Below are 55,130 nucleotides of genomic sequence, written 5' to 3'. Positions count from 1 at the left end.
ACCGCCACCCGCTACCAGGTCTCCGGCGCCAAGGTGTTCAACGGCGGCGAGGGCTGCCACTACGCCAACGACACCGTCTGGTTCACCACCAAGGGCGACGGCCGGGTCTGGCAGCTCAACCTCGCCACGAGCACGTACGAACTGGCCTACGACGACTCGCTGGTGAGCGGTGGCGCGCCGCTCACCGGCGTCGACAACATCACCGGCTCCTCCTCCGGCGACCTCTTCATCGCGGAGGACGGCGGCAACATGGAGATCTGCCTGATCACCCCCGACGACGTCGTGGCCCCGTTCCTGCGCATCAACGGCCAGTCCTCGTCCGAGATCTGCGGCCCGGCCTTCTCCCCGGACGGCAAGCGGCTGTACTTCTCCAGCCAGCGCGGCACCAGCGGCAGCTCCTCCGGCGGCATCACCTACGAGGTGACCGGCCCGTTCCGCGCGTAGCTCTTCGCGTAGCACCCGGCCGAACCGGTGCCGAGCACCGGGTCGTGGGCGCCGCCCAGCAGGGCGGCGCCCAACGGCGTCAGGGTGTGCAGGACCGCGTTGCCGTGCCGCAGCGTGGCGACCAGGCCGGCCTCGCGCAGCACGCCGGCGTGCTGGCTCGCGGAGGCGACCGACACCCCGGCCCTGCGGGCCAGTTCGCTCGTGGTGCCGCCGTCGCCGATGGCGCTGAGGACCGCGGAGCGGGTGTGCCCGACGAGCTTGGCCAGCGAGGGCAGGCCCGGCGCGCGCACGGTCGGCGGCTCGCAGTGGGTGATCGGGTAGACCAGCACCGGCGTGAGGCCGGGATCGCGCAGCACGACCGGGGTGCCGCGGCAGAAGTACGAGGGCTGGAGCAGCAGCCCGCGCCCGTCGAGGTGGAGCTCCCGGTCGACCGGATAGTCGGCCTCCAGGACGGGGCTGCGCCAGCGGAGCATCGGCGGCAGGGACGCCAGGAGTTCGTCCGCTCCCCCGTCCAGCAGGGCCCGGCCGCGTTTGGCCCGGTCGGCCTCGACCCGGGCCTGGATGCCGGTCCAGTACGGCTCCACGGCGGCCCGGTGGTAGCTGCGCAGAGCGGCGAGGAGCCGTCCGAGGGGTTCGCTGGCGCCGTCGGCCAGGGACCGCAGCGCGGCCGGGACGGCGGGGCGGCCGGAACGGCCGGAACGGCCGGCGCCGACCAGGGCCAGCTCGGTGTGGAGCCGGCCGGGCGGGGTGGCCCGGATCGCGTCCAGGCCCTCGTCGAGCCCGAGGATGCCCTGGGGCGGCGTCAGGAAGTCGGGGAAATAGCCGCGGCTCGGCACGAGCGCGGCGAGCAGCCGGGTCTCAGAGCCCAGTCGTATACGCGCCTCGGACCGCCATTCCCCATACACCATCGAGCCGCGCCGGTCTCTTAAACGGTGAAAACTGAGAATCGTTTCCCATAGAACATCCGGCCGGGCGGCCATCCGGACCCCGGCCAAGTCGTTTCCGGTGAAATGAATCCGCAGCATGGAACCCCCACCTGTGCACTCGCAACCACCCCCGACGACGAGTATGCACAGCATCACTGCACGTTACCAGGGTGTTTCAGCCACACTTGAAAGGCATCGCGGCGAACGCCGAGAACCGAAAAGCTGTGCGGTGTCGGACGGGAAACCTTCAGGACCGAGGTGACGCGGCGAAGACCGTGGGGGGCTTTGTCGCGTCCGGCGGCGGTCGGCGAGGTTGCGGCTCACCCGCCCGACGAGGGTAATGGGCGCGGCCTCCGGGTGGGGATCCGGGGGTCGCGCCCGCCTCATTCTTTGCGAAAGTTCAACACCGAATAATTCAATGCGCCATGGCCATGGAGTTGAACAGGAACACACATTTCCCCAACGATCATGCAACGACCGCACGGGGACGAAACACGACGGGGCGGACACCTCCGCACAAGGTGTCCGCCCCGTCTCTCATGGAGACCGGAGCCGCCGCCCATCGGTTTGAGGGTCGGGGACGAACGGCGGCTCCGGGGTCTTTGCTACTGAACCTGGGTTCAGCGGCTGTCGCTGCCCTTCGACTCGGCCGCCGCGCGGCCGGCCTCCAGACGCGCCACCGGGATCCGGAACGGCGAGCAGGAGACGTAGTCGAGGCCCACCTCGTGGAAGAAGTGCACCGACTCCGGGTCACCGCCGTGCTCGCCGCAGACACCGAGCTTGATGTCCGGGCGGGTGGCGCGGCCGGCCTCGACGGCGCTGCGGACCAGAGCGCCCACACCGTCCTTGTCGATGGTCTCGAAGGGGCTGACGCCGAAGATGCCCTTCTCCAGGTACGCGGTGAAGAAGCTGGCCTCCACGTCGTCGCGGGAGAAGCCCCAGACGGTCTGGGTGAGGTCGTTGGTGCCGAAGGAGAAGAACTCGGCGGCCTCGGCGATCTGACCGGCCGTCACGGCGGCGCGCGGCAGCTCGATCATGGTGCCGAGCGCGAGCTTCAGCTCGACGCCGGTCTGCGCCTGGACCTCGGCGATGACCTGCTCGGCCTCCTCGCGGACCAGCTCCAGCTCCTGGACGGTGCCGACGAGCGGGATCATGATCTCGGCGCGCGGGTCGCCCTTGGCGTCGATCCGCTGGGCGGCGGCCTCGGCGATGGCGCGGACCTGCATGGTGAACAGGCCGGGGATGACCAGGCCGAGGCGGACGCCGCGCAGACCCAGCATCGGGTTCTGCTCGTGCAGCCGGTGCACGGCCTGGAGCAGGCGCAGGTCGTTCTCGTGCGGCTCCTTGCGGGCCTCGGCGAGGGCGACGCGCACCGACAGCTCGGTGATGTCGGGCAGGAACTCGTGCAGCGGCGGGTCGAGCAGGCGGACGGTGACGGGCAGGCCGTCCATCGCCTCGAAGAGCTCGACGAAGTCCTGCTTCTGCAGCGGCAGAAGGGCCTTCAGCGACGCCTCGCGCTCCTCGTCGGTGTCGGCGAGGATCAGGCGCTCGACGTACTGGCGGCGCTCACCGAGGAACATGTGCTCGGTGCGGCACAGGCCGATGCCCTGGGCGCCGAAGCGGCGGGCGCGCGAGGCGTCCTCGGCGTTGTCGGCGTTGGCGCGGACGCGCAGGCGGCGGACGCGGTCGGCGTAGGCCATGATCCGGTGGACGGCCTGGACCAGCTCGTCGGCGTCGTCGGCGCCGGCGTGCATGCGGCCCTCGAAGTACTCGACGACCGGGGACGGTACGACGGGTACCTCACCGAGGTAGACCTTGCCGGTGGAGCCGTCGATGGAGACGACGTCGCCCTCCTCGACGACCACGCCGGAGGCGGTGGTCATCCGGCGGCGCTTGGTGTCGACCTCGAGCTCCTCGGCGCCGCAGACACAGGTCTTGCCCATGCCGCGGGCGACGACGGCGGCGTGCGAGGTCTTGCCGCCGCGGGAGGTGAGGATGCCCTCGGCGGCGATCATGCCGTCCAGGTCGTCCGGGTTGGTCTCGCGGCGGATGAGGATGACCTTCTCGCCGGAGCGGGACCACTTGACGGCCGTGTACGAGTCGAAGACGGCCTTGCCGACGGCGGCGCCCGGGGAGGCGGCGATGCCGCGGCCGATCTGCTCCACGGCGGCGTTCTCGTCGAACTTGGGGAACATGAGCTGGGCGAGCTGGGCGCCGTTGACGCGCTGGAGCGCCTCGGCCTCGTCGATCAGGCCCTGGTCCACGAGCTGGGTGGCGATGCGGAAGGCGGCACCGGCGGTGCGCTTTCCGACGCGGGTCTGGAGCATCCAGAGCTGGCCGCGCTCGATGGTGAACTCGATGTCGCAGAGATCCTTGTAGTGGGTCTCCAGCGTCTCCATGATCTGCATGAGCTGGTCGTACGACTTCTTGTCGATCGACTCGAGCTCGGCGAGCGGCACGGTGTTGCGGATGCCGGCGACGACGTCCTCGCCCTGCGCGTTCTGCAGGTAGTCGCCGTAGACGCCCTGGTGGCCGGAGGCGGGGTCGCGGGTGAAGGCGACGCCGGTGCCGGAGTCCGGGCCGAGGTTGCCGAAGACCATGGAGCAGACGTTGACGGCGGTGCCGAGGTCGTGCGGGATGCGCTCCTGGCGGCGGTACAGCTTGGCGCGGTCGCCGTTCCAGGAGTCGAAGACGGCCTTGATGGCCAGGTCCATCTGCTCGCGCGGGTCCTGCGGGAAGTCGCGGCCCGTCGCGTCCTTGACGATCGTCTTGAACTTCTCGACGAGCTTCTTCAGGTCGGCGGCGTCGAGGTCGGTGTCGCTGGCGACCTTCTTGGCGGCCTTGGCCTCGTCGAGGGCGTCCTCGAAGAGCTCGCCGTCGACGCCGAGGACGGTCTTGCCGAACATCTGGATGAGGCGGCGGTACGAGTCCCAGGCGAAGCGCTCGTTGTCGGCCTGGGCGGCGAGGCCCTCGACGGAGACGTCGGAGAGACCGATGTTGAGGACGGTGTCCATCATGCCCGGCATCGAGAACTTGGCGCCGGAGCGGACGGAGACGAGCAGCGGGTTGTCGGCCTGGCCGAGCTTCTTGCCCATCTTCCGCTCCAGGGCGTCGAGGTGCGCGCTGACCTCGTCGCGGAGCTCGGCCGGCTCGGAGCCGCTGTCGAGGTAGGTCTTGCACGCCTCGGTCGTGATCGTGAAGCCGGGAGGAACCGGGAGACCGAGGTTGGTCATCTCGGCCAGGTTCGCGCCCTTGCCACCGAGGAGGTCCTTGAGGTCCTTGTTCCCCTCGGTGAAGTCGTACACGAACTTCTGATCATTGTTTTCCGACACGGGTCTCGACTCCTCGACGACTCGGTTGGCTGCCCTGACGGCGAGGAACATACCCAGATCGAAGGCGTCTGGGGAGGTACGCCTACCGGTCACTTGGTCTTAACCACCCGTCCGCCAGCACATCGAAAGTAACTGAGCGGTAGCTTCCGCTTTCAGGCCCCGAAGCTCCTTTGACTCAAAGCTGGGCTATCGCGCTCACATGAGCGCGTAAACCAGCATCTGCGTTCAAGTCTTGAACGCAAAAAGGGTGGCACCCAGTGCCACCCTTCAAGCGGGAGACGGGCCCGTAACCTGCTCATCTGAGCACACCCCCTATCAGGGGTGGCGAGAATCACTCGCCGGGAAGGGCCCGGATCTCACCCGCCGGACGTGTCCAGCTCCGCGTCCTCGCTGACTCCGGCGCAGTCGTAGGGGTCCTTCAACCAGCCGTCCGGCAGGACGACTCGGTTGTTTCCGGACGTACGGCCCCGAGGGCCGTCCGCCCCCGCCGGCCAGGGCTGGTCCAGATCGAGCTCGCTCAACTGAGCGCGCAGTTCGTCCAGGGACGAGGTGATCGCCAGCTTCTTGCGCATCTCGGAACCGACCGCGAAGCCCTTCAGGTACCAGGCCACGTGCTTGCGGAAGTCGATGACACCCCGCGACTCGTCGCCCAGCCACTCGCCGAGCAGCCGCGCGTGCCGCACCATCGTGTCCGCGACCGTCCGCAGCTCGGGCCGCGCGTAGTCGTCGGTGCCCTCGAAGGCGGCCACCAGGTCGCCGAAGAGCCACGGCCGGCCGAGGCAGCCACGGCCCACGACCACGCCGTCGCAGCCGGTCTCGCGCATCATCCGCAGCGCGTCGTCCGCCGACCAGATGTCGCCGTTGCCGAGCACCGGGATCTCGGGCACGTGTTCCTTCAGACGGGCGATGGCGTCCCAGTCGGCCGTGCCGCCGTAGTGCTGGGCGGCCGTGCGGCCGTGCAGGGCGATGGCAGTGACGCCCTCCTCCACGGCGATCCGGCCGGCGTCCAGATACGTGATGTGGTCGTCGTCGATGCCCTTGCGCATCTTCATCGTCACCGGCAGCGCGCCGGCGTTCGACACGGCCTCGTGCAGGATCGCCCGCAGCAGCGGCCGCTTGTACGGGAGCGCCGAGCCGCCGCCCTTGCGGGTGACCTTGGGGACCGGGCAGCCGAAGTTCAGGTCGATGTGGTCGGCCAGGTCCTCGTCCACGATCATCCGCACGGCCTTGCCGACGGTCACCGGGTCCACGCCGTAGAGCTGGATGGAACGCGGCTTCTCGGTGTCGTCGAAGCGGATGAGCTGCATCGTCTTCTCGTTGCGCTCGACCAGCGCCCGTGTCGTGATCATCTCGCTCACGAACAGTCCCTTGCCGCCGGAGAACTCGCGGCAGAGGGTGCGGAACGGGGCGTTGGTGATGCCGGCCATCGGCGCGAGCACCACCGGCGGCTGCACGGTGTGCGGCCCGATGGCGAGGGGGGAGAACGCGGTCATTGGCCCATTGTCCCGCACTGCGCGACTCTTTAGACAGCCGTACGATCCGCACATGTCCGAGCCCCTGCAGCCCGGCCCCCCGAAGGCGGGTCTCTCGCGCGGCCGCCAGCGGATCGTCCTGGCGATCTGCTGCATGAGCCTGCTGATCGTCAGCCTGGACAACACCGCGCTCAACGTCGCCCTGCCCTCCCTCCAGCGGGAGCTGCACGCCTCCGTGTCCGGCCTCCAGTGGACCATCGACGCCTACACCCTGGTGCTGGCCTCGCTGCTCATGCTCTCCGGCTCCACCGCCGACCGGATCGGCCGCCGCAAGGTCTTCCTCACCGGCCTCGTGCTCTTCGTGCTCGGCTCCCTGCTGTGCTCGCTCGCGCCCAGCCTGGAGGCGCTGATCGCGTTCCGGATGGTGCAGGCGGTCGGCGGCTCCATGCTGAACCCGGTCGCCATGTCGATCATCATCAACACCTTCACGGAACCGGCGGCACGCGCGCGTGCCATCGGCGCCTGGGGCGCGGTCGTCGGCGTCTCGATGGCGACCGGTCCGCTGGTGGGCGGACTGCTCGTCCAGTCGGTCGGCTGGCGGGCGATCTTCTGGGTGAATCTGCCGATCGGTCTCGCCGCCCTGCTGCTGACCCTCCGCTATGTCCCCGAGTCCCGCGCGCCCCGGCCCCGCCGCCCCGACCCGGTGGGCCAGATCCTGGTGACGCTGCTGCTCGGCTCCCTCACGTACGCGATCATCGAGACCAGCGTGCTGTTCGCCGGGATCGCCGGCCTCGCCCTGGTCGGCGTCCTGCTCTACGAGCCGAGGCGCCGCGAGCCCCTGATCGACCTGCGGTTCTTCCGCAGCGCGCCGTTCAGCGGGGCGACGGTGATCGCGGTGTGCGCCTTCTCCGCGCTCGGGGCCTTCCTCTTCCTCAACACCCTCTACCTCCAGGACGTCCGCGGGCTGTCCGCCCTGCACGCGGGGCTCTTCATGCTGCCGATGGCGGCGATGACCTTCGTCTTCGCGCCGCTGTCCGGCCGGCTGGTGGGGGCGCGCGGCCCGCGGCCCTCGCTGGTGCTCGCGGGCACGGCGATGGCGGCCGGCGCGCTGCTGTTCGCCGCCTTCCACGCGGAGACCAGCACGCCGATGCTCTTCACCGGCTACGTGGTGTTCGGCATCGGCTTCGGACTGGTGAACGCGCCGATCACCAACACGGCGGTGTCGGGGATGCCCCGCGCGCAGGCCGGGGTGGCGGCGGCGGTGGCCTCGACGAGCCGGCAGATCGGCCAGACGCTGGGCGTCGCGGTGGCGGGCGCGGTCCTGACGACGGGCCTCGCCTCCGCCGCCACGTACACGACCGAGGGCTTCGTGGAGGCGAGCAAACCGGTCTATTGGATCGTGACGGGCTGCGGCCTGGCCGTGCTGCTCGCCGGCGCGCTGACCAGCGGGTCCTGGGCGCGGGGGACGGCCGAGCGGACAGCGAGGCGCCTCGAGGCGGAGGGCGGTCTTCAGACGACAACCAAGGCGTCCACCTCCCGACACGAATGACAGATATTGAAATCTGTCATCGCTCATGCCATGCTTGTCGGCATGACGACGACTTCCCTTCCCCGCTCCCTCCCCACCCGCCCCCTCGGCGCCACCGGCCCCCACGTCTCCGCGCTCGGCCTCGGCTGCATGGGCATGTCCGCGCTGTACGGCGAGGCCGACCGGGCCGAGTCGATCGCAACGATCCACGCCGCCCTGGACGCCGGGGTCACCCTGCTCGACACCGGCGACTTCTACGGGATGGGGCACAACGAGCTGCTGATCGGCGAGGCCCTGCGCACCGCCCCCGCCGCCGCCCGCGAGCAGGCCCTGACCAGCGTCAAGTTCGGCGCCCTGCGCACCGCCGAAGGCGGCTGGTCGGGGTACGACGGCCGGCCGGCCGCGGTGAAGAACTTCGCGGCCTATTCGCTGCAGCGCCTGGGCACCGACCACATCGACATCTACCGGATCGCCCGCGTCGACCCCGACGTGCCGATCGAGGAGACCGTCGGCGCCATCGCCGAGCTGGTGGAGGCCGGGCACGTCCGGCACATCGGCCTCTCCGAGGTCGGCGCCGGCACCCTGCGCCGGGCCGCCGCCGTCGCCCCGATCGCCGACCTCCAGATCGAGTACTCGCTGATATCCCGTGACATCGAGCGGGACATCCTGCCCACCGCCCGCGAGCTCGGCATCGGCATCACGGCGTACGGGGTCCTCTCCCGCGGCCTCATCAGCGGCCATGTCACCCGGGAGCAGACCTTCGCCCCCGGCGACTTCCGCGGGATGTCCCCGCGCTTCCAGGGCGACAACCTGGCGCGGAACCTGGACCTGGTGGACCGGCTGCGCGCGGTCGCCGAGGCCAAGGGCGTGACGGTCGCCCAGACCGCGATCGCCTGGGTCCTGGCGCAGGGGCCCCGGCTCGGCGCCGACATCGTGCCGCTGATCGGCGCCCGCCGCCGGGACCGTCTCGCGGAGGCGCTCGGCGCCCTGGACGTCACGCTGGACACGGCCGACCTGGCGGCGATCGAGGAGGCGGTCCCGGCCGGCGCGGCCACCGGCGCGCGCTACCCGGAGTCGCAGATGGCCGACCTGGACAGCGAGCGCTGAACGGCTCCGCACGGGCAGGTGGTGTCACCGATCCGGCGCTTGCTGACAGATCCGCGCTGACAGGTACTGTCGTTCCATGGCTGCCACCGAGACCCTGACCGCGGACCGCATCCTCGAAGCCACCGAGGAGGTGCTGCGCCGCTACGGCCCGGCGAAGGCGACCGTCGTGGACGTGGCCCGGGTGCTGGGCGTGAGTCACGGCAGCGTCTACCGCCACTTCCGCACGAAGGCGGCGCTGCGCGAGGCGGTCACCGAGCGGTGGCTGAGCCGCTCCGAGGTCGCTCTCGCCGAGCTGATCGCGCGCTCCGGGCAGCCGGCCGGGGAGAAGCTCCGCTCCTGGTTCACGAGCCTCTTCGAGGCCAAGCGGCACAAGGCGGGCGACGACCCCGAGCTGTTCGCCACGTACGGGGTGCTGATCGACGAGGCCAGCGGTGTCGTCGAGGAGCACATCGAGGCGCTGATCGGCCAGATCCGGGAGATCGTCGAAGCGGGCGTACGGAGCGGGGAGTTCACCGCTCCCGACCCGGCGGCCACGGCCCGCGCACTGTTCGACGCGACCGGCCGCTTCCACGACCCGATGTACGCCGCCGAGTGGCGGCGCCCCACGATCGAGGCGGAGTTCGACGCCGTGGTGGACCTGTTGCTGCGCGGCCTGCGCGCCTGACGCCACGGCCCCACCTCCACGTACAGCCCGCGCAGGGAAAAGCCCCCGGTTCCGAAACGGAACCGGGGGCTTCGCCGTACGACCGGAGTCAGCAGCCCAGCAGGCGGCTGGCCAGGTAGCCCTGGATCTGGTCGAGGGAGACGCGCTCCTGCTTCATGGTGTCGCGCTCGCGCACGGTCACCGCGTTGTCCTCGAGGGTGTCGAAGTCGACGGTGACGCAGAACGGGGTGCCGATCTCGTCCTGGCGGCGGTAGCGGCGGCCGATGGCGCCGGCGTCGTCGAACTCGATGTTCCAGTTCTGCCGCAGGTCGGCCGCGAGGCCCTTGGCCTTCGGCGAGAGCTGCGCGTTGCGGGACAGCGGCAGGACGGCGACCTTGACCGGGGCCAGGCGGTGGTCCAGGCGCAGCACCGTGCGCTTCTCCATGACGCCCTTGGCGTTCGGGGCCTCGTCCTCGGTGTACGCGTCGAGCATGAAGGCGAGCATCGTGCGGCCGACACCGGCCGCGGGCTCGATGACGTACGGCGTGTAGCGCTCGCCGCTCTCCTGCTCGTGGAACATCAGGTTGGCGCCGGATGCCTTGGCGTGGGCGCTCAGGTCGTAGTCGGTGCGGTTGGCGACGCCCTCGAGCTCGCCCCACTCGCTGCCGCCGAACTGGAAGCGGTACTCGATGTCGGCGGTGCGCTTGGAGTAGTGGGAGAGCTTCTCCTGCGGGTGCTCGAACCAGCGCATGTTCTCCTCACGGAGACCCAGGCCGGTGTACCAGTTCCAGCGCTGCTCCATCCAGTATTCCTGCCACTGCTCGTCCTCGCCCGGCTTGACGAAGAACTCCATCTCCATCTGCTCGAACTCGCGGGTGCGGAAGATGAAGTTGCCCGGAGTGATCTCGTTCCGGAAGGACTTGCCCATCTGCGCGATGCCGAACGGCGGCTTCTTGCGCGCGGTGGTCTGCACCTGGGCGAAGTTGGTGAAGATGCCCTGCGCGGTCTCGGGACGCAGGTACGCGACGGAGCCGGTGTCCTGGGTCGGGCCGAGGTGCGTGGAGAGCAGGCCGGAGAACTGCTTGGGCTCGGTGAAGGTGCCCTTGTTACCGCAGTTGGGGCAGTTGAGGTCGGTGAGGCCGTTCTCGGGGAGGCGGCCGTGCTTCTCCTCGTACGCCTCCTCCAGGTGGTCGGCGCGGTAACGCTTGTGACAGGAGGTGCACTCGGTCAGCGGGTCGGTGAAGGTGGCGACGTGACCGGATGCCTCCCAGACCTCGGTGGCCAGGATCACCGACGAGTCGATGCCGACGACGTCCTCGCGCGAGGTGACCATGTAGCGCCACCACTGACGCTTGATGTTCTCCTTGAGTTCGACACCCAGCGGCCCGTAGTCCCAGGCGGCACGCTGTCCGCCGTAGATCTCGCTGCACGGGTAGACGAAGCCACGGCGCTTGCTCAGGCTGACGATGGTGTCGATCTTGTCGGCGGCCACGGTGCTCTCTTCATTACGACGACGAAGTGCGAATGCCTCAGGTTACCGGCGCCCGCACCCCCCGTATCAAATCGGTTCCCCCTCGCCGATGGGGAAGCGGAGGGAGGCGGGGGCGCGGGCGTCGACCGCCGCGATCAGATCGCCTCCGGACTTGTACCAGTCTGCGGCTATATCGATGACCGCGCCCTGCTCGCCGAACACCACCCGCCGGCCCTCGGCCACCCCGACCCCGGCGACCTGGTGCCAGCGCACGACGTGGTGACATCTGCCCGTCCAGTGGGCGATCCCCTCGTCGCCCAGATACATCCGCGCGTGTCGCCCGGCCGGACCGAAGAGCTTCGGCCGGTACACGTACGCCTCGTGCAGGTCCTTCCCGTCCTGGTCCGGCTCCGGGACGAAGGGACTGCCCTCGCTCGGCTCGCAGTGCGCGGGCAGGACGAGCAGCGCGGTCGAGGGGTACGCGGCGAGGGCGGCGCGGACGTCCTCGGGACCGTACGCGGCGAGCCGGGCCCGCAGGATCGGGGTGTCGAGGAACTCCAGACCCGACAGGTGGTCGAGGCCCGCCACGAAGAGCTGCGTCCGCCGCTGCTCCTCGCCGTCGAGCCGGTCCGACCAGATCCGCTCGACGCGCCGCACCTCCTCCTCGGCGGGGCCTTCGGCCGCCAGCTCCCGGAGGAGGCCGTCGAGCCCGTCGGCGACGGCCCGGACGCCCGGCTCGTCGGTCTCGGCGACCAGGTGGAAGAGCATGCGGCCGCCGCCCACGTAGGAGGAGTGGATCTCGACGTCCCCGGTCAGGTTCGGTGCCACCCGCGGCTCCCGCAGGGCCCGTTCCCGGGCGAGCTCGACCGCGATGTGCCCGGCCGGCGAGGCGGGCGCCTCGAACGAGACCGCGACCCGCTCGCCCCACGCGTGTGGCGCCTCCACCCAGCAGCCGGAGGTCCCCGGCAGCGGCGCGACGACAGGCCGCTCGACGCGCGGCCCCTCCGGCAGCCGTGGATCCAGGGCCTTGGGCGGCGGCCCGGTCAGCACCAGGACCGCATTGCCCCGCGTGAAGCGCTCCGCGGCCCAGGCCCGCACGGCCTCGCCGCCGATGTGCTCGACGGCCGGCGCCTCCCATCCGTTCCTGCCGGGCCCCCGCAGCCCGTAACGGAACCTCAGCTCCCGCTCCTGAAACCCCTCCCAGCGCTCTTCCCGCTCCTGCCGCGCCCGGACCCGCCGGGACGCGCCGGCAAGCCCGTCGACCGGAGGGCCGGCGAGCGCCCGGCACAGGCGGTTCACGGCTTCGGCGGCCCGCTCGGGCTCGCCGACGATCCGGAAGCGGGTGTGGTCGCCCGCCACAGCGGAGTCGAGCTCGTCGACGTCACGCCCGGGGCCGGCGACGGCGACGGCGGCCACGGCGAGCTGCTCGACGAGCTCCGTGACACCGGCCCGGGGGAACGGCTCGTCCTCCAGGCCCGTACCGACCAGAAGCCAGGCTGTGAAGGGCCCGGGAATGTCGTCCCAGTAGAGGGGGATGCCGTTGATCTCCGTGCGCCGCATGAACGGGCACAGTAGTGGGCGGGAACACAGATGCGGCAATTGACAACCGTTTCCAGTTTTGTTGAAAATGAGTGTCATGAACGTACGTCGCCTGATACCCACCACCGCCGTCGCCGGAGCCGTCGCCCTCGGGCTCGTCACCCTCTCCGCCTGCTCCGGGACCTCCGACGCGGCGGACAAGAAGAGCGACGGCAAGCTGGACGTCGTGGCGTCGTTCTATCCGATGCAGTACCTGGCCGAGCAGATAGGCGGCGACCGCGTCTCCGTCACCACGCTCACCAAGCCGGGCGTCGAGCCGCACGACCTGGAGCTCAAGCCGAAGCAGATCGGCGAGCTCGGCGAGGCCGACGTCATCCTCTACCTCAAGGGCATCCAGCCCGCTGTCGACGAGGCCGTCCAGCAGGCGGGCGTGAAGAACACCGTCGACGCCGCCGGCCTCACCACGCTCGAGGAGCACGGCACCGAGGTCGGCCACGAGCACGGCCACGAGGGCGAGACCGCCGAGGAGCACGCCGCGCACGCCGGCGAGGAGGGCCACGGGACCCACGAGGGCCACGACCACGGCTCCGAGGCCGGCGCCGACCCGCACATCTGGCTCGACCCCGTGAAGTACGCCGAGGTCGCCAAGGGATTCGGCAGCGCCCTGGAGAAGGCCGACCCGGCCCACGCCGCCGACTACAAGAAGAACACCGACGCCCTGGTGAAGAAGCTCGGCGACCTGGACACCGCCTTCCGCGACGGCCTGAAGAACACCACCACCAAGACCTTCATCACCACCCACTCCGCCTTCGGCTACCTCGCCGAGCGCTACGGCCTGGAGCAGGAGGGCATCTCCGGCATCGACCCCGAGTCCGAGCCGAGCCCCGCCCGCATGAAGGAGCTCCAGGAGATCGCGAAGAAGGACAAGGTCTCCACCGTCTTCTTCGAGACCCTGGCGAGCGACAAGACCGCCAAGACCCTCGCGAACGACACCGGCCTCAAGACCGACGTGCTCGACCCGCTGGAGGGAATCACGAAGCAGTCCAAGGGCGATGACTACATCGAGGTCATGCAGTCCAACCTCGCCGCGCTGAAGAAGGCCCTCGGCGCGAAGTGAAGCGAGCACAGCAGGAGGCAACCGTGAGCGCGCCCGTCATCTCCGTACGCGGGGCCACCGCCGCCCTCGGCGCACGGCCCGTCCTCCGGGGCGTCGACCTCACCGTGAACCACGGTGAGGTCGTCGCCCTGCTCGGCGCCAACGGCTCCGGCAAGTCCACCGCCGTCCGCTCCGTCATCGGCCAGGTCCCGCTGACCGGCGGCACCATCGAGCTCTTCGGCACCGAGCAGAAGCGATTCCGCGACTGGGCCCGCATCGGCTACGTGCCGCAGCGCACCACCGCCGCCAGCGGCGTCCCCGCCACCATCCGCGAGGTCGTCACCTCCGGCCGGCTCTCGCGCCGCCGCTTCGGCTGGCCGACCAGGGCCGACCGCGCCGCCGTCGACCGGGCCATCGAGCTCGTCGGCCTCACCGACCGCGCCAAGGACTCCGTCTCCGCGCTCTCCGGCGGCCAGCACCAGCGCGTGCTCATCGCCCGCGCGCTCGCCTCCGAACCCGAGCTGCTGATCATGGACGAGCCGATGGCCGGCGTCGACCTGGCCAGCCAGGAGATCCTCGCCGCCACCCTGCGCGAGCAGGTCGCCGGCGGTACGAGCGTCCTGCTCGTCCTGCACGAGCTCGGCCCGCTGGAGCCGCTGATCGACCGCGCCGTCGTGCTGCGCGACGGCTGCGTCGTCCACGACGGCCCGCCCCCGAAGGCCGTGGGCCAGCACGCGCTGCCCGGCCACGACCACGTCCACCCCCACGCGGCCGACGAGCCGATCCGTACCGGATTGCTGACCTGATCATGGACATCCTCCAGCTCGCCTTCATGCAGCGGTCCCTGCTGGCCGCCGTGCTCGTCGGCATCACCGCGCCCGCCGTCGGCATCTACCTCGTCCAGCGCCGCCAGGCCCTGATGGGCGACGGCATCGGCCATGTCGCCATGACCGGCGTCGGCCTCGGCTTCCTCCTCAACACCAGCCCCGTCTGGATGGCCACCGCCGTCGCCGTCGTCGGCTCCGTCGCCATGGAGCTGATCCGCGCCTACGGCAAGACCCGCGGCGACCTCGCGCTCGCCCTGCTCTTCTACGGCGGCATGGCCGGCGGCGTCCTGCTGATCAACCTGACGCCGACCGGCTCCAACGCCAACCTGAGCTCGTTCCTCTTCGGCTCGCTGACGACGGTCTCCCCCGAGGACGTCACCGCGATCAGCGTCCTGGCCGGCTTCGTGGTCCTCGTCACGGTCGGCCTGCGCCGCCAGCTCTTCGCCGTCAGCCAGGACGAGGACTTCGCCCGCGTCACCGGCCTGCCGGTGCGCTTCCTCAACCTGCTGATCGCCGTCACCGCCGCCGTGACCGTCACGGTCGCCATGCGGGTCGTCGGCCTGCTCCTGGTCAGCGCGCTCATGGTGGTCCCGGTGGCCGCCGCCCAGCAGCTCTCCCGGTCCTTCCGCGCGACCTTCGTCCTGGCCGTGCTCATCGGCAGCGGCGTCACCCTGACCGGCACCGTCACCTCGTACTACCAGGACGTGCCGCCCGGCGCGACGATCGTGCTCCTCGCGATCGGCGTCTTCATCGTCCTGACCGCGCTCGCCGCACCGCTGGCCAGGCGCCGCGCCCGGGCCGCCGAAGCCGCCGCCCGCGCCTGCGACGCGGCGGTCCCCGGCACCCGTCGCCCCACCGACGACGTGAAGGTCTGAGGCCGGCGACACGGGAGTCCGACGCGGGACCGACGGGAGACCGACGGGACTCCGACGGGACTCCGACGGGGGGCTGGCAGAATGGCGGGGGCACACAAGCATTCAAGGAGGCCCCCGTGGTGACGGCAGGACCCCCCGTACGAGGCCGCTCGACCAAGCAGCGGGCCGCCGTCTCGGCGGCTCTGAACGAGGTGGACGAGTTCCGCAGCGCTCAGGAGCTGCACGACATGCTCAAGCACCGCGGCGACTCGGTCGGCCTCACCACCGTCTACCGGACGCTCCAGTCCCTCGCCGAGGCCGGCGAGGTCGACGCGCTGCGCACCAGCGACGGCGAGACCGTCTACCGCCGCTGCTCGACCGGCGACCACCATCACCATCTGGTCTGCCGCGTCTGCGGCAAGGCCGTGGAGGTGGAGGGCCCGGCCGTCGAGCAGTGGGCCGAGACGATCGCGGCGGAGCACGGATTTGTGAACGTGGCGCACACCGTCGAGATCTTCGGCACGTGCGCGGAGTGCGCGGCGAAGTAGTTCTTCCCGGCTGTACGCATGGCTGTACGCATGGCTGTACGAGAGGGCCCGCACCGGTTGCGTCCGGTGCGGGCCCTCTCACGTGCGCGTACGTCTCACATACGGGTGATGTTCCGGTCCAGGAGCTCCCGCAGCCGGTCCACGTCGGCCGGGTCGGCGAGCCCGCGCTTGGGCAGGGCGGCGACGCCCGCACGGCCCTTGTCGCCGGAGAGCAGCACGAACTGCGTCGGGGTCTCGATGTAGCGGGGCGTCATCTGCCAGCGGGCCGTCGTCTCGCAGACGCCCGTCACCCAGCGCACCCCGTCCTCGTCGAGGCTCGCCCGGTGCTCGCCCTGCCGCGCGACCATCGCGTACACCTGCCGGGCGGTCAGCCGGACCGTCAAGGGCATGAGGACGGTCGCGAACAGACCGAGCCCGCCCAGGAGCATCGCGCCCCCGACGTTCGGCTCGGCGGGCCCGGTCAGCAGCAGGGCGGTGGCCAGGAACGCCAGCACGGCGGCAAGCGGCAGCAGCCACCGCAGCAGCCGGAACGAGCCGCGCCGCAGTTGCACCCGTACGGCGTCGACGATGTCCTCGCGCGTCGGCGTGTAGACGAGCTCCATCACATGCCCCCCGTTCCCGCTCACGCCTTGTCGAGGACGGCGAGGTCCGCCGGGTCCACGCCCCCGAAGCGGCGGTCGCGCTGCGCGTACTCGACGCACGCCCGCCACAGGTCGCGGCGGTCGAAGTCGGGCCACAGGACGTCCTGGAAGACCATCTCGGCGTACGCGCTCTGCCAGATCAGATAGTTCGAGGTGCGCTGCTCGCCGCTGGGGCGCAGGAAGAGGTCGACGTCCGGCATGTCCGGGTAGTAGAGGTACTTCTGGATGGTCTTCTCGGTGATCTTCGACGGGTCGAGCCGGCCCGCCTTCACGTCCTCGGCCAGCGCCTGCGCCGCGTCCGTGAGCTCCGCACGGCCGCCGTAGTTCATGCAGAAGTAGAGCGTGAGCCGGGTGTTGTCCTTGGTCTGCTCCTGGGCGATCTGGAGCTCCTTGGCCACCGACTTCCACAGCTTGGGCATGCGGCCCACCCAGCGCACGCGGACGCCGAGCGCGTCGAGCTGGTCGCGGCTCTTGCGGATGAAGTCCCGGTTGAAGTTCATCAGGAAGCGCACCTCCTCGGGCGAGCGCTTCCAGTTCTCCGTGGAGAAGGCGTACAGCGAGATCGAGCCGACGCCCATCTCGATCGCGCCCTGGAGCACGTCGAGCACCTGCTCGGCGCCGACCTTGTGCCCCTCGGTGCGCGGCAGACCGCGCTGCTTGGCCCAGCGGCCGTTGCCGTCCATGACGATCGCGACGTGCTCGGGCACCAGCTCCGGCTGGAGCTTCGGCGGTCGGGCACCGGACGGGTGCGGCTCGGGGGTGGCGTACTCCCGTCGCTGCCGCCCGAGGAGTCGTGCGATGGCCATGGCGTGGTCTCTCCTAGCTCTTCTCTACGTACCGCAGCGAGCGCAGCCCGCGCTCCAGGTGCCAGTGCAGATAGGCGGACACCAGTCCGCTGCCCTCCCTGACGTGACGCGGCTCGCACGCGTCCGCCGTCTCCCAGTCGCCCGTGAGCAGCGCGCTGAGCAGCCCTACGGCCTCCGCAGAGGGTACGACGCTTCCGGGCACCCGACAGTCCGCGCAGATCACTCCGCCCGCTGCGACCGAAAAGAAACGGTTCGGTCCGGGAAGTCCGCATTTCGCACAGTCTTCGAAGCTGGGCGCGTAGCCGTTGACGGCGAGCGAGCGGAGCAGGAAGGCGTCGAGGATGAGGTGGGGGGCGTGCTCCCCGCGCGCGAGGGTGCGCAATCCACCCACGAGCAGCAGGTACTGCTGCACGGCCGGCTCGCCCTCGTGGTCGGTGAACCGTTCCGCCGTCTCCAGCATGGCGGTACCGGCGGTGTAGCGGGCGTAGTCGGTGACGATCCCGCTGCCGTACGGGGCGATGGTCTCGCTCTGCGTGCACAGCGGCAGCCCGCGCCCGATCAGCTCACTCCCCCGGGCGAAGAACTGCACGTCGACGTGCGAGAACGGTTCGAGCCGCGCCCCGAACTTCGACTTGGTCCGGCGCACCCCGCGCGCGACGGCGCGTACGCGGCCGTGACCGCGCGTGAGCAGCGTGACGATGCGGTCCGCTTCACCCAGCTTCTGGGTGCGCAGCACGATGCCGTCGTCGCGGAACAGGCTCATGGCCCCATTGTCCCGTACGCCGCGGGGAGCCCCGGGCGGGTACCCGGGGGACTCCGTCGGCGCCCGTGCGGCGACTCCGTTCAGGGCACCTCGCCCCGGCTGCGGGCGTTCGCGTGCGCGGTGGCGGCGCTCAGCCGCTCGGCGGTGGTCGCGACCCGGACACCGTCCGGCTCGCAGTCCCATTCCCGGCCGCCGCCGAGGGGACGGACCTGGAGGTAGGGCCCCTCGTGTCCCATGACGGTGCCGACCCTTCCCGTGCGGATGTCGACGACGTACGCCCCGATGGGCGGCTTCATCCTCGTCCTCCTTCGTTCGTGGGTGCTCCGGCGAGCGCTGCGGCGAGCAGTCGCGCGGTGGCCGCCGTGCAGCACCCGAGTTCGATCAGCGGCCGAGGAGGATCGGCGGCGAGGGTGATGACGTCCAGCCCGAGCGAGGGCAGCGTGATTCCGGCCCGCCCGAGTGCCTCGCGCAATTCCGCCACCGCCTCTCGCGCTTCTTCAGTTTCCGTCGGTCGCATGCTGTCTTCCTTCACCAACGCGCTCCTTTCCGAATCCATTTCCCGCTTTCCACCTCAAGGGTGGGGGCCGCTCCGTAGAATCGACAGACGCGCTGGGGCAACAACTGCGTTGTGGGGTACGGGAGTCAATCCATGGCCAAAGCCAAGCGGGAAGAAGCCTGGGAGTTCTTCGGCGAGCTGCTGAAGGAGCACCGGGAGGCGGCAGGACTCTCGCAGACCGATCTGGGGGCACGGGTGTTCGTGTCCGGGACCTATATCGGGCTGTTCGAGCAGGGGGTCAGGAAGCCGCAGTTGGATGTGGCGAAGAGAATCGACGCGGTGCTACAAACCGGCGGTATTTTCGAACGGACGTGTAAGAAGCTCATCGACAAGTCGCCGTATGCCTCGTATTTCTACGAGGTGGCGGAGTTGGAGGCCGTGGCGACGAAGATCTGCGAGTTCGGGCCGTTGGTGGTGCCGGGACTGCTGCAGACTCCGGAGTACGCGCGGGCGGTGACGCTGGGAGGCAACCCGGTCGCATCGGAGGAGTACATCGAGGAGAAGGTCACCGCGCGGATCGAGCGTGCGGCAATCCTGAAGGCCGCTACAAGGCCGGAGTATTGGGCCATCCTGCACGAGAACGCCCTCCTCACCCCTATAGGGGGACCGGCTGTCATGGCCGGACAGTTGGAGCACATCGCAGCGCTGATCCGACAGCGGCGTGTGCTGGTGAACGTCCTCCCCCGAGCCGTCGGCGCACACGCCTGGATGACCGGCACGCTCAAGCTCATGGAGTTCGAGGACCAGCCGCCCACGGCCTATACGGAGACGGAGTTTTCGGGGACGCTCCTCGACGATCCGGCTGTGGTGAAGCAGGCCCAGCGCGCCTACGATCTGCTCAGGGTCGCCACGCTGTCGCCGGAGGCGTCCCTCGCACTGATCGAGTCGGCGGCGGAGGACTACAGACGATGCGCGACTACGGGTACGACCTGAGCAACGCCCGCTGGTTCAAGAGCAGCTACAGCAACAGCCAGGGCGGCGACTGCGTCGAGGTCACCTACGACTTCGCCGGCGCCGCCTGGCGCAAGAGCTCCTACAGCAACGGTGAGGGCGGTAACTGCGTCGAGGTGCTCGACGGTGTCCCCGGTGTCGTCCCCGTCCGCGACAGCAAGGTCCCGAACGGCCCCGCCCTCGTCGTACCGGCCGCCGCCTGGGCCGCGTTCGTCGCCGGGGTCAAGGGGTGACGGCTGTCTCCGTCCCGGTGCTGCGCGGCCACGGCGGCGCGTTGCTCCGGTACGCGGACGGGGCGCTGACGCTGCGGCGCGAGGACGAGGAGATACGGATACCGCTGGAGGCGATTCGTTTCGTCGCCCCGGACGGTCCGGCCGTGGTCTTCGAGCTGCGGGCGCCGGGAGGCGCCCCCGGCGTCGGCTACCGGGTGGACGGCGTGAACGAGGCGGCGGCCATGCTGTTCTCCAAGGCCGTGAACGACGCCGCGGCCGCACTGCCCGACCTCGACCTCTCCCTCGACGGCGCCTCGCTGGTGACGACCCGCTCCCTGCGCACGCCCTCCACCCCGCCGACTCCCCTCAGCGCCGGAGAGAAGGCCAGGGGCCTCGCCTGGGCCCTGACGGCCCTCGGCCCCGGGCTCGCGGGGCTCATCGCCATGAGCGTGCTGGTCGTCGTCAACGACGGGCCGAGCGCGCTCGTCCTCTCCGTGATCCTGGGGATCGTGGCGATCCTCCTCAACCTCTTCAGCGCCTACACCATGGAGCGGGCCTTCCAGATGTGGTGGCTCCCCCGGCGCGGCATCACCGTGATGGCGGTGCGCACGAGCCCGTACGGCAAGTCGGGGACGTACACGTACACGGACGCGAGCGGCACGACCCACTCCTACTTCCGGCAGGCGTACGCGAGCGAGATCGAGATCAGCTACTCCCCCCATGCCCCCGGCACGGCGGTCGGCGTCTATCCGCCCTTCGTCCGCGTGCTGGTCGCGCTCGTGTCCCTGATCCTGTGGGCCGCGACGCTCGGCCTCGTCTACCTGATGATCCTCATGGGTCAGAACATCTGACCCCCTGCACCGCCAGGGGGAACGCGCGGCGCCGCCGAAGTTCACCCGGTGGATCGCGTCCCGGTGGCTCCTCGTGCCCTGGGGAAGGCGCACGAGGAATTCCCGGCGGTGGTCGAAGAGGCCGGTGGCCTTCGTCCCCAGGCACGGCCCGGAGGACATCGTGGGGGAACGCCGACGCGGCGGCGGCGTCCGGGTCCGGGTCCGGGACGATCTCCAGGCCGGCGCGCCACAGCGGCCGGTGCACCTTGCGTACTCGCTCTTGTCCGCCCATCGGGCCCCATCCCACACGGCGGCTCGGCGCCTCCGCAAAGGCAATTCGCTTGCCGCGGGGACCGGCCTGTGGTGATCCTGCCCCATGGATTCTGCGCCGCGGCCCCCTCAGGTGATCGAGATCGACGACCGTCTCACCCTCCGTCGCTTCGACGGCGAGGCGGACCTCCCCGAGCTGCACCGGGTCATCGACGAGTCGCTCGACCATCTGCGGCCGTGGATGGCGTGGGCCCACGACCACAGTCCGGCCGGCACCCTGGCCTTCCTCGCGCGGCGCGTGGAACTGTGGGAGGCCGGCCAGGAGTTCTCGTACGCGATCGTGCTCGACGGGGCCATGTCCGGCGCGTGCCAGCTCCACCGGCGTGAGGACACGCCGGGCGACGCGTACGAGATCGGCTACTGGCTCCACCCGGCCGCGACCGGCCGGGGCGTGGCGGCCCGCGCCGCGCGGGCCCTGGCCGAGACGGCCTTCCGGCTGCCGGGCGTCGAGCAGGTGCTCGTCGTGCACGAGCCGGCCAACGAGCGCAGCGCCGCCGTCGCCGCCCGCCTCGGCTTCACCGAGCAGGGGCGGCTGCGGGACGCCGAGGGCGAGTTCCGGGTCTGGCGGCTCACCCGGGCCGGCCTGGCAGCGGTCCGGGGCTGACTGCGAGGAACGTCCCGTACCGCCGCCGCTGTCCCGGCGCCGGCTCCTGCGTGAGGCGGGCCGTCACGACGAAACCGGCCTCTTCCAGGAGTCGGAGGATCCGGCCCGGGGGCAGGAAGTGGGAGTCGTACGACACGGGGAGCCCGCCGTACGCCTCGGTGTGGTGACGGCGCTCGCCCTCCCCGCCGTCCTCGCCGACATGGCCGGCGATCATGAGCCGCCCGCCGGGCGCGAGGGCGCGGCGGAACTCGGCGTAGACGGTGGGCAGGAGCTCCGGGGGCGTGTGGTGGGTCGAGTAGTACGCGAGGATGCCGGCGAGGGCGGCGTCGGCGACGGGCAGGGCGGTCATCGACCCGACGGCGAAGGCGAGTTCCGGGTGCGCGCGGCGGGCGAGAGCGGCCATCCGGGGTGACAGGTCGACGCCGAAGGCGTCCACCCCGGCCCGCGCGAGGTACGCGGTCACCTTTCCCGGGCCGCACCCCACGTCGGCGACGGGACCGTCCCCGACGGTCTCGGCGAACGCGTCCAGCAGCCTCCGGGAGAGCGGGTCGAGGCGGTCCGGTGCGGGCACGGTGTGCGCGTAGGCGTCGGCGACGGTGTCGTACGAGCTTCGCACCGCCCGCAGGTGAGAGGTGTCGGTCATCGGCCCGACTCCAGAGGCCGTGCCGTGGCGCGCAGAAGGACGGTGACGAGGAGGCCGCCTTCGGGGCGGGGGGCGAGGTCGAGGGTGCCGTCGTGGGCGCGGACGATCCTGTGCACGATGGCCAGGCCGAGGCCGACGCCGGCGTGCTCGTCGGTGCGCGCGCGTTCCGTGCCGCGCTGGAAGGGTTCGACGAGGGTCGGCACCAGGTCCGGCGGAAGCGGAGGGCCCGAGTTCTCGACCCGCAGCACGCTCGTGCCGCCCTGCGTCTCGGTGTGGACGGTCACGGTGCCGCCGGTGGGGAGGTTGTGGACGACGGCGTTCTGGACGAGGTTCGTCACCATGCGCAGCAGGAGCTCCTCGGAGCCGACGGTCCAGGTCGCTCCGCCGGTGACGTCCAGGGTGATCCCGCGCTGTTCGGCGAGGGGCAGCAGGGTTTCGGCGGCCTCCTCGGCCACGAGGGAGAGGTCGACGCGCGCGCGGCCGAGGGTCCCTCGGTCCCTGCGGCTGAGCAGCAGGAGCGCCTCGGTGAGGTCGATCGCGCGGGCGTTGACGGCCTGGAGGCGGGCGAGGAGCTCGTCGCGGTCCCGGGTGGGGTCCTTGCGGGCGACATCGAGCAGCGTCTGCGAGATGGCGAGCGGGGTGCGCAGTTCGTGGGAGGCGTTCGCGGCGAACCGCTGCTGCTCGGCGACGTGCGACTCGAGCTCGCCGAGCATGGTGTCGAAGGCGTCGGCGAGTTCACGGAACTCGTCCCGGCGGCCGTCCATCCGGATCCGGTGCGACAGCGACCCCATCCCGGCGAGCCGGGCCGCGGCCGTGATCCGGGTGAGCGGTGCGAGCATCCGTCCGGCCAGGATCCAGCCTCCGACGAGGCCGAAGACGAGCAGGAAGAGCATCGCCAGGGCCGCGGCGGGCGCGAACGTGCGCACGAGGAGATAGCGGTTGGGCGCGATCCCGAGCAGGCCCTGCGAGTTGTCGGGGACGTAACGCAGCAGGAAGCCCCAGACGACGGCGAGCAGCAGGGCTCCGGCGACGGCGAGGAACCCGGCGTAGCTGAGGGTGAGCTTCAGCCGGACGCTGAGCCCCGCTCTCCTACGCATGGGCGTCGATGCGGTAGCCGACGCCCGGGACCGTGGCGATGATCCACGGCTCGCCGAGCCGCTTGCGCAGGGCGGAGACGGTGATGCGGACGGCGTTGGTGAAGGGGTCGGCGTGCTCGTCCCAGGCCCGTTCGAGCAGCTCTTCGGAGCTGACGACCCCGCCTTCGGCGGCGACGAGCACTTCGAGCACGGCGAACTGCTTGCGGGTGAGCGCGACATAGCGTCCGTCACGGAAGACCTCCCGGCGGAAGGGGTCGACGCGCAGGCCCGCGATCTCGCGGACCGGGGGCCGCGCGTAGGCGCGTCTGCGGTCGAGGGCCCGCAGCCGCAGGACGAGCTCCCGCAGCTCGAACGGCTTGGTGAGGTAGTCGTCGGCACCGAGCTCGAAGCCGGACGCCTTGTCGTCGATCCGGTCGGCGGCGGTGAGCATGAGGATCGGGATGCCGCTGCCGGAGGCGACGATGCGCCGGGCGACCTCGTCGCCCGAGGGGCCGGGGATGTCACGGTCGAGGACCGCGAGGTCGTAGGAGTGGACGCTGAGCAGTTCCAGGGCGGTGTCACCGTCGCCGGCGATGTCGGCGGCGATCGCCTCCAGGCGGAGGCCGTCACGGACGGCTTCGGCCAGATAGGGCTCGTCCTCCACGATCAGTACGCGCATGCCCGCAGCCTAGGCATGGCCGCCTATCGCGGACGTATGCGACGGCGCGGGCGCATCGGGGCGGGTGTGCCCGGGCCGGGGCGGGTCCGGCGGCGCGTCGGTCCTGGTGCGCCACCAGCGGCGCGACGCCAGCCCGGCCAGCACGGCGCCGGTGGCGTTGACCAGGACGTCGTCCACGGAGGAGACCCGGTCGAGCCGCAGGACGTACTGCGCGGTCTCGACCAGGACCGAGCAGCCCGCCCCGAGCGCCAGGATCCGCGGCACGGACGCCAGGGCGGCGAACCGTATCGGGCCGAAGAACCCCAGCGAGGCGAAGACCAGCAGATTGCCGGCGATCCCGAGCGAGCCCATCGTGACCAGGTCCCGCAGCGGTATGAGACTCACCCGGCCGGGCACGACACCGGCGCCGGCGCCCGGCATCAGGATCAGCCACAGGAACGGCACGGTCCCGTGGACCATGCCGACCTCGGCCAGCGATCTCCGCCAGGCCCCGGAGCCCCCGGCGGCACGCCGCCGGTACGCCAGGGCGGCCGCCACCAGTACGGCCAGGGGCAGCGTCACCAGCGTCATGAGCACCACCCCGTTGAAGGTGCCCAGACAGCGGTCCCACTGCCCGGCCATGCAGGCCGGGGCGGACATCATCAACGGCCGCCGCAGCACGAACAGGACACCGGCCAGCGCCGAGACCACCAGGCCGAGGAGCACGATCCGGCGGGCGCGGCGGGGCGGTGCCGGCGGAGAGAGGTCGTGGTTCATACCCCTAGCGAAGACCACGGCCGGTTGCAGGGGCGTATCCGATTTTCGGTACACCCGCGATACACCGTCCTCCGCCCCCTACGATCCCCTCCATGTCGATCATCGCGTCCATACCCGTGCTCCGGGGCCGTGGCGGCGTCGTCGTGAGCGCCGTCAGCCGAGGTCTGATCCTGGAACGGCCCCGTGAGGAGCTCACGATCCCCGGCGAGGCGATCGCCGGTACGCGGGCCGAGGGGAGCACGCTGGTCATCGAGCTGCGGGCACCGGCCGGGGCGACACCGGTCGTGCACCGGATCGAGGACGTGGCCGAGGACGCCGCCGCCGCCTTCGCCAAGGGCGTGAACGCCCTGACGCTCGAACCGGCCGAGGAGATCGACGGCAAGGCCCTCGTCGTCGTGCACACCCTCAGGACGGTGGCGCGCGAGAGGTTCACGCGCCGGTTCAAGCGGTTCCTGATCGGCTGCCTCGCGGTGGTGGTGGCGCTGTGCGTGGCCTGCGCGGTCGCCGGAAGCGCCGGGCACGCCATCGGCATCGTGCCGCTCGGCCTGATCACGACCGCGGCGCTCGGCTTCGGCGTGTACGAGGTGGCGACCTGGCTCCGCGGGCGGCGCCTGTGGAAGCACGGCGTCAAGACCTTCGCCAAGCCGTCCGACGCGCCGACGGTGTATCTCTACGTCGACGGCGACGGCGTCACCCGCGCCGTGTCCGGGGAGGGCCACCGGTTGTACCTCGAGGTGGCCTACGACCCCGAGGACCCGGGGGACGTCCACGCGCCGAAGCACCCGTTGCTGCGGCGCTTCAACCTCACGATGGGCACCGTCCTCCTCTTCATCGGGCTGGCCGGCGTGGCGCTCCTGGCCCTCCTGACGGCCGACGGCCTGATGACCGGCGGTCTCACCGGCGACGGATCCTAGAGCTCTGGTTTGAGATCCCATAAGCCTGCCTTATGAGGCCATAGACCGGGGGCGGGTACCGGCCCGCTCGACGGGTTAATTAGGGTGACCTAAGTGGCGGCGATCCTCGCCGCCGCGTCGCTTGCGAAGGGAACCCCGTCATGCCCCGCCCCCTCCGGGTCGCGATCGTCGGCGCCGGCCCCGCCGGGATCTACGCCGCTGATGCGCTGCTGAAGTCCGAGGCCGCCGCCGAACCGGGCGTGTCCATCGACCTCTTCGAGCGGATGCCGGCGCCGTTCGGCCTCATCCGCTACGGCGTCGCGCCGGACCACCCGCGCATCAAGGGCATCATCACCGCCCTCCACCAGGTCCTCGACAAGCCGCAGGTCCGCCTGTTCGGCAACGTCGACTACGGCACCGACATCCACCTCGACGACCTGCGCTCCTTCTACGACGCGGTGGTCTTCTCCACCGGCGCCATGTTCGACCGCGAGCTGCGCATCCCCGGCGTCGAGCTCGAAGGCTCCCTCGGCGCGGCGGACTTCGCCTCCTGGTACGACGGTCACCCGGACGTCCCGCGCGACTGGGACCTGTCGGCCGAGAAGGTCGCCGTCCTCGGCGTCGGCAACGTGGCCCTCGACATCGCCCGCATCCTCGCCAAGACCGCCGACGAGCTGCTGCCGACCGAGATCCCGCCGAACGTCTACGAGGGCCTGAAGGCCAACAAGGCCGTGGAGATCCACGTGTTCGGGCGCCGCGGCCCGGCCCAGGCGAAGTTCAGCCCCATGGAGCTGCGCGAGCTGGACCACTCCCCGAACATCGAGGTCATCGTCAACCCCGAGGACATCGACTACGACGAGGGCTCGATCGCCGAGCGGCGCAAGAACAAGCAGACCGACATGGTCGCCAAGACCCTGGAGAACTGGGCGATCCGCGACATCGGCGACCGCCCGCACAAGCTCTTCCTGCACTTCTTCGAGTCGCCCGTCGAGATCCTCGGCGAGGACGGCAAGGTCGTCGGCCTGCGCACCGAGCGCACGCGACTGGACGGCACCGGCAACGTCACGGGCACCGGCGAGACCACCGACTGGGACGTCCAGGCCGTCTACCGCGCCGTCGGCTACCTCTCCGACGAGCTGCCCAAGCTGCCCTGGGACACCGTCACCGGCACCGTCCCGGACGAGGGCGGCCGCGTGATCGAGGAGGGCGGCGCCCCCATGCCCTCCACCTACGTCACCGGCTGGATCCGCCGCGGCCCCGTCGGCCTCATCGGCCACACCAAGGGCGACGCCAACGAGACCGTGGCCAACCTCCTGGACGACCACGCCAACGGCCGCCTGCTCACCCCCGAGTCCCCGCAGGAGGACGCGGTCGTGTCCTTCTTGGAGGGCAAGGGCATCACGTACACGACCTGGGAGGGCTGGTACAAGCTCGACGCCGCCGAGAAGGCCCTCGGCGAGCCCCAGGGCCGCGAGCGCGTGAAGATCGTCGAGCGCGAGGACATGCTCCGCGCGAGCGGCGTCGACCTGGGCTGAACCGCCTGAACCGCCTGAACGGCCGGACCCGCCCCTCCGTCGCCGCCCTGCCCGGTCCCCCGGCCCGCCCTATTCTGGGAGGGCCGGGAAGGGAAGTGAGCGGCGATGGGCGTGGTCGGGTCCGTCGGGGAGCGGGGGCGGGACGCCGTGGGCGCGTACGCGCTGCTGCACGAGGCGGACCGGCATCCCACCGGGGCGCTGCGGGGCGCCGATCTGGCCGCCCTCGCGGAGGCGGCCTGGTGGGCGGGGCGGATCGAGGAGTCCGTCGGGGCGCGGCTGCGGGCGCATGCCGCGTACGTGGCGGAGGGTGACCCGCGCGGCGCGGGGCTCAGTGCCTGGTGGCTCGCCTTCACGTACCGGCGGCTCGGCCGTCCCGTCGCCGCGGCGGGCTGGACGCACCGGGCCCGGCACCACCTGGAGGGCCTGCCCGACTGCCCCGAGCAGTGCTTCCTGGCCCTGACGGACGTGGCGGAGGCCGAGGAGCACCACGCCCCGGCCGCGGCCCTCGCCGCCGCCCGCCGGATGACCCGGCTCGCCGTCCGGTCCGGCAGCCCCGACCTCCTCGCCCTGAGCCGGCAGACGGAGTCCTCCGTACTGATCGCCCAGGGCCGCCGCGCCGAGGGCCTCGCCCTCCTCGACGACGCGATGCGCGCGGTGACCGCGGGCGAGCTGAGCCCCCTGTTCACCGGCTGGTTGTACTCCCTCGCCCTGACCCGGGTCGCCGCCGCCGGCGACCCGGCCCGCGCGGCGCGCTGGGCGGACGCGGCGACGGCCTGGTGCGCGGCCCCGTCCCAGGCCCGCAACCCGTTCCGCGCGGTGTGCCGGATCCGGCACGCCGAGGTGCTCGACCTGCTCGGCGCGTGGGAGCGCGCCGAGGACCAGGCGCGCGGGGTGCTCCACGACATCTCCGCCGACTCCCTCGACGCGGCGGCCGCCGCCGCGTACACCGTCGGGGAGCTCCAGCGGCGGCGCGGGCACCTGGCGGAGGCGGCCCGCGCGTACGCCCACGCCCACGACCTGGGCCGGGTCCCTCAGCCGGGGCTCGCGCTGCTGCGGCTCGCGCAGGGGCGCGCGGACGCGGCGCGCGCCGGACTGCGCCTCGCCCTGGACTGCCAGAGTGACCCGCGCCACGACCTGGCCGGCCGGGCCCGGCTGCTCGTCGCGCTCACCGAGGTGACCCTCGCCCTCGGCCAGACCGGCGCCGCCGCCGAGGCCGTGTCCGAACTGGAGCGGCTCGCCACCCCGGACGACCTGCCGCTGCTCACCGCCCTGGCCTCTGGCGCACGCGGGGCGCTCGCCCTCACCCGGGGCGAGCCGGCGCACAACCCCCTGCGGCGGGCACTCGCCCTGTGGCGTGAGCTACGGGCGCCGTACGAGACGGCGCGCGTGCGGGTGCTGCTCGCCCGGGCGGCGCAGGCGGCGGGTGACACGGACACGGCCCGGCGCGAACGGGCTGCCGCGCGTGCGGCGCTCACACGCCTGGGGGCGCCACCGGAGCCGTAAGCCGCCGGGCCCCTCGCCGTCCACGCGACCGGCCCGGTCCGCCGCGGGCCCCGCGCCGCGCCGTGCGGCAGCGCGCATCAGCCCCGACGGCCCTCACCCCGGCCCCAGGCCGCCAGGCCCCGAGCTCCGCCCCCCAGCCCTACAACAACGTCGTACGCGCCGTGGCGAGCAGCCGCTCCGTGTCGTCCGCGCGGAGGGCCAGCGCGTTGCCGACCGTGCCGAGCACCTCGCGTTCGGCCGGGATGTACGGTCCGTCGGCCAGGGCGATCCGCGCGCCCTGGAGCAGGATCGATTCGCGGCCGGCGGCGGCGAGGTGCGGGGAGAGCGGTTCGAGCGCCTCGTGGAGTTCGATGGCCAGGGCCGCTCCCCCGCTACTGACGTCCGGCAGGAAGCGCCCGGTGTCGGCGGCGAGCGCCTCGACCAGTTCGACGAGCTGGAGCGCCGTGCAGTCGGCGTAACCGGCCGCCCGCACTCCGGCGACGGCGGTGTCCACGGCGGTACGGGAGGAGGTGCCGCCCGCCGCGAGGACGGCGAGCGCGACGGTGTGCACGGCGTCCCGCAGCATCCCGGAGAACCGGCTCGTCGTCGGGTGGGTCAGCACGTCCGTACCGAAGTGGGTGTGGCAGGCGGCGCACTCGATGACGGGGCCCGCCTCGCCGCGCGGCATCAGCGGCACGCCCAGGAGGGTGAACCGGCGGCGGCCTGTGCGGCGCCGGTAGTTGCGGTCGCCGCCGCACTCGGCGCAGAAGAACTCGCCGTCGCCGACCGTGTTCCACGAGGTGCCGATTCCGCAGAGAACCCTGCTCCGGTCCCGTGACTTCCGCGCTGACCGCACGCCGCACCTCCCTCGACGGTCCGGCAACACTGCCGGCGTTGGCGTGATGTTAGCCACATCGATGATGTGGCGTCAGCACCTCGTCAGCAGAACTCCACGGAGATGGCCGAGACCCGACGGACCGCCGCCGGGCCTCCGCCGGGTCCCTCCGGGGCCTCAGGAAGCCCGCTTCCGCAGCTTCGCGAAGGCCAGGAAGCCGCCGCCGACGAGGACGGCCGCGCCGGCGACGCCCATCGCGGCAGGTCCGAAGGCCGAACCGGTCCGGGCGAGATCACCCTCCGGAGTGGACGACGGCGCGGGGGCGGCGGGCGAGGTGGACTGCTCGGGGCCGGGGGCCGTCGTGGCCGGTGAGGCGGGAGTGGCCGAAGCGGTCGAGGTCGCGGTCGGCGTGGCCGTGGCGGTCGGGGTCGGGGTGGGGACCGGGACGTCGGTCGGCTTCGGCTTCTCCGGGGTGACGACCGGGCCCGGCTCCGTCCCCTTCGGCAGGCAGCCGGTGAAGTTCATCTGGTGGGTCTCGGCGCCGGGCACGGTGATCAGCTCCTCGGCGATCACGGAGCCGTTGACGTGACCGGGGCCGACGTTCCCGCCGCCCATCCGGACGGTGGCGTTCGGCGCGAAGAGGGTGCCGGGCCAGGAGGTGTAGTTCTTCCGCACGCTCTCGGCCTGGGGGAAGTTCCACAGCAGCTTGGAGCGGACGCTCTTGAAGGCGTCGCTCCCGGCGGCGTAGTCGTCCTGGACGAAGGCGCCCTTGGTCTGGTCCCACAGCCAGACGCCGTAGGTCGGCCGGCTGTGCATGTCGTACGAGGTGCCGAGGACGTTCACGAGGGTCGAGGAGCCGGCCGGGACCTTGACGGAGATCGCGCCGGCCTTCTCCAGGTCGGCGGCGCTCACGGCGAAGACGTTGAGCCGCTGGTCCGTGCCGGTGAGGAAGAGGCCCTGGCCGGTAGGGTCGGCGGCGACCGTGCCGTTCGGCTCGACGCGCGCCCAGGCGGCGGACAGGGCGCGCAGGCCCGCGAACTCCTTGCCGAAGTCGATCGGGGAGGTCGGGGAGGCGCCCTTGCGGTGCGGGCCGTCGACGGCGAAGCCGGCGCCCTTCGCGGAGCGGTCGTCGAGCGCGCCGTAGACGCCGGAACCCTTGGTGAGCACGACCTGGTGGGCGTGCAGGGTGCCGCCGACGACGAGGCTGTGGCCTCCGGGGAGCGCGGCGAGGTCGGCGGGGGTGAGCTTGTGGCCGATGGAGAAGCCCTGACGGGTCCCGGCGTCGCCGAAGAAGGCGTCGCCGCCGACCGCGACGGCGCCCTCGGAGTCGGAGAAGCGGGTCGAGTCCTTCTCGACGAACTCGGCGTAGCGGCCGGCCGTGCCGAGCGGCTGCGTCACGCATTCCGTGCCGTCCCGGCCGGGTGCGGCGGAGGCGGCGGGGGCCCAGGTGAGGGCGGCACCGGTCACCGCGAGGACGGCGGCCACGGCAGCGGACGTGCGCATGCGAGCTCCAGGTCGGGAGGGCGAAGGGGAGGGTGTCCGGAGGGGGACGAGCCGACCTTCCGCCACGGCCTGATGTGCCGTCAACTCACCTGATATGACACCGATTCCGGCATGTCGCCATGATCTTCCTTAAGTGAACCTGAAACCGTGACGCAGGTCACGAAAAGCGACCGCCCCGCACCCCCGGGAAGGGATGCGGGGCAGCGTCGGCGAAGAGATCAGCGCGCGGAGCGGTTGACCGCCGAGACGACCGCCTTCAGCGAGGCGCGGGTGGTGTTGGCGTCGATGCCGATGCCCCACAGGACCTTGCCGTCGATGGCGCACTCGATATAGGAGGCGGCCTGCGCGGAGGCCCCCTCGCTCATGGTGTGCTCCTGGTAGTCCAGCAGGCGGGCGTCCACGCCGATCGCCTGCAGGGCGGCGAAGAAGGCGGAGATCGGACCGTTGCCGGAGCCGGTCAGGACCGTCTCCACGCCGTCGACGACCGCCTCGACCTTCAGCGTGTCGGTGCCGTCCGTGTCGGAGGTCGACTGGCCGGAGCGCAGTTGGATGCGGCCCCACGGGTTCTCCGGGTTGGGCAGGTACTCGTCCTGGAAGACGGACCAGATCTCCTTCGGCGTGACCTCGCCGCCCTCGGCGTCGGTCTTGGCCTGGATGATCCTGGAGAACTCGATCTGCATGCGGCGCGGCAGGTCCAGCTTGTGGTCGTTCTTCAGGACGTACGCGATGCCGCCCTTGCCGGACTGCGAGTTGACCCGGATGACGGCCTCGTAGGAGCGGCCGACGTCCTTCGGGTCGATCGGCAGGTACGGGACGGCCCACTCGATGTCGTCGACGGTCTTGCCCTGGGCGGCGGCGTCCGCCTCCATGGCGTCGAAGCCCTTCTTGATGGCGTCCTGGTGGGAGCCGGAGAAGGCGGTGTAGACCAGGTCGCCCGCGTAGGGGTGGCGCGGGTGGACCTCCATCTGGTTGCAGTACTCGGAGGTCCGGCGGATCTCGTCGATCTGCGAGAAGTCGATCTGCGGGTCCACGCCCTGGCTGAACAGGTTCATGCCCAGGGTCACCAGGTCGACGTTGCCGGTGCGCTCGCCCTGGCCGAACAGGCAGCCCTCGATGCGGTCGGCGCCGGCCATGATCGCCAGCTCGGCCGCCGCCACGGCCGTACCGCGGTCGTTGTGCGGGTGGACGGACAGGCAGACGTACTCGCGGCGGGTCAGGTGGCGGGACATCCACTCGAAGCGGTCCGCGTGCGTGGACGGCGTCGAACGCTCCACGGTGGCGGGCAGGTTGAGGATGATCTCGCGGCCCGGGCCGGGCTGCCAGACGTCGCAGACCGCCTCGCAGACCTCCAGGGCGAAGTCCAGCTCGGTGTCGGTGAAGATCTCCGGGCTGTACTGGTAGCCGAAGATCGTCTCCGGGCCCAGCAGCTTCTCGGCGTACTCCATCACCAGACGGGTGCCGTCGACCGCGATCTGCTTGATGTCGTCCTTCGAGCCGCGGAAGACGACCCGGCGGAAGGTGGGCGCGGTCGCGTTGTACAGGTGCACGGTGGCGCGCTTGGCGCCGACCAGGGACTCCACGGTCCGCTCGATCAGGTCCTCGCGGGCCTGGGTCAGTACGGAGATGGTGACGTCGTCCGGGATCGCGCCCTCTTCGATGATCGAGCGGACGAAGGCGAAGTCGGTCTCGCCGGAGGACGGGAAGCCGACCTCGATCTCCTTGTAGCCCATGCGGACCAGCAGGTCGAACATCTCGCGCTTGCGGGCCGGGCTCATCGGGTCGATCAGGGCCTGGTTGCCGTCGCGCAGGTCGGTGGACAGCCAGCGCGGCGCCTTGGTGATGCGCCGGTCGGGCCAGGTGCGATCGGGGATGTCGACGGCCTCGTACTGCCCGTACTTGTGGACGGGCATCCCGGACGGCTTCTGCAGGTGCGTCGCGTTGGTCAGAGGCGTGGGGCGACCGGCAAACGTGGACTGGGACATTGCGTAGGGCTCCTCGGGGGTCCTGCGGGAGGGACGGCCGACTGTCGAACGCAACACCGAAACCCGCGGGGAGGGGGTCGGCCTACGACTACAGGCCCTCGCCGCGGCAGCTAAGGAGAAGCAGCCCGAAACGCATGATGTGCGTCACCATAGCCCAGGACCGGCGGAGGCGGACGTCCGTTTCAGTATGCGGGACGGCTCTCGCGTCAAGGAGTAAACGTGACCCATCACTCCATTTCGGCAATCCTCGTCGCTGCTCGTGACAGAAAGACCACGCAGTGCCACATTGCAGGAATGACTCCCCACACGCCTGTCTTCTGCTCCATCGTCCCGCCGCACGTCCTGGAGCGGCTGGCCCGGTCCGACAACCCCGCCTACGCCGAGGCCGCCCGGCGCACCCTCGCGATCGACGAGGTCCAGCGCACCGCCCGGGCCGCCGCCGCGCCCGCGGCCCCGTCCGGCGCGGCCCCGTCCGGCGAGGGCTCCGACAGCCCGCGACGGACGGTGTACGACGCCCGCAACCGCACCGAGCTGCCGGGCGTGAAGGTCCGCGGGGAGGGCGACCCGGCGGGCCAGGACGCCACCGTCAACCGCGCCTACACCGGGCTCGGCGCCACCTTCGACCTCTTCCTGAAGGTCTACGGCCACCGCTCGATCGACGGCGCCGGGATGCCGCTCCTCGCGACGGTCCACTACGACGAGAAGTACGCCAACGCCTTCTGGAACGGCGAGCAGATGGTGTTCGGCGACGGCGACGGCGAGCTCTTCCTCGACTTCACCCTCCCCGTCGACGTCATCGGCCACGAGCTGGCGCACGGCTTCACCCAGCACACGGCGAACCTCGCCTACTACGGCCAGTCGGGCGCGCTCAACGAGTCCGTGTCCGACGTCTTCGGCTCGCTGGTGAAGCAGTACGCGCTCGGGCAGACCGCCGACCAGGCGGACTGGCTCATCGGGGCCGGGCTGCTCGGGCCGGCCGTGGACAAGGGCACGGCGCTGCGGTCCATGAAGGCCCCGGGCACCGCGTACGACGACGACGTCCTCGGCAAGGACCCGCAGCCGGCCACCATGGACGACTACGTCCGCACCAGCTCCGACAACGGCGGGGTGCACATCAACTCGGGCATCCCCAACCACGCCTTCTACGTCCTCGCCACCGAGCTCGGCGGCTCGGCCTGGGAGCGGGCGGGACGGATCTGGTACGACGTGATGACCGGCGGCACACTGACCGAGGAGACCCGGTTCTCGGAGTTCGCGCGGGCGACGGTGGCCTCGGCGAAGAGGCTGTTCGGCGACGGCGGCGACGAGGTGGAGGCGGTCCTGAAGGCATGGTCGGTCGTCGGCGTACCGACCTCCTGACCCGCGGCCTCCTGGTACACAGGGCCCATGCGGATTTCAGTGCGGCGCACGGGCGGTTTCGCGGGCATCGAGCGGTCGGCGGAGGTGGACACCGAGGGCCTCGCCGACGCGGGCGACTGGCAGACGCTGGCCGCGGCGGTCCTCGCGGAGCCCCCGGTCGACGAGGAAGCCGCCCGGGGCGTCCCGGACGGCTTCTCGTACGCGATCACGGTCGACGGCTGGACGGTCCACTGCCGCGACCCCCACCTCACGCAGGCCCAGCGGGCCCTGATCGCGAGGGTTCTGAAGGAAGGCGCCTGAAGGGAGGCGCCCGAAGGAAGGCGCCCGAAGGAAGGCGTCCGAAGGAAGCGCGGAGGGCGGAACTACCGGCGGCGCCAGAAGCGTCCGGAGTCGTTCCGCCTCGCGGGCCGGACCTCCAGGGTCCAGTCCCCGTCGGCGCTTCCGACCGCCACGAGGAGGGGGCCCGCCGGCAGCGGGCGCGAGGACCTCGGGCGTCTGCTCGCCTCGTTGGCCAGCAGGTGGTCGTCGCGTTCGCCCGGCTCGTAGCCCCGCACCTGGAAGAGGGCGTGCCGGTCCTCGGGGCGCAGCCGGGCGACGAGCTCGGCGGCCGGCCCCGTGTAGAGCAGCACGTCGGCGCCCCGTCCCTCGGCGCGGTCGCCGAGCTCGGCCACGGCGCCGACCGGGCGGACCGCGATCGTCCACGGGCGGCTCACCGCGTTGACGCGCAGGCGCAGCGGGCGGCGGCCGTCGTACCGGAGCAGCGCTCGGCCCTGGAAGTCCACCAGGGTCGTGTTCGCGAGCAGGGTGCCGGTCGCGCCGTCTTCGTGGAGGGTGTGCACGGAGAAGTAGCCGTCGCCTCCCCGCTCGCAGTCGACCAGGAGGAAGCCGGGCGGGAGGGGCACGTCGACGGTGAGATCGGTACTGCCCGTGCCCTCGCGGACGAACTCCGGGAAGTCCTCCCCGAAGAGCGCGGCGGGCGACGGGGGCCCGACCCGCACCGCGTTTCCCTGAGGCCGGGCCGGCATCGGCACGGCCGGCGCGGGCGCCCCGGAGTCCGGGGCGGGGACTTTGGCCACGGCATCGGCGGGAAGGGGCTCGGGGCCGGTCGCCGGGGCCGCGGGCGGGACGGCGGGCGGGGCGGCGGGCGCCGCGGGCGGGGCGTCCGCCTCGGCGGGCCCGTCCGGGTCCCTGCCCTCGACGCCGAAGTCCCCGGCGAGGCCGGCGAGCCCGGAGTCGTACCCCTGGCCCACGGCGCGGAACTTCCACGCGCCGTCCCGCCGGTAGAACTCGCCGAGGACGAACGCCGTCTCCGTCGTCGCGTCCTCGACCTCGTACAGCGCCAGCGGCTCCCCCGTAGCGGCGCTGATCGTGCGTACGTACAGGCCCGGCACCTGGCCGAACGTCCCCTCGTCGCAGGAGGCGGTGATCACGATCCGCTGGACGGCGGGCTCCACGCGCGCGGTGTCGATCTCCAGCCAGTCGGCGACGCGCCGCTCCTCGTCCCGCACCTGCCCGATGTGGCGGACGGCGCCGGAGGCGTGGGTGAGCTGGTTGTAGAAGACCAGGTCGCCGTCGCCCCTGACCCTGCCCGTGGCGTCGAGCAGCAGCGCCGAGGCGTCGACCTCCGGCACGCCGTCACCGGCGTCCCGGCGGACGACCGCGACCCGCCACACCTGTCCGGGGACCGGCAGGTTCTCCCCCTTGATGATCCGCGTCACCGCGTCATGCTGGCACGCGGGCGCGCGGAAGCCCAGCCTCCGCCAGAAGCCGGGCTTCCACTAGAAGCCGAGCTTCCTCAACTGCTTGGGGTCGCGCTGCCAGTCCTTCGCGACCTTCACGTGGAGGTCGAGGAAGACCGGGGTGCCGAGCAGGGCCTCGATGTGCTTGCGGGACTTCATGCCGACCTCCTTCAGGCGGCTGCCCTTGGGGCCGATGATGATGCCCTTCTGGCTGGGGCGCTCGATGTAGACGTTGGCGTGGATGTCGAGCAGCGGCCGGTCCGCGGGGCGGTTCTCGCGGGGCAGCATCTCCTCCACGACCACCGCGATGGAGTGCGGCAGCTCGTCCCGTACGCCTTCGAGCGCGGCCTCGCGGATCAGCTCGGCGACCATGACCATCTCGGGCTCGTCGGTGAGGTCGCCCTCGGGGTAGAGCGGCGGGGACTCCGGCAGGAGCGGGACGAGGAGATCGGCGACGAGCTGGACCTGCTTGTCGCCGACGGCGGAGACCGGGACGATCTCGGCCCACTCGATGCCGAGCTCCCGGCCGAGCTGATCGATGGCGATCAACTGCTCGGCGAGGGTCTTGGAGTCGACCAGGTCGGTCTTGGTGACGATGGCGACCTTGGGCGTCTTGCGGATCTCGGCGAGCTCCTTGGCGATGAAGCGGTCGCCGGGGCCGAGCTTCTGGTCGGCGGGCAGGCAGAAGCCGATGACGTCGACCTCGGCCCAGGTGGTGCGCACGATGTCGTTGAGGCGCTCGCCGAGCAGGGTGCGCGGTTTGTGCAGGCCGGGGGTGTCGACCAGGATGAGCTGGGCGTCCGGCCGGTGCACGATGCCGCGGACGGTGTGCCGGGTGGTCTGCGGCCGGTTGGAGGTGATCGCCACCTTCTGCCCGACGAGAGCGTTCGTGAGGGTGGACTTGCCCGCGTTGGGGCGCCCGACGAAGCAGGCGAAGCCCGCCCGGTGGGGGGCGGTGTTCTCATCGGTGTCTGGGGTGCGAACGCTCATGGGGGCCATTGTCGCCGATGAGCGCCCGCCTCACGTACCCAGTGCCGTCCCGGCCGCCCGACGGCGGCGGATCCGGAGGGCGTCGGCCCGCCGCACGCCGAGGGCGACCGCGCCGCCGCCCCGCGCCATCCGCTCGGCAAGGGCCCGGACGCGAAGGGCCCGGCGCGTGTCGTCCGCGCCGGGCCCCTGCCGGTTCGTCACGCGGGCTCAGCCCGCCGTGACCGCCACCCGCAGCTTTCCGTCGGGACCGGCGAGCAGCACCGGGGTCTCCGGCCCGCCCAGGTCCCGTACCGCCGCGCGGTCCGCGTCGGACGCGGCCTCGGCGGTGGAGACGACGGCCGCGGCCTCCAGCGACTGGGCACCGCTGGCCACGGCCATGGCGACCGCCGTCTGGAGCGCGCTCAGCTTCAGCGACTCCAGGGCGACGGTCCCGGCGACATACGTCCGCCCGGTCTCGTCCCGTACCGCCGCGCCCTCCGCCACCCCGTTGCGGGCGCGGGCGCTGCGCGCCAGCGTGATGATCTTGAGGTCCTCGGCGCCGAGGTCGTCGTGCTCGCGGTTGAGTGTCATGATCCGAGGATAGGGCGGGGCGGTACGGACGGGGCCGGGGCTCAGCCCTGGGCGGCCTTGACGAACTTGTCGGCGGCGAGCTTGGCGAGGGCGTCGAAGTCCTTGTGCCCGGCGGCGTCGGCCGGGTCGTGGCCCAGCCGGGTCACAGCGCCGCCCTGGCCGGCGACCAGCAGGTTCAACTCGGTCTTGTAGCCGTAGTCGGGGATGCTCAGCGTCAGCCGGAACGCCGTCACCTGCTCGGCGCCCTGCGGGGCGGTGAGCTTCTTGACCGTGGCCTTCATCTTCATGTCCTCCGCCTCGGCCTCGAACCCGGTGCAGGTGTCCACGGCGGCGGCCACCGCCTTGACGAAGTCCGCGGCGCCCGTGCCCGGGAAGGTCATGATCTGCTGGTTGAGCGTGGTCGTCTTGCTCCGCTCGAAGTGGACGTCCGCACCGATCGTCGCACCGGGGACCTTGTTCGCGAGCAGACCCACGATCGGCTCGCACGCGGGATTGTCGGCCTTGCCGACGACCGGGCCGTCCTCGGCCTTGCCGGCCTTCCAGCCCGACGGCAGGTCCTTCGCCTCCAGCGCGCCGGCCTTCATCTGAGCGGCGGTCAGCGGCCCGGCCGGCGCCGCGGACGTGGGCGCGGCGGAGGTCTGACCGGCGGAGGTCTGACCGGCGGACGGCTTGTCGGCGCCGTCCTTCTTGCCGTCCGCGTCACCGCCACCGCAGGCGGCGGTCAGCGAGAGCGCGGAGACGGCGAGGGCGGCGGCGAGACCGTGGCGTATGCGAGTGCGCATGGGGAGGTGCCTCTTGAGGGTAAGGAGATGAGCGGAACGCCGGTCCGCCAAAGCGGCGTGACCGGACGGCGAGGAGAATAGCCGCCGCCGGTGACAACCCCGTGCCGTGGGCCCCTCGGACGGGTCCGCTCGGCAACGGGCGAGCGTCGCGGCCCCGGCGGCACCGACACCGCCTCCGGCCCGGGGCCGCCCGCCGCGCGGGAGTCCGCTCAGCCCGCCAGCGGGTACATCGCCCCGCGCCGCCCCTCCGGCGACGCCAGCCACTCCAGCTTCGCCGCCGTGTCGGCCTCCGGCAGCGGGGTGTGGAGCACGATCGCCAGGTCGGGGCGGGCGGGGATGCGGAGTTGGGTGGACTCCAGGTGGAGCGGGCCGACCAGCGGGTGGTCGAGGACCTTGCGGATCTGGCCGCCCGGCATGACGTCCCGCCGCTCCCACAGCTCCGTGAACTCGGCGCTGGCCGCCTTCGCCTCCTCGGCCACGACCCGGAACCCGTCGTCGTCGGGGCGCTCCGAGCACGCGGCCCGGAACTGGGCGACGATCTTGGGCGCCAGCTCCTCCCAGCCGCCCGCCCGGGAGCGGTAGAGGGGGTCGGTGAAGAACGCGATCAGGCAGTTCTGCACGATCTCCGGCCGCATGCCGAGGACGAAGGACGCCGCGTCGTTGTACATGACCGTGTTCCAGTAGGCGTCCATGACGTGCGCAGGGAACGGCATCCACGCCTCGATGAGCCGCCGCAGCCCCTGGCACATGTCCGCGGACTCCGGATCGACCTCCGGCGCGGGCGGGTTGAGCCCCGCGAGGACGTACAGATGGCGCCGCTCCGCCGGGCTGAGCCGCAGCACCCGCGCCACCGCGTCGATCACGTGCGGGGAGACGGTGATGTCCCGTCCCTGCTCCAGCCACTGGTACCAGGACACGCCGACCCCGGCGAGGACGGCGACCTCCTCGCGGCGCAGGCCCGGCGTGCGGCGGCGGGCGCCGCCGTCCGGCAGTCCGGCCTCGGCGGGCGTCACCCGGGCCCGGCGGCTCATCAGGAACTCGCGGAGCTCGGCCCGCCGGTGCGCCTTCCTGTCCGTGCTGCCCACTGCCGTGGCCACGTGCGCTTCCTCCCCCTGGATGCCTGGTGGTGCGACCAACAGGATAAGTTCCCGCTCCCCAGGGGCATTCCCGCGCCGGGAGAGTCGTGACCATGGCAACGACGACCCCTCCCCCGACCGGCCCCGACACCTCGCTCGTACCGGATCCCGCGCCCGCCCCCGTACCGGATCCCGCGCCCGCCCCCGTACCGGATCGCGCATCCGGCCCCGTACCGGATCCCGCCTCGTCGGCGATCACCGGCCGCGCCCGGCTCATCCTGCTCGTCCTGTGCGCCGCGCAGTTCATGGTGGCCCTGGACTTCTCGGTCCTGAACGTGGCCCTGCCGGTCCTCGGCGCCGACCTCGGGATGAGCCCCGCCGCCCTCCAGTGGGCGGTCACCGCCTTCGCCCTGCCGTCCGGCGGATTCCTGCTGCTGTCCGGCCGGATCGGCGACCTGTACGGGCGCAAGAAGCTGTTCCTGCTCGGCCTCGCGCTCTTCGGCGCCGCCTCCCTGCTCGCCACCTTCGCCTGGGACCCGGCCTCCTTCCTCGCCGGGCGCGCCGTGCAGGGCCTCGGCGCGGCGATGATCGTCCCGACCGGCATGTCCCTGCTGACCACCACGTTTCCCGAGGGCCCGCAGCGCGACCGGGCGCTGGGCATCTCCGGCACCCTGCTGTCGCTCGGCTTCACCGTCGGCATGGTCCTCGGCGGGGTCATGACGGACACCCTCGGCTGGCGCTCCACCATGGGCCTGCTGGCCCTGTTCACGCTGATCGTGCTGCCGCTGGCGCCCGGCCTGCTGCCCGAGTCGCGCACTCCCGACCGGCCCCGGCTCGACGTGCCGGGAGCGGTGACCGTCACCGGCGGTCTGCTCTCGCTGATCTACGCCCTGTCCACGGCGGCCGAGCGCGGCTTCGGCGGCACGGACGTGCGGGTCTCGCTGGTCGTGGGCGTACTGCTCCTGGTGGCCTTCGGCGTCGTGGAGTCCCGCAGCGCCGCCCCGCTGGTGTCGCTGCCGATGCTCAGGCGGCGCACGGTGGCCTTCGGCAACCTGGGCGGTCTGGTCACCTTCTCGATGATGTCGACGGTGATCTTCGTCCTGACCCTCTACCTCCAGGAGACGCTGGGGCTGTCGCCCTTCGCCACCGGTCTCGTCTTCGGGGTGCAGGGCGTCGTGTCGGTCTTCGCCGGCACGGTCGCGCCGAAGGTCATCGGCCGCCTGGGCGCCCGCCGAACCCTGGTCCTCGGCCTGGCCGGTCAGGGCCTGCTGACCGCCGCGCTCCTCGGCATCGGCACCGGGTCGGGCGCGATCCTCGCCGGCGTCGCCGTCTCGCTGGCCTCCATGTGCCACCTGGGCGCGATCATCGCGTACGGCGTGACCGTCACCTCCGGCGTCCCCGACGGGGAGCAGGGCCTGGCGACCGGTCTGGTCACCACGACCCAGCAGGTCGGTCTCACCGTCGGCATCCCGATGCTCGGCGTGCTCGCCACCACGGGCGACAGCCTGTACGGGGGCGTGCGCACGGTCCTCGCCCTGGACGCGGCCATCGTGCTGGCGGCGGCGGTGCTGCTCGCCCTGGGGCTGCGGCGCGGGAAGTGAGCTACGGCCGGTCGAGGCGGAGCCGTACCGCCTTCGGCAGGCCGGCGACGACCAGGTCGTACGAGTCCTCGACGAGCTCCCGGACCGTCCGGTCCGGGAGCTCCGCCACGGTGACGGTGTTCCAGTGCCGCTTGTTCATGTGGTAGCCGGGGGCGATCGCCGGGTACTCCTCGCGGAGCCGTACGGCCTCCTCCGGGTCGCACTTGAGGTTGACCCGCAGCGGCTCGGCGTCCAGCCAGGACAGCGCGAACATCTTCCCGGCGACCTTGAAGACCGAGACGTCCGGGCCGAACGGGAACTCCTCGCTCGCGTCGTCGAACTCCAGGCAGAACGCGCGCAACTGGTCGGGCGTCATCGCTCGGCCGTCCCCTCCCCCTCGCCGGTCTTCTCGACCGGTTCGACGAGCACGGTGACGATCTTGTTCCGGCGGCCGGCCGGTGATTCGGCGGTCAGCCGCAGCCGCCGCCCGTCGGGCAGCTCCACGACCGTGTTCGCACCGGCGATCGGCACCCGGCCGAGGGCCTTGGCGAGCAGTCCGCCGACGGTCTCCACGTCCTCGTCGTCGTACTCGTCGGGGCCGAAGCCGTACAGCTCGCCGAGGTCGCCGATGTCGAGGCGGGCGGTGACCCGGTAGCGGCCCTCGCCGAGCTCCTCGACGGGCGGCAGCTCCCGGTCGTACTCGTCGGTGATCTCGCCGACGATCTCCTCCAGGATGTCCTCGATGGTGACGATCCCGGCCGTGCCGCCGTACTCGTCGATGACGACGGCGACGTGGTTGCGCTCCTGCTGCATCTCGCGCAGCAGGTCGCCGGCGTTCTTGGTGTCGGGCACGAAGGCCGCCGGGCGCATCGCCGTGGACACCAGGTCCGCCTCGGCCTCCCGGTTGATGTGCGTCTTGCGGACCAGGTCCTTCAGATACACGATGCCGACGATGTCGTCCTCGTTCTCCCCGGTCACCGGGATGCGCGAGAAGCCGGAGCGCAGCGCGAGGGTCAGGGCCTGGCGGACGGTCTTGTAGCGCTCGATGCAGACGAGGTCGGTGCGCGGCACCATCACCTCGCGCACCAGGGTGTCGCCGAGCTCGAAGACCGAGTGCACCATCCGGCGTTCCTCGTCCTCGATCAGCGACTCCTGCTCGGCGAGGTCGACCATGGCGCGGAGCTCGGCCTCGGAGGCGAAGGGGCCCTTGCGGAAGCCCTTGCCGGGGGTGAGCGCGTTGCCGATGAGGATGAGGAGCTGCGGGACCGGGCCCATGATCCGGGCCAGCGGCAGCAGCACGTACGCGGCGGCGGTCGCCGTGTTCACCGGGTGCTGGCGGCCGATGGTGCGCGGCGAGACGCCGACGGCGACGTAGGAGACGAGCACCATGACGGCGATCGCGACGAGCAGCGCCTCCCAGGTCTCCGGGAACTCCTCCAGGCAGGCGTAGGTGACGAGCACGCCGGCCGCCATCTCGCAGGCGACGCGGACGAGCAGCGCCACGTTGAGGTAGCGGGTGGGGTCGGAGGCGACCTGGACCAGCTTCTCGGCGCCGCGCCGCCCGGACCGCAGGGCCTCGGCGGCGCGGAAGCTGGAGACGCGGGCCAGGCCGGCCTCGGCGCAGGCGGCGAGCCAGGCGACGATGACGAGGGCGACCGCGCCCATGATCAGTTGTGCGCTCATGACCGGCGGGGGTCAGGAGACGGTCGGCGCGGGCGACGGGCCGGTCAGGCCCTTCTCCGCACGCCAGCCGTCCACGATGGCGGCCTGGAGGCCGAACATCTCGGCCTTCTCGTCCGGCTCCTCGTGGTCGTAGCCGAGCAGGTGCAGCACGCCGTGGACGGTCAGGAGCTGGAGCTCCTCGTCCATGGAGTGCTGCGTCGGGGCGTCCTCGCCCTGCTTCTTGGCGACCTCGGGGCAGAGCACGATGTCGCCGAGGAGCCCCTGCGGGGGCTCCTCGTCGTCCTTCGACGGCGGGCGCAGCTCGTCCATCGGGAAGGACATGACGTCCGTCGGGCCCGGCAGGTCCATCCACTGGATGTGGAGCTGCTCCATCGCCTCGGCGTCCACGACGATCACCGAGAGCTCGGAGAGCGGGTGGATGCGCATGCGCGCGAGCGCGTAGCGGGCGATGTCGAGGATCGCCTGCTCGTCGACCTCGGTTCCGGACTCGTTGTTGACGTCGATCGACATGTGCTGCTGCTTCTACTTCCCGTTGCGGCGTTCGTGACGGCCGCCGTCCCGGCCGCCGCCCTCGCGGTCGCCGTTGCGGCTGTCGTACTGCTCGTACGCGTCGACGATACGGCCGACGAGCTTGTGCCGTACGACATCCTGCGACGTGAGCGCCGAGAAGTGCACGTCGGGGACCCCTTCGAGGATGTCCCGGACCTGCCGCAGACCGCTCTTCGTGCCGCCGGGGAGGTCGACCTGGGTGATGTCACCGGTGATGACGATCTTCGAGTCGAAGCCGAGGCGGGTGAGGAACATCTTCATCTGCTCGGGGTTCGTGTTCTGCGCCTCGTCGAGGATGATGAACGCGTCGTTGAGCGTCCGGCCTCGCATGTACGCCAGCGGCGCGACCTCGATCGTCCCGTTCGCCATCAGCTTGGGGATCGAGTCGGGGTCGAGCATGTCGTGCAGCGCGTCGTAGAGCGGTCGCAGATAGGGGTCGATCTTCTCGTAGAGCGTGCCGGGCAGGAAGCCGAGGCGCTCGCCGGCCTCGACGGCCGGCCGGGTCAGGATGATCCGGGTGACCTGCTTGGACTGCAGGGCCTGGACCGCCTTGGCCATGGCCAGATACGTCTTGCCGGTGCCGGCGGGGCCGATGCCGAAGACGATCGTGTGCTTGTCGATGGCGTCGACATAGCGCTTCTGGTTGAGCGTCTTGGGGCGGATGGTGCGACCGCGGCTGGAGAGGATGTTCTGCGTGAGCACCTCGGAGGGCGTCTCGACCGCCGGGTCTCCGGTCTCCTCCCGCAGCATGGCGATCGATCGTTCCACGGCGTCCTCCGTCATCGGCTGTCCGGTGCGGAGCACCAGCATCATCTCGTCGAACAGGCGCTGGATGAGTGCGACTTCCCTCGCGTCACCGATCGCGCTGATCTCGTTTCCCCGCACGTGGATGTCCGTCGCCGGGAACGCCTTCTCGATCACGCGCAGCAGGGAGTCGCCGGACCCCAGCATCGTCACCATCGGGTGCTTCGCGGGGACGGTGAACTGTGCGCGTGCCTGCCCCGGCGCGGGGGCGTGGGATGTGGGTGTCTGAGTCATGGGCCGGCACTATGGCCTGCGCATACCTCCTGTCGCAGGGTTCTCGCTGCTCGACAACCTCTCGGGTACCAAGCCTACGACTCGCGTCGGACAACCCAGAAGCCTTTTACGGGGCGCGGGCCTTTTGCGGGCCGTGGCCTTTCGCGGGCCGGGGGCTTCTACGGGGCGGGGGCGGGGCGGAAGCCGATGGTGGGGACCGCGCGGCGCAGCGGCCAGGGGCGGTCCTGGCCGGGGAGCAACCCTTCCAGGAAGGCGTAGCGGGCGCGCAGGGCCGCCGGGTCCTGGCACTCGTGGCCCTGGACGTGCTGCCACCAGGCGGCGATCTCGCCCCAGGTGGGCGCGGAGAGGGAGCCGCCGAACTCCTGCACGGACAGGGCGGCGGTCAGGCCGGCGAAGGCGAGCCGGTCGGCGAGCGGCCAGTCGGCCAGGGTGCCGGTGACGAAGCCGGCCACGAAGACGTCGCCGGCGCCGGTGGGGTCGAGCGCGGAGACCTGGATGGCGGGGACCTCGGCCGTCTCGCCGGTGGCGCCGTCCACGGCGTAGGCGCCCTCGGACCCGAGGGTGACGACGGCGTAGCGGACCTTGTCGGCCAGGGCGTGGGCGGCGGCGCGCGGGCAGTCGGTGCGGGTGTAGCGCATCGCCTCGGCCGCGTTGGGCAGGAACGCCTCGCAGTGCTCGAGGTCGGTCAGACCGGCCAGGTCCCAGCGTCCGGTGTCGTCCCAGCCGACGTCGGCGAAGACCTTGGCGCCGCCCCGGGCGGCCCGGGCCACCCACTCCTCGCTGCGGCCGGGCACGAGGGAGGCGACGGCGGCGCGGGCGCGCGGCGGGTAGGCGGGCGGGGCGCCGTCGACGGGTGGGGCGGCGTGGCCGTGGGAGACCATGGTCCGCTCGCCCTCGTACGCCATGGAGACGGTGACGGGCGAGTGCCAGCCGGGGACGGTGCGGGAGAGCGCGAGGTCGATGCCTTCGCCCTGTTCCAGGGCGTCCCAGCAGTATTCGCCGTAGTGGTCGTCGCCGAACGCGGCGGCGAGGGAGGTGCGCAGGCCGAGCCGGGCGAGGGCGGTGGCCATGTTGGCGACGCCGCCGGGGCTGGATCCCATGCCGCGCGCCCAGGACTCGGTGCCGCGCACGGGGGCGCTGTCGAGGCCGGTGAAGATGATGTCGAGGAAGACCGTGCCGGTGAGGAAGACGTCGCAGTCGGGGTCGGTGGGCTCGCGCAGGCGCAGCAGCGGGTCGACGTCGGCGAGGTCGGTGTCGCGGTCGGTCACGGCAGGCTCCCCGGTCGTGGTGCTGATGTCGACAGTGTGCCGGAAGGGGCCGGGGTGACGGGTCCGGCGCAGCGAATTCGCCGCCGAATACCCATGATCATCTTGCGCCAAACCTTTCTTCGGCGGAGAGTGACCCGTCTCACAGACCGAATCGGGGGATAACGGCTTCTCCGTCCCCTCGGATGCTTGATACACATGGTGCCGCGACCCCGTGGATCACCGGGCGCCATCTCACTTTCCCGTCCGGTTCCTGGAACGCCCATGTCGTCGCGCCGCCCGCGTGCCCTGGAGGCGCGCGCCGCTCTGCTCGCCCTCGTCGCCCTCTTCACGGCGGGCTATCTCGCCCCGTATCTGCTGCCGACGATCGTCGGCCGGCTCTCCGCGGGGCTCGGCCTCGGCGCCGCGCAGGCCGGTCTGGTCGGCTCGATCCTGCTGCTCGGCTCCGCCTCGGCGGGCTTCACGCTGGCCGCGCACGGGGAGCGGATCGGTCCGCGCCGGGCGGCTCGCCTCGGACTCGCCGCGATGGCCGTGGGCTACGGAACGGCCGCGGCGACGAGCGCCGTCCTCCCGGTCGTGGCGGGCGCGGTCCTCGGCGGCGTCGGCTCCGGTACGGCGACGGCGGTCGCGGCGGCCGGCATCGCGGGCCGCCCGGACCCCCACCGCGCCTCCTCGCTCGGCCTGCTGTCGGTCTCGGCGACGGCGGGCGCGCTCTATCTGACCCTGCCGCACCTGGGCGGCGGCCACGCGCTGCCGTTCGCGGCCATCGCGGGGACGGCGCTGCTGGTCTGGCCGGTGACGGGACGGCTGCCCGGCCGCACGCCCGCGGTACGGGAGACACCCGCGGCGGGACCGCTGCCGCACCGGTCCGCCGGGGCGGTCCTGGCGGGCGGGATCCTGCTGTGGTCGATGGCGCAGAACGCGCTGTGGGGCGTCAGCGGGCGCATCGGCCTGACCCAGGCGGGGCTCTCCGAGGTGACCCTGGGCATGGTCTTCGCCGCCGCGCTCGGCGCCGGGCTCGTGGGTGTCATCGCGGCCGGCGCGCTGGGCTCGCGGCTCGGCCGCGCGGTGCCGATCGGCGCGGGCACGGCGCTGATCGCCTGCTGTGTACTGCTCAGCTCCGCCGCCGAGACGCCGGCGTCCTTCGCGACCGGCGAGATCCTGTGGAACGCCGCGTACCCGGTGGTCCTGTCGTATCTGCTCGGCCTCGCCGCGTCCCTGGACCCGCGCGGCCGCTGGGCCGTCCTGGTCGGCTCGGCGTCCTCCCTCGGCGTGGCCTGCGGCCCCGTCACCGGCAGCGTCCTGTCCGAGGCGGCCGGTTATCCCGGCATGGGCCTGACGCTCTGCGTCCTGCTGCTCCTGGTCGCCGGGCCCATGACCGCCGTCGCCCGCCTCGCCTCGGGCCGCCCGCTCGTCCCGGGCTCCATCCGCCGCCGCGGCGGCGCCCCGGCCGCCCTGCTCGCCGCGACTACCTCCGCCCCGCCGTCCCTGCTCCCGCAACTGGGCGCCCCGGAGCAGGAGATCACCGAGATCGCGGTCCCGGTCCCGGCCTCCCGCCGCCGCGCGGTCAGGTCGGCCTTCCGCCTGGCGAGGCCGGCGGGCCGGGGCTAGGCGCCGTTTTCGCGGGCCGGGGCTGGGCGCTCTCGTCGCAGTCCGGGGGTAGGCGCCGTTTCGCGGGCCGCGGCGGGGCGCTCGTCGCGGGCGGGGGCTGGGCGCCGTTTTCTCGGGCCGGGCTACTCGCCGCACGCGTGGTCGGCCGCGTCCACCACGATCCGGTCCAACAGGCTGCGCAGAAGGGCCTGCTCGGCCTCGGTGAGGTCGCCGAAGATCTCGCGCTCGGCGGCGCTCACGGCCGCGTCGATGCGCTCCAGCACCGCCGCGCCGGTGTCGGTGATCTCCACGATGTGACGGCGCCGGTCGGCAGGGTCACGCCGCCGCTCGGCGAGGCCGTCGGCCTCCAGCTCGTTGAGGATCGCCACGAGCTGACTGGGGTCGACCTCCATCGCGGCGGCCAGGTCGCGCTGGCTCATGGCCGCGGGGGCGAGCCGCATCAGCGTCATCGCGTGGCGGGGGTGCAGCCCCGCCACGCCCAGGGCGGCACGGATACGGGCACCGGTGAGCTCTCCGCGGAAGGAGAGGAGGAAGCCGAGGCGATCGGTCGGGAGAGCTGCCATGCCGTCCACCGTAACAGCGGCTTTATTATTGAGCGCTCACAATCGTTGATGTGGTTCAATGATTTCCACGTCACCAGCATTGGAGTCACTCCCTCATGTTCCTCGCCTACGCCGCCCTGGCCGCACTCCTCGCCCTCGCCCTTCTCGGATCCACCTTCATGACCTTCACCCGCAACCCGGCGGTCGTCGGCAGCATGACGAAGCTGGGAGTGCCCGATTCCTGGCTGCCGTGGCTGGGTGCGGCGAAGGCCGCGGGGGCCGTCGGCCTTCTCGCGGGCCTCGCCGTGCCCCTGCTCGGCGAGGCGGCGGCCGTGGGTCTGGTGCTCTACTTCGCGGGTGCCGTCGTGACCCACATACGCGGGAAGGACTACGCGTTGGCTCCGGCGGTCGTCCTGACGCTGCTGCCGGCGGTGGCACTCGTCCTGCGCATCGCGTCCGCCTGAGCGGCCGACGGGCAGCCACCCAAGGCATGCAAACGATACGAGACGTCTCGTCTTTCATTCCGGCTCACCCTGTCGTACTGTCGACACGTCACCGCGAGACGAACCGTCTCGCGGGGCTCCCGTCGTCGACTCACAGGAGATCGCCCTTGTTCCGTGCCCAACTCACCGAGGTCACCAAGCGCTACGACGACCGGCACGTCCACCACCGGACCGTGCTCGACCGCGTCTCCCTGACCGTCCGGCCCGGCGAGCGCCTCGGCGTCGTCGGCGACAACGGCTCCGGGAAGTCCACCCTGCTCCGGCTCCTCGCCGGCCTCGAGAGCGCCGACAACGGCACCGTGGCCGTCGAGGCCCCCGGCGGCCTCGGCCATCTCGCCCAGACCCTCGACCTCCCGCCGACCGCCACCGTCGGCGAGGCCGTCGAGCAGGCGCTGGCGGAGATCCGGGCGCTGGAGCGGGCGATCCGCGCGGCGGAGGCGGCCCTCGCCGACTCCGGCGACCTCGCCGGATACGCGGAGCTGCTCGCCGCCTACGAGGCACGCGGCGGCGCCGAGGCCGACCGGCGCGTCGAGACCACCCTCCGCAGGCTCGGCGAGACCGGTCCGCTCGACCGCGCCCGCCCCCTCGGCACCCTCTCCGGCGGGCAGCGCTCCCGGCTCGCCCTCGCCGCCGTCCTCGCGGCCGAACCGGAACTGCTGCTGCTCGACGAACCGACCAACGACCTCGACGACGAGGCCGTCGCCTGGCTGGAGGAGCGACTGCGCGCCCACCGGGGCACGGTCGTGGTCGTCTCGCACGACCGTGTCTTCCTCGAACGGGTCACCACCGCCGTCCTGGAGGTCGACGAGGACCGCCACACCCTGCGCCGGTACGGCAACGGCTACGCCGGCTACCTCGCCGGACGCGCCGCCGAACGGGCCCGCCGGCAGCGGGAGTACGAGGAGTGGAAGGCGGAACTCGCCCGGTACACGGCCCTCGCGGACAGCAACATCGACCGCTTCAGCGCCATCCCCCGCAAGGCACCGGCCTCGTTCAGTGGGGCGGGCGCCTTCCGTGCCCGGTCACGGGCGCACGGGGCGATGAGCCGCATCCGCGCCGCCCGCGAGCGGCTCGCCCGGCTCACCGCCCACCCGGTGCCCGCGCCGGCGGAGCCGCTCCGCTTCCGCGCCGCCCCGGCGGGCGACGGCGCCCCCGTCGACCTGGCCGGAATCCGCGTGGCCGGTCGGCTCCGGCTCGACGCCCTGCACCTGGACGCGGGCGAACGGCTCCTGGTGACCGGCCCGAACGGCGCCGGCAAGACCACCCTGCTCAAGGTCCTCGCGGGCGAAGTCGTCCCGGACGCGGGCACCGTGCGCGCCCCCGCCCGGGTCGGGCTGCTCCGCCAGGACACGGCCCCTCCGACCGATCCGCGGACGGTCGGCGAGGCGTTCGGGGAGGGCCGCGAGGACGAACTGCTCGCCCTCGGGCTCTTCGCCGCCCGGGACCTGGCGACCCCGGTGCGGCTCCTGTCGGCGGGGCAGCGCCGCAAGCTGGAGCTGGCCCGGCTCGTGACGGCGCCCGCCGACCTGCTCCTCCTGGACGAACCGACCAACCACCTGGCCCCGGGCCTGGTGGAGGAGATCGAGGCCGCGCTCGCCGCCTACCGGGGCACGCTGGTGATCGTCAGCCATGACCGGCGCCTCCGCGCGGGCTTCCGGGGCCGCCGCCTCGACCTGTCCCCGGCGGAGCCCCGGGACCTCGCTCCGACGGCCTCGGCCTCGGCGGGAGCTGCGGCTTCGGCGGGGGCTACGCCCCGAAGTCGTACGCCGTGACCTCCGCCAGGTACCGCTCCCGCCGCGGCTCGTCGTCCTCCAGGAAGGAGGCCAGGAAGGAGTTCCGGGCGAGGGTCCGCAGGTGCTCGGGGGTCAGGGACAGCGCATCCGCGACCGCGTCGAAGGTGTCGCCGACGTAACCGCCGAAGTAGGCGGGGTCGTCGGAGTTGACCGTCGCCAGCAGGCCCGCCTCCAGCATCGTCCGCAGCGGGTGCCGCTCCAGGACGTCGACCGCCCGCAGCCGCACGTTGGACAGCGGGCACAACGTCAGCGGCACCCGCTCGCGGACGAGCCGCTCGACCAGCGACGGGTCCTCCAGGCAGCGCAGACCGTGGTCGATCCGCTCCACTCCGAGGACGTCGAGGGCCTCGCGGATGTACTCCGCCGGGCCCTCCTCTCCCGCGTGCGCGACCCGCCGCAGACCGAGCCGGGCGGCCTCCTCGTACACCTCGCGGAACTTCGCCGGCGGGTGACCGACCTCCGCCGAGTCCAGACCCACGCCGGTGATCCGGTCCAGATACGGCTTCGCCGCCTCCAGCGTCGCCATCGCCGACTCCGCCGACTCGTCGCGCAGGAAGCACATGATGAGCCGGGTCGAGATCCCGTGCCGCTCCTCGGCGCGGTCCAGGGCCGCGCCGAGCCCCTCCACGACGACACCGATCGGCACCCCGCGCGCCGTGTGCGCCTGCGGGTCGAAGAAGATCTCGGCGTGCCGCACGCCCTGCTCCGCGGCCCGCGCCAGATACGCGTCGGCGAGCTCGGTGAAGTCGTCGGCGGTGCGCAGGACCGCCATCAGGGCGTAGTAGAGGTCCAGGAAGGACCGCAGATCGCTGAAACGGTACGCCTCGCGCAGCGCCTCCGTGTCCGCGTACGGCAGGGTGACGCCGTTGCGCGCGGCGAGCGCGAAGGCCAGCTCGGGTTCGAGGGTGCCTTCGATGTGGAGGTGCAGTTCGGCTTTGGGTACGGGCACGGTGCCTTGCTCTATCTCTTCGGTACGGGGACCCTCATCAGGTCCTGGGCGATGCTCAGCTCCCCCTCGAACCCGGCCGCCCGCGCCTGCCGCTCGAACTCCTCCGGGTCGGTGTACCGCTGCGAGAAGTGCGTCAGCACCAGGTGCCGCACGCCCGCCTCCCGTGCGACGGCGGCGGCCTGGCCGGCCGTCAGATGGCCGTGGTCGACGGCGAGCCGGACGTCCTCGTCGAGGAAGGTCGACTCGATGACGAGCAGGTCGGCGCCCTCGGCGAGCGCGTACACCCCGTCGCACAGCCGGGTGTCCATGACGAAGGCGAACCGCTGTCCCCGCCGGACCTCGCTCACCTGCTCCAGGGTGACCCCGCCCAGGACGCCCTCGCGCTGGATCCGCCCCACGTCGGGGCCCTTGATGCCGTGCGCCGCGAGCCGCTCGGGCAGGATGCGGCGCCCGTCCGGCTCGACGAGCCGGTAGCCGTACGACTCCACGGGGTGGGACAGCTTGCGCGCCTCCAGCGTGTACCCCTCGGTGACCGCGAGCGGCCCGTCGGCGGTGACCGGCGCCTCGGTCAGCTTCACGGTCTCGCGGTAGGCCGTCGCGTACCGCAGCCGCTCGAAGAAGCGCTGCCCGCTCGCCGGGTAGTGCGCGGTGACCGGGTGCGGGACCTGGTCGAGATTGATCCGCTGGATCACCCCGGCCAGGCCGAGCGAGTGGTCGCCGTGGAAGTGGGTGACGCAGATCCGGTTCAGGTCGTGCGCCGCCACCCCGGCCCTGAGCATCTGCCGCTGGGTGCCCTCGCCGGGGTCGAAGAGGATGCCCTGCCCGTCCCAGCGCAGCAGATAGCCGTTGTGGTTGCGGTGCCGGGTCGGGACCTGGCTGGCCGTGCCGAGGACGACCAGTTCACGTACGGACAAGGGAGGGATCCGTCCCGGTCTATCCGGGGGGCCAGTTGAGGCCGCGGCCGCCCAGGACGTGCGCGTGGGCGTGGAAGACGGTCTGGCCGGCGCCGGCGCCCGTGTTGAAGACGATCCGGAAGCCGCTGCCGTCGACCTTCTCCTGCGCGGCGACCTCGCCGGCCTCGCGCAGCACGTCGGCGGCGACGGTCGGCGCGGCGGCGGCCAGGGACGCGGCGTCGGGGTAGTGCAGGCGCGGGATGACCAGGACGTGCGTGGGCGCCTGGGGGTTGATGTCGCGGAACGCCAGCGTCGTCTCGGTCTCGCGCACGATCGTCGCCGGCACCTCCCCCTCCGCGATCTTGCAGAACAGGCAGTCGCTCTGCGGCTCTCCGGCCATGGCCCGGGCCTCCTCGCCTCTGTCGATCAGTACACGCGCATGCTATCGGGGGCCACCGACAGCGACCGCCGACCGGGCCCCTCGACCCGCTCGCCTTCCCGCGGGGCCGCTACGACCAGCGTCCCGTGCGGCCGAGCACCAGCGCCGCGGCCGCCGTCCCCGCCGTGGAGGTGCGCAGCACGCTGTGCCCGAGCCGGTACGGCCTGGCCCCGGCCTCCTCGAACAGCGCCAACTCGTCCGGGGACACCCCGCCTTCGGGGCCCACGACGAGGACGATCGAGCCCTGCTCCGGCAGTTCGGCGGTGGCCAGAGCCCCGCTCGGATGCGCGCGGTCCTCGTGCAGGACGGCCGCGAAGTCGGCCTCCGCGAGGAGCGCGGCGACCTGCTTGGACGACATGAGCTCGGCGACCTCGGGGAAACGGGTGCGGCGCGACTGCTTGCCGGCCTCGCGGGCGGTGGCCCGCCACTTGGAGAGGGCCTTGAGTCCCCGGTCGCCCTTCCACTGGGTGATGCAGCGGGACGCGGCCCACGGCACGATCGCGTCCACGCCGGTCTCCGTCATGGTCTCGACGGCCAGTTCGCCCCGGTCGCCCTTGGGCAGGGCCTGGACGACGGTGATGCGCGGCGCGGGCGGGGGGTCCTCGTGGACGGCGGTGACCTCGACGGTCAGCCGGTCCTTGTCCTCGGCGGCGGTGACCACGCACGCGGCCCAGGCGCCCCGCCCGTCGGTGAGCACCAGCTCCTCACCGGCGCGCAGCCGCTTCACGGACACGGCGTGGCGGCCCTCGGGCCCGTCGAGGAGGAAGCCGCCGACGGCGGGCACGGCGTCGACGACGAAGACGGGTGCGGTCACGAGGTGCTCCTGGTGCGGTGCGGCAGCCCGGCGAGGGCGGCGTCGAGTTCGGCGGCGAGGACCTCCACGAGCCGGCCGGCCGGGAGCTCCCGCGCGAGGCGGTGGCCCTGCCCGGCCCACAGGGCCATGCCCTGCGGGTCTCCGGCGGTCGCGGCGGCCTTGCGCAGCGGGGCGGTGAGGTGGTGGACCTCGGGGTAGGCGGCGGGCGCGTACGGCCCGTGCTCCCGCAGGAAACGGTTCACCAGGCCCCGGGCCGGCCGCCCGGAGAAGGCCCTGGTGAGCTCGGTGCGGACGAAGAGGGGGTCGGTCAGGGCCCGCTTGTGCAGCGGGTGGGCCCCCGACTCGGGGCAGACGAGGAAGGCGGTGCCGAGCTGGGCGGCGTCGGCGCCGGCCGCGAGCACGGCGGCGATCTGCCGGCCGCGCATGATCCCGCCGGTCGCGACGATCGGAAGCCGGACGCTCTCGCGCACCTCGGTGAGCAGCGGCAGCAGCCCGCGGCCGCTGCCGGCGGAGGGCCCGTCGGCGGGGTCGTCGCGGTGGGTGCCCTGGTGGCCGCCCGCCTCGGTGCCCTGCACACAGATCGCGTCCGCCCCGGCGCGCTCGGCGGTGCGGGCCTCCTCGACGGAGGTGACGGTGACGATCGTGAACGTACCGACCCGGTCGAGGGCGTGCAGCGCGTCACGGTCGGGGCAGCCGAAGGTGAAGGAGACGACCGGCACGGGGTCGTCGAGCAGGATCGCCAGCTTGGCGTCGTACCCGTCGTCCCGGCCCTGGTCGGCGTCGCCGAGCTCCGTCTCGTACCAGGTGGCCTCGCCGGCCAGTTGGTGGCGGTACACCTCGACGGCGGCGGGGTCGGCGGGCTGGCCGCTCGGCGGCATGAAGAGGTTGACCCCGAAGGGCCGGCCGGTGAGCCCGCGGACCTGCTTGATCTCCTGGTAGAGCCCGCCCGCCGTCTTGTACCCCCCGGCCAGGAACCCGAGCGCCCCCGCCTCGCACACGGCACCGACGAGCTCCGGGCAGGACGCGCCACCCGCCATGGGTGCCTGCACGATCGGAAGCCGGGAGAGATCGCTCAGTGCGGTGGACATGCAGGCATCGTGCCATGCCGGTGTGACGGCGCCGAATCGGCGGACGGCCCGCGGAAAGAGGGCGGCCCGCACGATGTGCGAGCCGCCCTCTCCGCGTCGTGCCTACGGGGCTCAGCGCCCGTTGAAGGCGTCCTTCAGGCGCGAGAACAGCCCCTGCTGACCGGGCTGGAACTGGCCCAGCGGGCGCTCCTCGCCGCGCAGCTTGGCCAGCTCGCGCAGCAGGCGCTCCTGCTCGGGGTCGAGCTTCGTCGGGGTCTGGACCTCGACGTGGACGATCAGGTCGCCCCGGCCGTTGCCGCGCAGGTGGGTGACGCCGCGGCCGTGCAGCGGGATGGACTGGCCGGACTGGGTGCCCGGGCGGATGTCCACGTCCTCGAGACCGTCGAGGGTCTGGAGCTGCACCTTCGTGCCGAGCGAGGCCGCCGTCATCGGAAGCGTCACCGTGCAGTGCAGGTCGTCGCCGCGCCGCTGGAAGACGTCGTGCGGGAGCTCGTGGATCTCCACGTACAGGTCACCCGCCGGACCGCCGCCGGGGCCGACCTCGCCCTCCCCGGCCAACTGGATCCGGGTGCCGTTGTCGACACCGGCGGGGATCTTGACCGTGAGGGTGCGGCGGGAGCGGATCCGGCCGTCGCCGGCGCACTCGGGGCACGGGGTCGGGACGACGGTGCCGAAGCCCTGGCACTGGGGGCAGGGACGGGAGGTCATGACCTGGCCCAGGAAGGACCGGGTGACCTGGGAGACCTCGCCGCGGCCGCGGCACATGTCACAGGTCTGCGCGGAGGTGCCGGGCGCGGCGCCCTCTCCGGAGCAGGTGGTGCAGACGACGGCCGTGTCGACCTGGATGTCCTTGGTGGTGCCGAAGGCGGCCTCGTCGAGGGTCACCTCCAGTCGGATCATCGCGTCCTGGCCGCGCCGGGTGCGCGAACGCGGGCCGCGCTGGGACGCCGTACCGAAGAAGGCGTCCATGATGTCCGAGAAGTTGCCGAAGCCGCCCGCGCCG

The 55,130-nt window shown here is 72.1% G+C and carries 56 protein-coding genes (2 of these 56 cut by a window edge); 21 read left to right on the top strand and 35 right to left on the bottom strand.

The window, feature by feature from the left end; genetic code table 11:
- Positions 1-444: the end of an alkaline phosphatase PhoX gene (locus ABZ135_RS20830; RefSeq protein ID WP_356697695.1), read on the top strand. The gene continues 714 nt to the left of window position 1, outside the view; only the last 444 of its 1,158 coding nucleotides appear in the window; its start codon lies off the left edge, out of view; the stop codon is at positions 442-444.
- On the opposite strand, the gene ABZ135_RS20825 is transcribed toward ABZ135_RS20830, so the two are convergent.
- The 3 genes from ABZ135_RS20825 to dusB form a co-directional block, all read right to left on the bottom strand.
- A complete protein-coding gene (locus ABZ135_RS20825; protein ID WP_356697694.1) occupies positions 414-1,469 on the bottom strand; it encodes a winged helix-turn-helix domain-containing protein in 1,056 nt (351 codons plus the stop codon). The genes ABZ135_RS20830 and ABZ135_RS20825 overlap by 31 nt on opposite strands.
- Positions 1,470-1,990: 521 nt before the next feature.
- Positions 1,991-4,702 carry a pyruvate, phosphate dikinase gene (ppdK, locus tag ABZ135_RS20820; protein WP_356697693.1) on the bottom strand — a complete coding sequence of 904 codons (2,712 nt, stop codon included), beginning with the start codon at positions 4,700-4,702 and terminating at the stop codon, positions 1,991-1,993.
- Between the two features lie 356 nt (positions 4,703-5,058).
- Entirely contained in the window at positions 5,059-6,195 is a 1,137-nt protein-coding gene (gene dusB, locus ABZ135_RS20815; RefSeq protein ID WP_356697692.1) for a tRNA dihydrouridine synthase DusB, read from the bottom strand.
- Positions 6,196-6,247: 52 nt separating this feature from the next.
- Here dusB and ABZ135_RS20810 point away from each other — a divergent pair, with 52 nt between their 5' ends.
- From ABZ135_RS20810 to ABZ135_RS20800, 3 genes are all read left to right on the top strand, one after another.
- On the top strand, positions 6,248-7,723 hold the full coding sequence (locus tag ABZ135_RS20810; RefSeq protein ID WP_356697691.1) for an MFS transporter: 1,476 nt from the start codon (positions 6,248-6,250) through the stop codon (positions 7,721-7,723).
- A 42-nt stretch (positions 7,724-7,765) separates the two neighbouring features.
- Positions 7,766-8,809 carry an aldo/keto reductase gene (locus tag ABZ135_RS20805; RefSeq protein WP_356697690.1) on the top strand — a complete coding sequence of 348 codons (1,044 nt, stop codon included), beginning with the start codon at positions 7,766-7,768 and terminating at the stop codon, positions 8,807-8,809.
- Between the two features lie 76 nt (positions 8,810-8,885).
- Entirely contained in the window at positions 8,886-9,473 is a 588-nt protein-coding gene (locus ABZ135_RS20800) for a TetR family transcriptional regulator (RefSeq protein ID WP_356697689.1), read from the top strand.
- Between the two features lie 88 nt (positions 9,474-9,561).
- On the opposite strand, the gene ABZ135_RS20795 is transcribed toward ABZ135_RS20800, so the two are convergent.
- Positions 9,562-10,944, bottom strand: a complete 1,383-nt coding sequence (locus ABZ135_RS20795; protein ID WP_356697688.1) for a glycine--tRNA ligase — start codon at positions 10,942-10,944, stop codon at positions 9,562-9,564.
- A 66-nt stretch (positions 10,945-11,010) separates the two neighbouring features.
- Complete coding sequence (locus tag ABZ135_RS20790; protein WP_356697687.1) at positions 11,011-12,483, bottom strand: hypothetical protein; 1,473 nt, start codon at positions 12,481-12,483, stop codon at positions 11,011-11,013.
- A gap of 76 nt (positions 12,484-12,559) precedes the next feature.
- Between ABZ135_RS20790 and ABZ135_RS20785 the strand changes: the two genes are divergently transcribed.
- The 4 genes from ABZ135_RS20785 (at position 12,560) to ABZ135_RS20770 (ending at position 15,787) form a co-directional block, all read left to right on the top strand.
- Positions 12,560-13,579, top strand: a complete 1,020-nt coding sequence (locus ABZ135_RS20785; RefSeq protein WP_356697686.1) for a metal ABC transporter substrate-binding protein — start codon at positions 12,560-12,562, stop codon at positions 13,577-13,579.
- 23 nt (positions 13,580-13,602) lie between these two features.
- Entirely contained in the window at positions 13,603-14,364 is a 762-nt protein-coding gene (locus ABZ135_RS20780) for a metal ABC transporter ATP-binding protein (RefSeq protein ID WP_356697685.1), read from the top strand.
- 2 nt (positions 14,365-14,366) lie between these two features.
- Positions 14,367-15,260 (top strand): metal ABC transporter permease, encoded by an 894-nt coding sequence (locus ABZ135_RS20775; protein ID WP_356697684.1) that lies wholly within the window; start codon positions 14,367-14,369, stop codon positions 15,258-15,260.
- 116 nt (positions 15,261-15,376) lie between these two features.
- Positions 15,377-15,787 (top strand): Fur family transcriptional regulator, encoded by a 411-nt coding sequence (locus ABZ135_RS20770; protein WP_345488510.1) that lies wholly within the window; start codon positions 15,377-15,379, stop codon positions 15,785-15,787.
- A gap of 95 nt (positions 15,788-15,882) precedes the next feature.
- Here ABZ135_RS20770 and ABZ135_RS20765 read toward each other — a convergent pair whose 3' ends face one another.
- The 5 genes from ABZ135_RS20765 to ABZ135_RS20745 form a co-directional block, all read right to left on the bottom strand.
- On the bottom strand, positions 15,883-16,389 hold the full coding sequence (locus ABZ135_RS20765; protein ID WP_356697683.1) for a YcxB family protein: 507 nt from the start codon (positions 16,387-16,389) through the stop codon (positions 15,883-15,885).
- 20 nt (positions 16,390-16,409) lie between these two features.
- Positions 16,410-17,234: an isoprenyl transferase gene (locus ABZ135_RS20760; protein ID WP_356697682.1), complete on the bottom strand. Its 825-nt coding sequence runs from the start codon at positions 17,232-17,234 to the stop codon at positions 16,410-16,412.
- A gap of 13 nt (positions 17,235-17,247) precedes the next feature.
- The gene (recO, locus tag ABZ135_RS20755; protein ID WP_356697681.1) at positions 17,248-17,997 is read right to left on the bottom strand and encodes a DNA repair protein RecO; all 750 of its coding nucleotides are present in this window, start codon (positions 17,995-17,997) and stop codon (positions 17,248-17,250) included.
- An 80-nt stretch (positions 17,998-18,077) separates the two neighbouring features.
- A complete protein-coding gene (locus ABZ135_RS20750) occupies positions 18,078-18,293 on the bottom strand; it encodes a hypothetical protein (protein ID WP_356697680.1) in 216 nt (71 codons plus the stop codon).
- Positions 18,290-18,514, bottom strand: a complete 225-nt coding sequence (locus ABZ135_RS20745) for a hypothetical protein (protein ID WP_356697714.1) — start codon at positions 18,512-18,514, stop codon at positions 18,290-18,292. Before ABZ135_RS20745 ends, ABZ135_RS20750 begins: the two co-directional genes overlap by 4 nt.
- 132 nt (positions 18,515-18,646) lie before the next feature.
- Between ABZ135_RS20745 and ABZ135_RS20740 the strand changes: the two genes are divergently transcribed.
- The 4 genes from ABZ135_RS20740 to ABZ135_RS20725 all read left to right on the top strand — a co-directional run bounded on the left by ABZ135_RS20740 (position 18,647) and on the right by ABZ135_RS20725 (position 21,480).
- Positions 18,647-19,486, top strand: a complete 840-nt coding sequence (locus ABZ135_RS20740; RefSeq protein WP_356697679.1) for a helix-turn-helix transcriptional regulator — start codon at positions 18,647-18,649, stop codon at positions 19,484-19,486.
- A complete protein-coding gene (locus tag ABZ135_RS20735) occupies positions 19,462-19,737 on the top strand; it encodes a DUF397 domain-containing protein (protein WP_356697678.1) in 276 nt (91 codons plus the stop codon). Before ABZ135_RS20740 ends, ABZ135_RS20735 begins: the two co-directional genes overlap by 25 nt.
- On the top strand, positions 19,734-20,567 hold the full coding sequence (locus ABZ135_RS20730; protein WP_356697677.1) for a hypothetical protein: 834 nt from the start codon (positions 19,734-19,736) through the stop codon (positions 20,565-20,567). The genes ABZ135_RS20735 and ABZ135_RS20730 overlap by 4 nt, the downstream gene beginning before the upstream one ends.
- A gap of 355 nt (positions 20,568-20,922) precedes the next feature.
- Positions 20,923-21,480 carry a GNAT family N-acetyltransferase gene (locus tag ABZ135_RS20725; protein WP_356697676.1) on the top strand — a complete coding sequence of 186 codons (558 nt, stop codon included), beginning with the start codon at positions 20,923-20,925 and terminating at the stop codon, positions 21,478-21,480.
- Here ABZ135_RS20725 and ABZ135_RS20720 read toward each other — a convergent pair.
- Genes ABZ135_RS20720 through ABZ135_RS20705 form a run of 4 tightly spaced genes read right to left on the bottom strand, consistent with a single transcriptional unit; the run spans position 21,446 to position 24,634 of the window.
- The gene (locus ABZ135_RS20720; protein WP_356697675.1) at positions 21,446-22,123 is read right to left on the bottom strand and encodes a methyltransferase domain-containing protein; all 678 of its coding nucleotides are present in this window, start codon (positions 22,121-22,123) and stop codon (positions 21,446-21,448) included. The genes ABZ135_RS20725 and ABZ135_RS20720 overlap by 35 nt on opposite strands.
- On the bottom strand, positions 22,120-23,220 hold the full coding sequence (locus tag ABZ135_RS20715; RefSeq protein WP_356697674.1) for a HAMP domain-containing sensor histidine kinase: 1,101 nt from the start codon (positions 23,218-23,220) through the stop codon (positions 22,120-22,122). The genes ABZ135_RS20720 and ABZ135_RS20715 overlap by 4 nt, the downstream gene beginning before the upstream one ends.
- Complete coding sequence (locus tag ABZ135_RS20710; RefSeq protein WP_356697673.1) at positions 23,213-23,878, bottom strand: response regulator transcription factor; 666 nt, start codon at positions 23,876-23,878, stop codon at positions 23,213-23,215. Before ABZ135_RS20710 ends, ABZ135_RS20715 begins: the two co-directional genes overlap by 8 nt.
- Before the next feature lie 9 nt (positions 23,879-23,887).
- A complete protein-coding gene (locus ABZ135_RS20705; protein WP_356697672.1) occupies positions 23,888-24,634 on the bottom strand; it encodes a VanZ family protein in 747 nt (248 codons plus the stop codon).
- 92 nt (positions 24,635-24,726) lie between these two features.
- Here ABZ135_RS20705 and ABZ135_RS20700 point away from each other — a divergent pair, with 92 nt between their 5' ends.
- From ABZ135_RS20700 to ABZ135_RS20690, 3 genes are all read left to right on the top strand, one after another.
- Positions 24,727-25,548, top strand: coding sequence for a hypothetical protein (locus tag ABZ135_RS20700; RefSeq protein ID WP_356697671.1), 822 nt, complete (start codon positions 24,727-24,729; stop codon positions 25,546-25,548).
- A gap of 140 nt (positions 25,549-25,688) precedes the next feature.
- On the top strand, positions 25,689-27,062 hold the full coding sequence (locus ABZ135_RS20695; RefSeq protein ID WP_356697670.1) for an FAD-dependent oxidoreductase: 1,374 nt from the start codon (positions 25,689-25,691) through the stop codon (positions 27,060-27,062).
- Positions 27,063-27,167: 105 nt separating this feature from the next.
- Positions 27,168-28,565, top strand: coding sequence for a LuxR family transcriptional regulator (locus tag ABZ135_RS20690; protein ID WP_356697669.1), 1,398 nt, complete (start codon positions 27,168-27,170; stop codon positions 28,563-28,565).
- A 139-nt stretch (positions 28,566-28,704) separates the two neighbouring features.
- Here the strand turns inward: ABZ135_RS20690 and ABZ135_RS20685 are convergent, their stop codons facing one another.
- From ABZ135_RS20685 to leuA, 3 genes are all read right to left on the bottom strand, one after another.
- Positions 28,705-29,400, bottom strand: a complete 696-nt coding sequence (locus ABZ135_RS20685; RefSeq protein WP_356697668.1) for a TerB family tellurite resistance protein — start codon at positions 29,398-29,400, stop codon at positions 28,705-28,707.
- A 156-nt stretch (positions 29,401-29,556) separates the two neighbouring features.
- Positions 29,557-30,882 (bottom strand): choice-of-anchor A family protein, encoded by a 1,326-nt coding sequence (locus ABZ135_RS20680; RefSeq protein WP_356697667.1) that lies wholly within the window; start codon positions 30,880-30,882, stop codon positions 29,557-29,559.
- Between the two features lie 218 nt (positions 30,883-31,100).
- A complete protein-coding gene (leuA, locus tag ABZ135_RS20675) occupies positions 31,101-32,864 on the bottom strand; it encodes a 2-isopropylmalate synthase (RefSeq protein WP_356697666.1) in 1,764 nt (587 codons plus the stop codon).
- A 294-nt stretch (positions 32,865-33,158) separates the two neighbouring features.
- Between leuA and ABZ135_RS20670 the strand changes: the two genes are divergently transcribed.
- Both ABZ135_RS20670 and ABZ135_RS20665 read left to right on the top strand, forming a co-directional pair.
- Entirely contained in the window at positions 33,159-34,223 is a 1,065-nt protein-coding gene (locus ABZ135_RS20670; RefSeq protein ID WP_356697665.1) for a M4 family metallopeptidase, read from the top strand.
- A gap of 27 nt (positions 34,224-34,250) precedes the next feature.
- Positions 34,251-34,523, top strand: coding sequence for a protealysin inhibitor emfourin (locus tag ABZ135_RS20665; protein WP_356697664.1), 273 nt, complete (start codon positions 34,251-34,253; stop codon positions 34,521-34,523).
- 62 nt (positions 34,524-34,585) lie between these two features.
- On the opposite strand, the gene ABZ135_RS20660 is transcribed toward ABZ135_RS20665, so the two are convergent.
- The 6 genes from ABZ135_RS20660 to ABZ135_RS20635 form a co-directional block, all read right to left on the bottom strand.
- Entirely contained in the window at positions 34,586-35,941 is a 1,356-nt protein-coding gene (locus ABZ135_RS20660; protein WP_356697663.1) for a TerD family protein, read from the bottom strand.
- Between the two features lie 60 nt (positions 35,942-36,001).
- A complete protein-coding gene (era, locus tag ABZ135_RS20655) occupies positions 36,002-36,952 on the bottom strand; it encodes a GTPase Era (protein ID WP_356697662.1) in 951 nt (316 codons plus the stop codon).
- Positions 36,953-36,982: 30 nt separating this feature from the next.
- Positions 36,983-37,153, bottom strand: a complete 171-nt coding sequence (locus tag ABZ135_RS20650; protein WP_356697661.1) for a hypothetical protein — start codon at positions 37,151-37,153, stop codon at positions 36,983-36,985.
- A 6-nt stretch (positions 37,154-37,159) separates the two neighbouring features.
- Complete coding sequence (locus ABZ135_RS20645; protein WP_356697660.1) at positions 37,160-37,522, bottom strand: cytidine deaminase; 363 nt, start codon at positions 37,520-37,522, stop codon at positions 37,160-37,162.
- 41 nt (positions 37,523-37,563) lie between these two features.
- A complete protein-coding gene (locus ABZ135_RS20640) occupies positions 37,564-38,304 on the bottom strand; it encodes a hypothetical protein (protein ID WP_356697659.1) in 741 nt (246 codons plus the stop codon).
- A 209-nt stretch (positions 38,305-38,513) separates the two neighbouring features.
- The gene (locus ABZ135_RS20635; protein WP_356697658.1) at positions 38,514-39,401 is read right to left on the bottom strand and encodes a helix-turn-helix transcriptional regulator; all 888 of its coding nucleotides are present in this window, start codon (positions 39,399-39,401) and stop codon (positions 38,514-38,516) included.
- A gap of 92 nt (positions 39,402-39,493) precedes the next feature.
- On the opposite strand from ABZ135_RS20635, the gene ABZ135_RS20630 reads away from it, so the two are divergent.
- Complete coding sequence (locus tag ABZ135_RS20630; protein WP_356697657.1) at positions 39,494-40,981, top strand: MFS transporter; 1,488 nt, start codon at positions 39,494-39,496, stop codon at positions 40,979-40,981.
- Between the two features lies 1 nt (position 40,982).
- Here ABZ135_RS20630 and ABZ135_RS20625 read toward each other — a convergent pair whose 3' ends face one another.
- From ABZ135_RS20625 to ABZ135_RS20605, 5 genes are all read right to left on the bottom strand, one after another.
- Positions 40,983-41,336: an MmcQ/YjbR family DNA-binding protein gene (locus ABZ135_RS20625; protein WP_356697656.1), complete on the bottom strand. Its 354-nt coding sequence runs from the start codon at positions 41,334-41,336 to the stop codon at positions 40,983-40,985.
- Complete coding sequence (locus tag ABZ135_RS20620) at positions 41,333-42,643, bottom strand: hemolysin family protein (protein WP_356697655.1); 1,311 nt, start codon at positions 42,641-42,643, stop codon at positions 41,333-41,335. The genes ABZ135_RS20625 and ABZ135_RS20620 overlap by 4 nt, the downstream gene beginning before the upstream one ends.
- 12 nt (positions 42,644-42,655) lie before the next feature.
- Positions 42,656-43,153, bottom strand: coding sequence for an rRNA maturation RNase YbeY (gene ybeY, locus ABZ135_RS20615; RefSeq protein WP_356697654.1), 498 nt, complete (start codon positions 43,151-43,153; stop codon positions 42,656-42,658).
- A 12-nt stretch (positions 43,154-43,165) separates the two neighbouring features.
- On the bottom strand, positions 43,166-44,230 hold the full coding sequence (locus ABZ135_RS20610) for a PhoH family protein (RefSeq protein ID WP_356697653.1): 1,065 nt from the start codon (positions 44,228-44,230) through the stop codon (positions 43,166-43,168).
- Positions 44,231-44,388: 158 nt separating this feature from the next.
- Positions 44,389-45,498: a PfkB family carbohydrate kinase gene (locus ABZ135_RS20605; protein WP_356697652.1), complete on the bottom strand. Its 1,110-nt coding sequence runs from the start codon at positions 45,496-45,498 to the stop codon at positions 44,389-44,391.
- 261 nt (positions 45,499-45,759) lie between these two features.
- Between ABZ135_RS20605 and ABZ135_RS20600 the strand changes: the two genes are divergently transcribed.
- The gene (locus ABZ135_RS20600) at positions 45,760-47,106 is read left to right on the top strand and encodes an MFS transporter (RefSeq protein ID WP_356697651.1); all 1,347 of its coding nucleotides are present in this window, start codon (positions 45,760-45,762) and stop codon (positions 47,104-47,106) included.
- Between the two features lie 122 nt (positions 47,107-47,228).
- Here the strand turns inward: ABZ135_RS20600 and ABZ135_RS20595 are convergent, their stop codons facing one another.
- Positions 47,229-47,669: a MarR family transcriptional regulator gene (locus ABZ135_RS20595; RefSeq protein ID WP_356697650.1), complete on the bottom strand. Its 441-nt coding sequence runs from the start codon at positions 47,667-47,669 to the stop codon at positions 47,229-47,231.
- Positions 47,670-47,764: 95 nt separating this feature from the next.
- Here ABZ135_RS20595 and ABZ135_RS20590 point away from each other — a divergent pair, with 95 nt between their 5' ends.
- Both ABZ135_RS20590 and abc-f read left to right on the top strand, forming a co-directional pair.
- Positions 47,765-48,112: a DoxX family protein gene (locus ABZ135_RS20590; RefSeq protein ID WP_356697649.1), complete on the top strand. Its 348-nt coding sequence runs from the start codon at positions 47,765-47,767 to the stop codon at positions 48,110-48,112.
- 146 nt (positions 48,113-48,258) lie between these two features.
- Entirely contained in the window at positions 48,259-49,923 is a 1,665-nt protein-coding gene (gene abc-f, locus ABZ135_RS20585; protein WP_356697648.1) for a ribosomal protection-like ABC-F family protein, read from the top strand.
- Here the strand turns inward: abc-f and ABZ135_RS20580 are convergent.
- The 6 genes from ABZ135_RS20580 to dnaJ form a co-directional block, all read right to left on the bottom strand.
- On the bottom strand, positions 49,898-50,893 hold the full coding sequence (locus tag ABZ135_RS20580; protein ID WP_356697647.1) for an adenosine deaminase: 996 nt from the start codon (positions 50,891-50,893) through the stop codon (positions 49,898-49,900). The two genes, abc-f and ABZ135_RS20580, sit on opposite strands and share 26 nt — an antisense overlap.
- Positions 50,894-50,904: 11 nt before the next feature.
- On the bottom strand, positions 50,905-51,807 hold the full coding sequence (locus tag ABZ135_RS20575; protein ID WP_356697646.1) for a ribonuclease Z: 903 nt from the start codon (positions 51,805-51,807) through the stop codon (positions 50,905-50,907).
- Positions 51,808-51,826: 19 nt separating this feature from the next.
- Positions 51,827-52,186 (bottom strand): histidine triad nucleotide-binding protein, encoded by a 360-nt coding sequence (locus tag ABZ135_RS20570; RefSeq protein ID WP_356697645.1) that lies wholly within the window; start codon positions 52,184-52,186, stop codon positions 51,827-51,829.
- Between the two features lie 109 nt (positions 52,187-52,295).
- On the bottom strand, positions 52,296-53,039 hold the full coding sequence (locus ABZ135_RS20565; protein WP_356697644.1) for a 16S rRNA (uracil(1498)-N(3))-methyltransferase: 744 nt from the start codon (positions 53,037-53,039) through the stop codon (positions 52,296-52,298).
- Positions 53,036-54,127 (bottom strand): nitronate monooxygenase, encoded by a 1,092-nt coding sequence (locus ABZ135_RS20560; protein WP_356697643.1) that lies wholly within the window; start codon positions 54,125-54,127, stop codon positions 53,036-53,038. Before ABZ135_RS20560 ends, ABZ135_RS20565 begins: the two co-directional genes overlap by 4 nt.
- Before the next feature lie 111 nt (positions 54,128-54,238).
- Positions 54,239-55,130, bottom strand: partial view of a molecular chaperone DnaJ gene (gene dnaJ, locus ABZ135_RS20555; protein ID WP_356697642.1) — the 3' portion only. 245 nt of this gene lie beyond the right edge of the window; 892 of the gene's 1,137 nt are visible here — the last part of the coding sequence; its start codon lies beyond the right edge, outside the window — the gene reads right to left on this strand; its stop codon occupies positions 54,239-54,241.

It is taken from the genome of Streptomyces sp. NPDC006339 (genome assembly GCF_040612775.1).
Classification (GTDB): Bacteria; Actinomycetota; Actinomycetes; order Streptomycetales; family Streptomycetaceae; genus Streptomyces.
The sequence above is the reverse complement of the archived record's forward strand: the minus strand, read 5'-3'. Positions and strand labels throughout refer to the sequence as shown.

What these genes read in the sequence shown, in the direction of transcription:
- ABZ135_RS20705 (WP_356697672.1), bottom strand. Translation starts at nt 24,634, where the DNA reads ATGAACCACGACCTCTCTCCGCCGGCACCGCCCCGCCGCGCCCGCCGG.
- ABZ135_RS20645 (WP_356697660.1), bottom strand. Translation starts at nt 37,522, where the DNA reads ATGACACTCAACCGCGAGCACGACGACCTCGGCGCCGAGGACCTCAAG.
- ABZ135_RS20670 (WP_356697665.1), top strand. Translation starts at nt 33,159, where the DNA reads ATGACTCCCCACACGCCTGTCTTCTGCTCCATCGTCCCGCCGCACGTC.
- ABZ135_RS20680 (WP_356697667.1), bottom strand. Translation starts at nt 30,882, where the DNA reads ATGCGCACGTCCGCTGCCGTGGCCGCCGTCCTCGCGGTGACCGGTGCC.
- ABZ135_RS20745 (WP_356697714.1), bottom strand. Translation starts at nt 18,514, where the DNA reads ATGCGACCGACGGAAACTGAAGAAGCGCGAGAGGCGGTGGCGGAATTG.
- ABZ135_RS20775 (WP_356697684.1), top strand. Translation starts at nt 14,367, where the DNA reads ATGGACATCCTCCAGCTCGCCTTCATGCAGCGGTCCCTGCTGGCCGCC.
- recO (WP_356697681.1), bottom strand. Translation starts at nt 17,997, where the DNA reads ATGAGCCTGTTCCGCGACGACGGCATCGTGCTGCGCACCCAGAAGCTG.
- ABZ135_RS20785 (WP_356697686.1), top strand. Translation starts at nt 12,560, where the DNA reads ATGAACGTACGTCGCCTGATACCCACCACCGCCGTCGCCGGAGCCGTC.
- ABZ135_RS20600 (WP_356697651.1), top strand. Translation starts at nt 45,760, where the DNA reads ATGTCGTCGCGCCGCCCGCGTGCCCTGGAGGCGCGCGCCGCTCTGCTC.
- dusB (WP_356697692.1), bottom strand. Translation starts at nt 6,195, where the DNA reads ATGACCGCGTTCTCCCCCCTCGCCATCGGGCCGCACACCGTGCAGCCG.
- ABZ135_RS20630 (WP_356697657.1), top strand. Translation starts at nt 39,494, where the DNA reads ATGGCAACGACGACCCCTCCCCCGACCGGCCCCGACACCTCGCTCGTA.
- ABZ135_RS20665 (WP_356697664.1), top strand. Translation starts at nt 34,251, where the DNA reads ATGCGGATTTCAGTGCGGCGCACGGGCGGTTTCGCGGGCATCGAGCGG.
- ABZ135_RS20700 (WP_356697671.1), top strand. Translation starts at nt 24,727, where the DNA reads ATGTCGATCATCGCGTCCATACCCGTGCTCCGGGGCCGTGGCGGCGTC.
- ABZ135_RS20560 (WP_356697643.1), bottom strand. Translation starts at nt 54,127, where the DNA reads ATGTCCACCGCACTGAGCGATCTCTCCCGGCTTCCGATCGTGCAGGCA.
- ABZ135_RS20800 (WP_356697689.1), top strand. Translation starts at nt 8,886, where the DNA reads ATGGCTGCCACCGAGACCCTGACCGCGGACCGCATCCTCGAAGCCACC.
- ABZ135_RS20590 (WP_356697649.1), top strand. Translation starts at nt 47,765, where the DNA reads ATGTTCCTCGCCTACGCCGCCCTGGCCGCACTCCTCGCCCTCGCCCTT.
- ABZ135_RS20765 (WP_356697683.1), bottom strand. Translation starts at nt 16,389, where the DNA reads ATGGAGCTCGTCTACACGCCGACGCGCGAGGACATCGTCGACGCCGTA.
- ABZ135_RS20595 (WP_356697650.1), bottom strand. Translation starts at nt 47,669, where the DNA reads ATGGCAGCTCTCCCGACCGATCGCCTCGGCTTCCTCCTCTCCTTCCGC.
- ABZ135_RS20695 (WP_356697670.1), top strand. Translation starts at nt 25,689, where the DNA reads ATGCCCCGCCCCCTCCGGGTCGCGATCGTCGGCGCCGGCCCCGCCGGG.
- ABZ135_RS20710 (WP_356697673.1), bottom strand. Translation starts at nt 23,878, where the DNA reads ATGCGCGTACTGATCGTGGAGGACGAGCCCTATCTGGCCGAAGCCGTC.
- era (WP_356697662.1), bottom strand. Translation starts at nt 36,952, where the DNA reads ATGAGCGTTCGCACCCCAGACACCGATGAGAACACCGCCCCCCACCGG.
- ABZ135_RS20735 (WP_356697678.1), top strand. Translation starts at nt 19,462, where the DNA reads ATGCGCGACTACGGGTACGACCTGAGCAACGCCCGCTGGTTCAAGAGC.
- ABZ135_RS20625 (WP_356697656.1), bottom strand. Translation starts at nt 41,336, where the DNA reads ATGACGCCCGACCAGTTGCGCGCGTTCTGCCTGGAGTTCGACGACGCG.
- ABZ135_RS20720 (WP_356697675.1), bottom strand. Translation starts at nt 22,123, where the DNA reads ATGACCGACACCTCTCACCTGCGGGCGGTGCGAAGCTCGTACGACACC.
- ABZ135_RS20760 (WP_356697682.1), bottom strand. Translation starts at nt 17,234, where the DNA reads ATGGCCATCGCACGACTCCTCGGGCGGCAGCGACGGGAGTACGCCACC.
- ABZ135_RS20690 (WP_356697669.1), top strand. Translation starts at nt 27,168, where the DNA reads ATGGGCGTGGTCGGGTCCGTCGGGGAGCGGGGGCGGGACGCCGTGGGC.
- ABZ135_RS20750 (WP_356697680.1), bottom strand. Translation starts at nt 18,293, where the DNA reads ATGAAGCCGCCCATCGGGGCGTACGTCGTCGACATCCGCACGGGAAGG.
- ABZ135_RS20715 (WP_356697674.1), bottom strand. Translation starts at nt 23,220, where the DNA reads ATGCGTAGGAGAGCGGGGCTCAGCGTCCGGCTGAAGCTCACCCTCAGC.
- leuA (WP_356697666.1), bottom strand. Translation starts at nt 32,864, where the DNA reads ATGTCCCAGTCCACGTTTGCCGGTCGCCCCACGCCTCTGACCAACGCG.
- ABZ135_RS20790 (WP_356697687.1), bottom strand. Translation starts at nt 12,483, where the DNA reads ATGCGGCGCACGGAGATCAACGGCATCCCCCTCTACTGGGACGACATT.
- ABZ135_RS20725 (WP_356697676.1), top strand. Translation starts at nt 20,923, where the DNA reads ATGGATTCTGCGCCGCGGCCCCCTCAGGTGATCGAGATCGACGACCGT.
- ABZ135_RS20570 (WP_356697645.1), bottom strand. Translation starts at nt 52,186, where the DNA reads ATGGCCGGAGAGCCGCAGAGCGACTGCCTGTTCTGCAAGATCGCGGAG.
- ABZ135_RS20640 (WP_356697659.1), bottom strand. Translation starts at nt 38,304, where the DNA reads ATGCGCACTCGCATACGCCACGGTCTCGCCGCCGCCCTCGCCGTCTCC.
- ABZ135_RS20740 (WP_356697679.1), top strand. Translation starts at nt 18,647, where the DNA reads ATGGCCAAAGCCAAGCGGGAAGAAGCCTGGGAGTTCTTCGGCGAGCTG.
- ABZ135_RS20810 (WP_356697691.1), top strand. Translation starts at nt 6,248, where the DNA reads ATGTCCGAGCCCCTGCAGCCCGGCCCCCCGAAGGCGGGTCTCTCGCGC.
- ABZ135_RS20805 (WP_356697690.1), top strand. Translation starts at nt 7,766, where the DNA reads ATGACGACGACTTCCCTTCCCCGCTCCCTCCCCACCCGCCCCCTCGGC.
- ybeY (WP_356697654.1), bottom strand. Translation starts at nt 43,153, where the DNA reads ATGTCGATCGACGTCAACAACGAGTCCGGAACCGAGGTCGACGAGCAG.
- ABZ135_RS20620 (WP_356697655.1), bottom strand. Translation starts at nt 42,643, where the DNA reads ATGAGCGCACAACTGATCATGGGCGCGGTCGCCCTCGTCATCGTCGCC.
- ABZ135_RS20610 (WP_356697653.1), bottom strand. Translation starts at nt 44,230, where the DNA reads ATGACTCAGACACCCACATCCCACGCCCCCGCGCCGGGGCAGGCACGC.
- ABZ135_RS20825 (WP_356697694.1), bottom strand. Translation starts at nt 1,469, where the DNA reads ATGCTGCGGATTCATTTCACCGGAAACGACTTGGCCGGGGTCCGGATG.